General features: G+C 30.5%; 58 protein-coding genes, 1 tRNA gene and 1 pseudogene. 26 read left to right on the top strand and 34 right to left on the bottom strand.

All coding sequences use genetic code 11. From position 1 onward, the window contains the following. The 6 genes from AMN78_RS03675 to AMN78_RS03650 form a co-directional block, all read left to right on the top strand. Positions 1 to 411, top strand: a 411-nt coding sequence (locus AMN78_RS03675) for a nucleotide exchange factor GrpE (protein WP_075534233.1), incomplete at its 5' end; no start/stop codon positions are given. 71 nt (positions 412 to 482) lie between these two features. Further along, entirely contained in the window at positions 483 to 2,408 is a 1,926-nt protein-coding gene (gene dnaK, locus AMN78_RS03670; protein WP_075534232.1) for a molecular chaperone DnaK, read from the top strand. 23 nt (positions 2,409 to 2,431) lie between these two features. After that, positions 2,432 to 3,559: a molecular chaperone DnaJ gene (gene dnaJ / locus AMN78_RS03665; RefSeq protein WP_075534231.1), complete on the top strand. Its 1,128-nt coding sequence runs from the start codon at positions 2,432 to 2,434 to the stop codon at positions 3,557 to 3,559. Positions 3,560 to 3,731: 172 nt separating this feature from the next. Next, positions 3,732 to 4,508 carry a 4-hydroxy-tetrahydrodipicolinate reductase gene (gene dapB, locus AMN78_RS03660; protein WP_075534230.1) on the top strand — a complete coding sequence of 259 codons (777 nt, stop codon included), beginning with the start codon at positions 3,732 to 3,734 and terminating at the stop codon, positions 4,506 to 4,508. Continuing rightward, the gene (nth, locus tag AMN78_RS03655) at positions 4,505 to 5,158 is read left to right on the top strand and encodes an endonuclease III (protein WP_075534229.1); all 654 of its coding nucleotides are present in this window, start codon (positions 4,505 to 4,507) and stop codon (positions 5,156 to 5,158) included. Before dapB ends, nth begins: the two co-directional genes overlap by 4 nt. After that, positions 5,159 to 6,088 carry an adenosine kinase gene (locus tag AMN78_RS03650; RefSeq protein WP_075534228.1) on the top strand — a complete coding sequence of 310 codons (930 nt, stop codon included), beginning with the start codon at positions 5,159 to 5,161 and terminating at the stop codon, positions 6,086 to 6,088. It begins immediately after the preceding gene. Positions 6,089 to 6,104: 16 nt separating this feature from the next. Here the strand turns inward: AMN78_RS03650 and arfA are convergent, their stop codons facing one another. Continuing rightward, entirely contained in the window at positions 6,105 to 6,212 is a 108-nt protein-coding gene (arfA, locus tag AMN78_RS04135; RefSeq protein WP_143323162.1) for an alternative ribosome rescue factor ArfA, read from the bottom strand. Beyond that, on the bottom strand, positions 6,209 to 6,814 hold the full coding sequence (locus tag AMN78_RS03645) for a winged helix-turn-helix domain-containing protein (RefSeq protein WP_075534227.1): 606 nt from the start codon (positions 6,812 to 6,814) through the stop codon (positions 6,209 to 6,211). Before AMN78_RS03645 ends, arfA begins: the two co-directional genes overlap by 4 nt. On the opposite strand from AMN78_RS03645, the gene AMN78_RS03640 reads away from it, so the two are divergent. Next, positions 6,809 to 7,309, top strand: coding sequence for a L,D-transpeptidase family protein (locus AMN78_RS03640; protein ID WP_075534226.1), 501 nt, complete (start codon positions 6,809 to 6,811; stop codon positions 7,307 to 7,309). The two genes, AMN78_RS03645 and AMN78_RS03640, sit on opposite strands and share 6 nt — an antisense overlap. Here the strand turns inward: AMN78_RS03640 and AMN78_RS03635 are convergent. After that, the gene (locus AMN78_RS03635) at positions 7,287 to 7,937 is read right to left on the bottom strand and encodes a YggS family pyridoxal phosphate-dependent enzyme (protein ID WP_075534225.1); all 651 of its coding nucleotides are present in this window, start codon (positions 7,935 to 7,937) and stop codon (positions 7,287 to 7,289) included. The genes AMN78_RS03640 and AMN78_RS03635 overlap by 23 nt on opposite strands. On the opposite strand from AMN78_RS03635, the gene AMN78_RS03630 reads away from it, so the two are divergent. After that, entirely contained in the window at positions 7,938 to 8,504 is a 567-nt protein-coding gene (locus tag AMN78_RS03630) for a thiamine phosphate synthase (protein ID WP_075534224.1), read from the top strand. Between the two features lie 18 nt (positions 8,505 to 8,522). Here AMN78_RS03630 and AMN78_RS03625 read toward each other — a convergent pair whose 3' ends face one another. Further along, on the bottom strand, positions 8,523 to 9,542 hold the full coding sequence (locus AMN78_RS03625) for a hypothetical protein (protein ID WP_075534223.1): 1,020 nt from the start codon (positions 9,540 to 9,542) through the stop codon (positions 8,523 to 8,525). 191 nt (positions 9,543 to 9,733) lie between these two features. On the opposite strand from AMN78_RS03625, the gene AMN78_RS03620 reads away from it, so the two are divergent. Genes AMN78_RS03620 through holA form a run of 4 tightly spaced genes read left to right on the top strand, consistent with a single transcriptional unit; the run spans position 9,734 to position 14,278 of the window. Next, positions 9,734 to 10,303, top strand: a complete 570-nt coding sequence (locus AMN78_RS03620) for a DUF3576 domain-containing protein (RefSeq protein WP_075534222.1) — start codon at positions 9,734 to 9,736, stop codon at positions 10,301 to 10,303. 12 nt (positions 10,304 to 10,315) lie between these two features. Beyond that, positions 10,316 to 12,832 (top strand): leucine--tRNA ligase, encoded by a 2,517-nt coding sequence (gene leuS, locus AMN78_RS03615; RefSeq protein WP_075534221.1) that lies wholly within the window; start codon positions 10,316 to 10,318, stop codon positions 12,830 to 12,832. Next, positions 12,829 to 13,302 (top strand): hypothetical protein, encoded by a 474-nt coding sequence (locus tag AMN78_RS03610; RefSeq protein ID WP_075534220.1) that lies wholly within the window; start codon positions 12,829 to 12,831, stop codon positions 13,300 to 13,302. The genes leuS and AMN78_RS03610 overlap by 4 nt, the downstream gene beginning before the upstream one ends. Then, positions 13,292 to 14,278, top strand: a complete 987-nt coding sequence (gene holA, locus AMN78_RS03605; RefSeq protein ID WP_075534219.1) for a DNA polymerase III subunit delta — start codon at positions 13,292 to 13,294, stop codon at positions 14,276 to 14,278. The genes AMN78_RS03610 and holA overlap by 11 nt, the downstream gene beginning before the upstream one ends. On the opposite strand, the gene AMN78_RS03600 is transcribed toward holA, so the two are convergent. The 6 genes from AMN78_RS03600 to AMN78_RS03575 are packed head-to-tail and all read right to left on the bottom strand — an operon-like array spanning position 14,268 to position 20,881. Next, positions 14,268 to 15,119: a ParB/RepB/Spo0J family partition protein gene (locus AMN78_RS03600; protein ID WP_075534218.1), complete on the bottom strand. Its 852-nt coding sequence runs from the start codon at positions 15,117 to 15,119 to the stop codon at positions 14,268 to 14,270. The two genes, holA and AMN78_RS03600, sit on opposite strands and share 11 nt — an antisense overlap. Beyond that, positions 15,116 to 15,913, bottom strand: coding sequence for a ParA family protein (locus AMN78_RS03595; protein WP_075534217.1), 798 nt, complete (start codon positions 15,911 to 15,913; stop codon positions 15,116 to 15,118). The genes AMN78_RS03600 and AMN78_RS03595 overlap by 4 nt, the downstream gene beginning before the upstream one ends. Beyond that, positions 15,914 to 16,528, bottom strand: coding sequence for a 16S rRNA (guanine(527)-N(7))-methyltransferase RsmG (rsmG, locus tag AMN78_RS03590; RefSeq protein ID WP_075534216.1), 615 nt, complete (start codon positions 16,526 to 16,528; stop codon positions 15,914 to 15,916). After that, positions 16,528 to 18,396 (bottom strand): tRNA uridine-5-carboxymethylaminomethyl(34) synthesis enzyme MnmG, encoded by a 1,869-nt coding sequence (gene mnmG, locus AMN78_RS03585; RefSeq protein WP_075534215.1) that lies wholly within the window; start codon positions 18,394 to 18,396, stop codon positions 16,528 to 16,530. Before mnmG ends, rsmG begins: the two co-directional genes overlap by 1 nt. Positions 18,397 to 18,438: 42 nt before the next feature. Next, positions 18,439 to 19,767, bottom strand: a complete 1,329-nt coding sequence (mnmE, locus tag AMN78_RS03580) for a tRNA uridine-5-carboxymethylaminomethyl(34) synthesis GTPase MnmE (RefSeq protein WP_075534214.1) — start codon at positions 19,765 to 19,767, stop codon at positions 18,439 to 18,441. Positions 19,768 to 19,771: 4 nt separating this feature from the next. After that, on the bottom strand, positions 19,772 to 20,881 hold the full coding sequence (locus AMN78_RS03575) for an FAD-dependent monooxygenase (RefSeq protein WP_075534213.1): 1,110 nt from the start codon (positions 20,879 to 20,881) through the stop codon (positions 19,772 to 19,774). 55 nt (positions 20,882 to 20,936) lie between these two features. Between AMN78_RS03575 and AMN78_RS03570 the strand changes: the two genes are divergently transcribed. Then, on the top strand, positions 20,937 to 23,018 hold the full coding sequence (locus AMN78_RS03570; RefSeq protein WP_075534212.1) for an FtsK/SpoIIIE family DNA translocase: 2,082 nt from the start codon (positions 20,937 to 20,939) through the stop codon (positions 23,016 to 23,018). After that, positions 23,005 to 23,562, top strand: a complete 558-nt coding sequence (locus AMN78_RS03565; protein WP_075534211.1) for a LolA family protein — start codon at positions 23,005 to 23,007, stop codon at positions 23,560 to 23,562. Before AMN78_RS03570 ends, AMN78_RS03565 begins: the two co-directional genes overlap by 14 nt. Here the strand turns inward: AMN78_RS03565 and AMN78_RS03560 are convergent. From AMN78_RS03560 to hisB, 7 genes are read right to left on the bottom strand one after another with little or no spacing between them, the layout of a single operon-like run. After that, positions 23,559 to 24,065 carry a GNAT family N-acetyltransferase gene (locus AMN78_RS03560; protein WP_075534210.1) on the bottom strand — a complete coding sequence of 169 codons (507 nt, stop codon included), beginning with the start codon at positions 24,063 to 24,065 and terminating at the stop codon, positions 23,559 to 23,561. The two genes, AMN78_RS03565 and AMN78_RS03560, sit on opposite strands and share 4 nt — an antisense overlap. Beyond that, complete coding sequence (locus AMN78_RS03555) at positions 24,065 to 24,421, bottom strand: histidine triad nucleotide-binding protein (RefSeq protein WP_075534209.1); 357 nt, start codon at positions 24,419 to 24,421, stop codon at positions 24,065 to 24,067. The genes AMN78_RS03560 and AMN78_RS03555 overlap by 1 nt, the downstream gene beginning before the upstream one ends. Beyond that, complete coding sequence (gene hisE / locus AMN78_RS03550) at positions 24,418 to 24,690, bottom strand: phosphoribosyl-ATP diphosphatase (protein WP_075534208.1); 273 nt, start codon at positions 24,688 to 24,690, stop codon at positions 24,418 to 24,420. The genes AMN78_RS03555 and hisE overlap by 4 nt, the downstream gene beginning before the upstream one ends. A 1-nt stretch (position 24,691) precedes the next feature. Then, positions 24,692 to 25,450, bottom strand: coding sequence for an imidazole glycerol phosphate synthase subunit HisF (gene hisF, locus AMN78_RS03545; protein ID WP_075534207.1), 759 nt, complete (start codon positions 25,448 to 25,450; stop codon positions 24,692 to 24,694). Beyond that, positions 25,443 to 26,168: a 1-(5-phosphoribosyl)-5-[(5-phosphoribosylamino)methylideneamino]imidazole-4-carboxamide isomerase gene (gene hisA, locus AMN78_RS03540; RefSeq protein WP_075534206.1), complete on the bottom strand. Its 726-nt coding sequence runs from the start codon at positions 26,166 to 26,168 to the stop codon at positions 25,443 to 25,445. The genes hisF and hisA overlap by 8 nt, the downstream gene beginning before the upstream one ends. Continuing rightward, positions 26,168 to 26,794, bottom strand: a complete 627-nt coding sequence (gene hisH, locus AMN78_RS03535; RefSeq protein ID WP_075534205.1) for an imidazole glycerol phosphate synthase subunit HisH — start codon at positions 26,792 to 26,794, stop codon at positions 26,168 to 26,170. Before hisH ends, hisA begins: the two co-directional genes overlap by 1 nt. A gap of 5 nt (positions 26,795 to 26,799) precedes the next feature. Beyond that, the gene (gene hisB, locus AMN78_RS03530) at positions 26,800 to 27,390 is read right to left on the bottom strand and encodes an imidazoleglycerol-phosphate dehydratase HisB (protein ID WP_075534204.1); all 591 of its coding nucleotides are present in this window, start codon (positions 27,388 to 27,390) and stop codon (positions 26,800 to 26,802) included. Between the two features lie 96 nt (positions 27,391 to 27,486). On the opposite strand from hisB, the gene hslV reads away from it, so the two are divergent. Then, positions 27,487 to 28,026, top strand: coding sequence for an ATP-dependent protease subunit HslV (hslV, locus tag AMN78_RS03525; RefSeq protein ID WP_075534203.1), 540 nt, complete (start codon positions 27,487 to 27,489; stop codon positions 28,024 to 28,026). Then, on the top strand, positions 28,027 to 29,403 hold the full coding sequence (gene hslU, locus AMN78_RS03520) for an ATP-dependent protease ATPase subunit HslU (RefSeq protein WP_075534202.1): 1,377 nt from the start codon (positions 28,027 to 28,029) through the stop codon (positions 29,401 to 29,403). It abuts the gene before it with no gap. Here hslU and AMN78_RS03515 read toward each other — a convergent pair. Beyond that, positions 29,398 to 29,814 (bottom strand): Smr/MutS family protein, encoded by a 417-nt coding sequence (locus AMN78_RS03515; RefSeq protein ID WP_075534201.1) that lies wholly within the window; start codon positions 29,812 to 29,814, stop codon positions 29,398 to 29,400. The two genes, hslU and AMN78_RS03515, sit on opposite strands and share 6 nt — an antisense overlap. Further along, positions 29,811 to 30,413, bottom strand: coding sequence for a Tim44/TimA family putative adaptor protein (locus AMN78_RS03510; protein WP_075534236.1), 603 nt, complete (start codon positions 30,411 to 30,413; stop codon positions 29,811 to 29,813). Before AMN78_RS03510 ends, AMN78_RS03515 begins: the two co-directional genes overlap by 4 nt. A 44-nt stretch (positions 30,414 to 30,457) precedes the next feature. Here AMN78_RS03510 and AMN78_RS03505 point away from each other — a divergent pair, with 44 nt between their 5' ends. Continuing rightward, a complete protein-coding gene (locus tag AMN78_RS03505; RefSeq protein ID WP_075534200.1) occupies positions 30,458 to 30,880 on the top strand; it encodes an FxsA family protein in 423 nt (140 codons plus the stop codon). Continuing rightward, a complete protein-coding gene (locus tag AMN78_RS03500; protein ID WP_075534199.1) occupies positions 30,870 to 31,289 on the top strand; it encodes a protein-export chaperone SecB in 420 nt (139 codons plus the stop codon). Before AMN78_RS03505 ends, AMN78_RS03500 begins: the two co-directional genes overlap by 11 nt. Here the strand turns inward: AMN78_RS03500 and dnaQ are convergent. From dnaQ to AMN78_RS03475, 5 genes are read right to left on the bottom strand one after another with little or no spacing between them, the layout of a single operon-like run. Continuing rightward, positions 31,283 to 31,942 carry a DNA polymerase III subunit epsilon gene (gene dnaQ / locus AMN78_RS03495; RefSeq protein ID WP_075534198.1) on the bottom strand — a complete coding sequence of 220 codons (660 nt, stop codon included), beginning with the start codon at positions 31,940 to 31,942 and terminating at the stop codon, positions 31,283 to 31,285. The two genes, AMN78_RS03500 and dnaQ, sit on opposite strands and share 7 nt — an antisense overlap. Then, a complete protein-coding gene (gene coaE, locus AMN78_RS03490; RefSeq protein WP_082254536.1) occupies positions 31,935 to 32,501 on the bottom strand; it encodes a dephospho-CoA kinase in 567 nt (188 codons plus the stop codon). The genes dnaQ and coaE overlap by 8 nt, the downstream gene beginning before the upstream one ends. Next, on the bottom strand, positions 32,501 to 33,322 hold the full coding sequence (aroE, locus tag AMN78_RS03485; protein WP_075534196.1) for a shikimate dehydrogenase: 822 nt from the start codon (positions 33,320 to 33,322) through the stop codon (positions 32,501 to 32,503). Before aroE ends, coaE begins: the two co-directional genes overlap by 1 nt. Then, positions 33,319 to 33,903, bottom strand: a complete 585-nt coding sequence (locus AMN78_RS03480; protein ID WP_075534195.1) for a Maf family protein — start codon at positions 33,901 to 33,903, stop codon at positions 33,319 to 33,321. Before AMN78_RS03480 ends, aroE begins: the two co-directional genes overlap by 4 nt. Further along, positions 33,900 to 34,718 (bottom strand): pyruvate, water dikinase regulatory protein, encoded by an 819-nt coding sequence (locus tag AMN78_RS03475; RefSeq protein ID WP_075534194.1) that lies wholly within the window; start codon positions 34,716 to 34,718, stop codon positions 33,900 to 33,902. The genes AMN78_RS03480 and AMN78_RS03475 overlap by 4 nt, the downstream gene beginning before the upstream one ends. Before the next feature lie 272 nt (positions 34,719 to 34,990). Between AMN78_RS03475 and hemE the strand changes: the two genes are divergently transcribed. The 4 genes from hemE (at position 34,991) to rho (ending at position 38,756) form a co-directional block, all read left to right on the top strand. Then, entirely contained in the window at positions 34,991 to 35,998 is a 1,008-nt protein-coding gene (gene hemE / locus AMN78_RS03470) for a uroporphyrinogen decarboxylase (protein WP_075534193.1), read from the top strand. After that, positions 35,991 to 36,983, top strand: coding sequence for a ferrochelatase (gene hemH / locus AMN78_RS03465; RefSeq protein ID WP_075534192.1), 993 nt, complete (start codon positions 35,991 to 35,993; stop codon positions 36,981 to 36,983). Before hemE ends, hemH begins: the two co-directional genes overlap by 8 nt. A gap of 1 nt (position 36,984) precedes the next feature. Next, entirely contained in the window at positions 36,985 to 37,416 is a 432-nt protein-coding gene (hemJ, locus tag AMN78_RS03460) for a protoporphyrinogen oxidase HemJ (RefSeq protein WP_075534191.1), read from the top strand. A 65-nt stretch (positions 37,417 to 37,481) separates the two neighbouring features. Beyond that, positions 37,482 to 38,756 carry a transcription termination factor Rho gene (gene rho, locus AMN78_RS03455; protein ID WP_075534190.1) on the top strand — a complete coding sequence of 425 codons (1,275 nt, stop codon included), beginning with the start codon at positions 37,482 to 37,484 and terminating at the stop codon, positions 38,754 to 38,756. A 2-nt stretch (positions 38,757 to 38,758) separates the two neighbouring features. Here the strand turns inward: rho and AMN78_RS03450 are convergent, their stop codons facing one another. Further along, on the bottom strand, positions 38,759 to 39,376 hold the full coding sequence (locus tag AMN78_RS03450) for an LON peptidase substrate-binding domain-containing protein (RefSeq protein WP_075534189.1): 618 nt from the start codon (positions 39,374 to 39,376) through the stop codon (positions 38,759 to 38,761). A gap of 106 nt (positions 39,377 to 39,482) precedes the next feature. Between AMN78_RS03450 and AMN78_RS03445 the strand changes: the two genes are divergently transcribed. The 3 genes from AMN78_RS03445 (at position 39,483) to AMN78_RS03435 (ending at position 40,793) form a co-directional block, all read left to right on the top strand. Further along, positions 39,483 to 39,557 (top strand) — tRNA-Gly (locus AMN78_RS03445). A gap of 4 nt (positions 39,558 to 39,561) precedes the next feature. Continuing rightward, positions 39,562 to 40,455: an alpha/beta fold hydrolase gene (locus tag AMN78_RS03440; protein WP_075534188.1), complete on the top strand. Its 894-nt coding sequence runs from the start codon at positions 39,562 to 39,564 to the stop codon at positions 40,453 to 40,455. Beyond that, positions 40,455 to 40,793 carry a 4a-hydroxytetrahydrobiopterin dehydratase gene (locus tag AMN78_RS03435; protein WP_075534187.1) on the top strand — a complete coding sequence of 113 codons (339 nt, stop codon included), beginning with the start codon at positions 40,455 to 40,457 and terminating at the stop codon, positions 40,791 to 40,793. The genes AMN78_RS03440 and AMN78_RS03435 overlap by 1 nt, the downstream gene beginning before the upstream one ends. Here AMN78_RS03435 and purH read toward each other — a convergent pair. From purH to AMN78_RS03405, 6 genes are all read right to left on the bottom strand, one after another. Continuing rightward, positions 40,790 to 42,340 (bottom strand): bifunctional phosphoribosylaminoimidazolecarboxamide formyltransferase/IMP cyclohydrolase, encoded by a 1,551-nt coding sequence (gene purH, locus AMN78_RS03430; protein ID WP_075534186.1) that lies wholly within the window; start codon positions 42,338 to 42,340, stop codon positions 40,790 to 40,792. The two genes, AMN78_RS03435 and purH, sit on opposite strands and share 4 nt — an antisense overlap. A 2-nt stretch (positions 42,341 to 42,342) precedes the next feature. Beyond that, positions 42,343 to 43,986 carry a heparinase II/III domain-containing protein gene (locus AMN78_RS03425; protein ID WP_075534185.1) on the bottom strand — a complete coding sequence of 548 codons (1,644 nt, stop codon included), beginning with the start codon at positions 43,984 to 43,986 and terminating at the stop codon, positions 42,343 to 42,345. Between the two features lie 3 nt (positions 43,987 to 43,989). Continuing rightward, positions 43,990 to 44,652, bottom strand: a complete 663-nt coding sequence (gene rpe, locus AMN78_RS03420) for a ribulose-phosphate 3-epimerase (RefSeq protein ID WP_075534184.1) — start codon at positions 44,650 to 44,652, stop codon at positions 43,990 to 43,992. Between the two features lie 44 nt (positions 44,653 to 44,696). After that, positions 44,697 to 45,032: a YggT family protein gene (locus tag AMN78_RS03415; RefSeq protein WP_075534183.1), complete on the bottom strand. Its 336-nt coding sequence runs from the start codon at positions 45,030 to 45,032 to the stop codon at positions 44,697 to 44,699. A 76-nt stretch (positions 45,033 to 45,108) separates the two neighbouring features. Continuing rightward, positions 45,109 to 46,965, bottom strand: a complete 1,857-nt coding sequence (locus tag AMN78_RS03410; protein ID WP_075534182.1) for a sodium:solute symporter family protein — start codon at positions 46,963 to 46,965, stop codon at positions 45,109 to 45,111. Next, on the bottom strand, positions 46,965 to 47,222 hold the full coding sequence (locus tag AMN78_RS03405) for a DUF4212 domain-containing protein (RefSeq protein ID WP_075534181.1): 258 nt from the start codon (positions 47,220 to 47,222) through the stop codon (positions 46,965 to 46,967). The genes AMN78_RS03410 and AMN78_RS03405 overlap by 1 nt, the downstream gene beginning before the upstream one ends. A gap of 155 nt (positions 47,223 to 47,377) precedes the next feature. Between AMN78_RS03405 and AMN78_RS03400 the strand changes: the two genes are divergently transcribed. Continuing rightward, the gene (locus tag AMN78_RS03400; RefSeq protein ID WP_082254535.1) at positions 47,378 to 48,019 is read left to right on the top strand and encodes a hypothetical protein; all 642 of its coding nucleotides are present in this window, start codon (positions 47,378 to 47,380) and stop codon (positions 48,017 to 48,019) included. On the opposite strand, the gene acs is transcribed toward AMN78_RS03400, so the two are convergent. The 3 genes and pseudogenes from acs to AMN78_RS03385 all read right to left on the bottom strand — a co-directional run. Further along, positions 48,016 to 49,941, bottom strand: coding sequence for an acetate--CoA ligase (gene acs / locus AMN78_RS03395; RefSeq protein ID WP_425304104.1), 1,926 nt, complete (start codon positions 49,939 to 49,941; stop codon positions 48,016 to 48,018). The genes AMN78_RS03400 and acs overlap by 4 nt on opposite strands. Before the next feature lie 228 nt (positions 49,942 to 50,169). Then, positions 50,170 to 50,583: an EVE domain-containing protein gene (locus tag AMN78_RS03390; protein ID WP_075534180.1), complete on the bottom strand. Its 414-nt coding sequence runs from the start codon at positions 50,581 to 50,583 to the stop codon at positions 50,170 to 50,172. Then, positions 50,583 to 50,970, bottom strand: a pseudogene (locus AMN78_RS03385) (tRNA (adenosine(37)-N6)-threonylcarbamoyltransferase complex transferase subunit TsaD); the annotation flags it as partial. The gene AMN78_RS03390 and the pseudogene AMN78_RS03385, both read right to left, overlap by 1 nt.

The raw sequence follows: 50,970 nt of genomic DNA, 5'->3' as shown, positions 1-50,970 counted from the left end.
AGAAGGTTTGAAAAAGAAATCAAAGATGCTTTTGAATTTGGCTCTTTTAATTTCGCAAGAGAAAGTTTGTCAATTTTAGACAACTTGCAACGAGCAAAAGACGCAATTAAAAACGATACTGCATTAAAAGATAACAAAGATTTAGATAAGTTTCTTGAAAATATCGATATTATAGAGAAAGATTTAGTATCAATTTTTGAAAAAAATAACATTAAGAGAATAGAAGCTAAAGGCAAAAAATTTGACCCCAATCTTCATCAAGCAATGACTGAAATAGAGGATGAGAAAAATGAAGCTGGATCAGTTATTCAAGAAATACAAACAGGCTATATGTTAGGACAAAGATTGTTAAGACCGGCTTTAGTAGGCGTCGCTAAGAAAAAAAATGCAAAAAGCACAGAAAAAACGTAAAAAAAGGGTGAAAATAAGCTTGTAGTAAGAAAAAAAGCACCCATATAAATCTAACATGAGGAACAATAATTATGAGTAAAGTAATTGGAATAGACTTAGGTACTACAAATTCTTGCGTAGCAATAATGGATGGTAGCCAGGCAAAAGTTTTAGAAAACGTAGAGGGTGCTAGAACGACCCCATCAGTGGTTGCATTCTTAGATAAAGAGGAAAAATTGGTAGGACAACCTGCAAAAAGACAGGCTGTAACTAATGCTGGTGATACAATTTTTGCAGTTAAAAGACTAATTGGTAGAAAATTCGATGGTCCATCTGTGCAAAAAGATATTTCTAAAGTCCCATACAAAATAATTAAATCTGATAATGGCGACGCTTGGGTTGAAGGAAGAGGAAAAAAGTATTCTCCAGCACAAATTTCTGCTTTTGTTTTGCAAAAAATGAAAGAGACAGCTGAAAAATATTTAGGTCAAGCTGTAACTAAAGCAGTAATAACTGTGCCAGCTTATTTTAATGACTCTCAAAGACAAGCAACCAAGGATGCAGGAAAAATTGCAGGTTTAGAAGTTTTAAGAATTATAAATGAACCTACCGCTGCTTCACTTGCGTATGGTCTTGACAAAAAAGGTGGAAAAAAAATTGCTGTATATGATTTAGGAGGCGGTACATTTGATATATCTATTTTAGAAATTGGTGATGGAGTTTTTGAAGTAAAGTCTACTAATGGGGACACCTTTTTAGGGGGAGAAGATTTTGACGACTCGATTGTAGAATATCTTGCTACTGAGTTTAAAAAAGATAACGGCATTGACTTAAAAACAGATAAGCTTGCACTACAAAGACTAAAAGAGGCGGCCGAAAAAGCAAAGATTGAACTTTCCTCTGCAGCACAAACTGAAATAAATTTACCTTTTATTACTGCTGACAAAACTGGACCGAAACATCTTAATTTAAAATTCACCAGAGCAAAACTTGAAGCTTTAGTACAAAGTTTAGTCGATAGAACTTTAGAACCTTGTAAAACCGCTTTAAAAGACTCTGGTTTTTCTGCAGCTGAAATTAACGAAGTAGTGCTTGTAGGCGGAATGACAAGAATGCCTAAAATTATAGAAACAGTAAAAAATTTCTTCGGTAAAGAACCAAATAAAAGTGTAAATCCTGATGAAGTGGTTGCGATGGGGGCTGCTATCCAAGGAGGAGTATTGCAAGGCGATGTTAAGGATGTGTTACTATTGGACGTTACACCTCTCTCATTGGGAATCGAAACTCTTGGAGGAGTGTCTACTAAATTAATTGAAAAAAATACTACGATACCAACTAAAAAAAGTCAGGTATTTTCCACAGCTGAAGATAATCAGCCCGCTGTGTCAATAAGAGTACTTCAAGGAGAAAGGGAGATGGCAGCAGATAATAAAATCCTTGGAAACTTCGAGTTAGTAGGAATAGCTCCAGCACCTAGAGGAACGCCACAAATTGAAGTTACATTTGACATTGATGCTAACGGTATAGTTAGTGTATCTGCGAAAGATAAAGGAACTGGAAAAGAACAAAAGATTCAAATTCAAGCCTCAGGTGGTTTATCTGATGAAGAAATTCAAAAAATGGTTAAAGATGCCGAAGCTAACAAAGAAGCTGATAAGAAGAAAAGAGAGACAGTTGATGCAAGAAACCAAGCCGATAGTTTAGTCTTTTCTACAGAAAAAAGTTTGAAAGAACATGGTGATAAGGTTTCTGCTGAAGAGAAAAAAGCGATAGAAAATGGAATAACTGATCTTAAAAAATCTTTAGAGGGAACAGACATTGAAGACATAAAGAAAAAAACACAAAGTTTAATACAGGTTTCTATGAAATTGGGTGAAGCTGTATATAAAAGCCAACAAAAACCAAATAAAGATGACAAATCTGATAGTGGGCCAAAAGATACTAAGCCTGGTGAAAAAGATAATGTTGTAGATGCTGATTTTGAAGACGTAAAAGAAGACAAAGAGAAAAGCGCCTAAGATAAAAAATAAGGAGACGTCCTGTGGCTAAAAGAGATTGTTATGATGTCTTAGGTATTCCGAAAGGTGCATCTAAAGACGATATTAAAAAAGCTTATAGAAAACTAGCCCTTAAATATCATCCAGACAAAACTAAAGGTGACAAAGCTTCTGAGGAAAAATTTAAAGAGGCAAGCGAAGCTTATCACATACTCTCTGATGACAAGCGAAAAGCTAATTACGATCAATTTGGTCACGCAGCTTTTGAAGGTGCAGGTGGAGGTGGTGGATTTCAAGGGTTTGGTGGATTTGATAGTTCATCTTTTTCAGATATTTTTGAAGATTTTTTTAGTGATTTTGGAGGAGGCGGTTCTTCAAGAAGATCAAGTAATAGAGGAAATGATTTAAGGTACGATGTCAGTATAAGTTTAGAAGAAGCATACGATGGGACTGAAAAAAATGTCAGATACACGACATATAAATCTTGTAAATCTTGCTCTGGAAGTGGTGCAGCGAAAGGTTCTAAGCCTATCAGATGTGATTACTGTTCAGGAAGAGGTAAAGTAAGAACTAATCAAGGTTTTTTTACTGTTCAACAAACTTGTCCGCAGTGTAGTGGATATGGTGAAATGATAGGAACACCTTGTAACAATTGTAGTGGAAACGGAAAAGTACAAGCCAATGAAAATGTAACAGTTAAAATTCCAAAGGGAGTTGATGATGGAACAAGAATAAGGCTTTCTGGCAAAGGTGAAGCTGGTTCGAAGGGAGGTTCTAGTGGAGATTTATATCTTTTTGTTTCAATAGATAATCATAATATATTTAAAAGATCAGATGAAAATTTGTATTATGAACTTCCAATTTCTTTTTCTGATGCAGCCTTAGGAACATCAGTTGAAGTACCTTCAATTGATGGGGGTAAGTCAAAAATTAAAATTCCTGCAGGGACACAACACGGAAAACAATTTAGATTAAAAGGCAAAGGTATGCCTGTCTTAAGAAGAAATATATTCGGTGATCTTTATATAAGAGTCGTCACCCAAGTACCAAGTTCACTTTCTAAAAGACAGAGAGAAATACTAGAAGAATTTAATGAAATTGAATCTAACAAGCCAGATCCAGCGATTAAGAGCTTTTTTGAAAAGGCTAAAAAGTTCTGGAAAAAAACATAATTAAAATGGAAACTGATCAAATAATGTCTGCAATATTTCTTATTGCAGTTCTTATTTTAATCTTACCTGGTTTTTTATCTACGAATAGTAAAATAAAACAATTTTTAAATAATTTATCAATATGGACTATAATTGTTCTAGCGATTATTATAATAATTTATTTAATTAAATAATGAAAAAAATTAATTTAACTATAACAGGTTGTATGGGTAGAATGGGACAGCAACTTGTAAAATCTGCAAATAAGAATAAAATTTTTAAACTCGTTTCTCTCACTGAAAATAGAAAAATAAATAAAAAAATTTCTGGAATGAAGCCTGAAATAAATTCACCTGCAGCTTTTGAAAAAACAAACGTAATAATAGATTTTACAGTTCCTGACTGTACGTTGGAAATTCTTAAAATGGCAGCAAAACAAAAAAAAAGAGTAGTTATTGGTACAACAGGGTTTACAAAAAAACAGGAAATTTTAATCAAAAATTTTTCAAAGAAAATTCCCATTCTTAAAGCTGGTAATATGAGCCTTGGGGTAAACTTGCTTATGTATTTGACAGAAATTACCTCAAAATCTTTAGGTAATAATTTTTTAAGTAAGGTACATGAAGTTCATCATAAACATAAAATTGATTACCCTTCTGGGACAGCTTTAATGTTAGGAAGAGGAATAGCGAACGGGAAAAATAAAAATTTTTATAGATTAATAGGTAAAAAATATTTAAATAAAAAAACTTTTCCTTACTCTCAAAAAATAAATTTTAACTCTATTCGTAAAGGTGAAGTAATTGGAGAACATGAAGTTAGATTTTCTAGTGGAAAAGAAATATTACGGCTTAACCACGAATCTTTTGATAGAGCCCTATATTCTGAAGGTGCCTTAACAGCAGCTACTTGGTTAATGTCTAAAAAAGCGGGTCTTTACTCTATGAGAGACCTACTTAACTTTAAGTGAACAATAAAAAAAAAGCTAATATTATTTTAAGGATATTAAATAAAACATATCCAAAAGTGCCTATACCTTTGAAATATAAAAACACTTTTACTCTTTTAGTTTCAGTTCTTCTCTCTGCCCAGTGTACTGATATAAATGTCAATAATGTTACAAAAAATATTTACCCAAATTATAATAAACCTCATCATTTTGTAAAACTAGGCAGAAAGAAAATTGAGAGATTAATAAAAAGAATTGGAATATTTAGAGTTAAAGCTAAAAGCATATTCTACTTATCAAAAACATTAGTTGAAAAGTATAAAGGTAAAGTTCCGAAAACTTACGAAGAGTTAGAACAACTTCCAGGTGTCGGTCATAAAACTGCAAGCGTTGTCATGTCTCAAGGTTTTGGGTTTCCTGCTTTTCCAGTCGATACACATATCCATAGATTAGCTCAAAGATGGGGTTTAACAAATGGAAAAAGTGTTGTTCAGACAGAAGAGGATTTAAAAAAAATTTTTCCTAAAAAATACTGGAATAAACTTCATTTACAAATAATTTGGTACGGAAGAGAATATTGCAAGGCCCGGGATTGTTATGGAATAACTTGTAAAATTTGTAAAAGCTGTTATCCAAATAGATCAAAACCTATTAAAACAAAAAAAGCTTAAATGAAAATCCTAGGAATTGGCAATGCAATTGTGGATGTAATTTGTAAAGTTGATGACAAATTTATTTCTCAGAATAACTTAATAAAAAGCACAATGAAACTTGTGGATGAGGCTGAATTTAAAAAACTATTATCAAGTCTTAAAATAGAAGACACCGTCTCAGGAGGATCAGTTGCGAACTCAATAGTAGGTCTCTCACAACTTGGAAATAAAGTTGGTTTTATAGGCAAAGTAAGTGATGATGATTTAGGTAATAAATATGAAGAAGGCTTAAAAAAAGAAAATGTGCAATATTTCTACTCAAAGAAAAAAGAAGAAGTTCCAACTGGAACTTGCTTGATATTAATCACGCCTGACTCTGAAAGAACTATGGTAACTTTTCTTGGTACTGCAGGAAGAATTAATGAGCAAGATATTGATAAAAATGCAGTCAAAGATAGTGAAATCTTATTTTTAGAGGGGTATCTTTGGGACGAAGGTGAACCCAAGAAAGCATTTGAAAAAGCAATTAATAATTCAAAAAAAGTTGCAATGTCATTATCTGATTTATTTTGTGTGGAAAGACATAAGCCACATTTTTTAGAGTTGGTAAAAAATAAATTAGATATTACTTTTGCAAATGAGCAAGAAATTATGTCACTTATTGATGTGAAAAAATTCGATGATGTAATCAATTTTGCCAAAAAAATAAATAAGTTAATAGTTATCACGCGGGGTGATAAGGGTGCAATTGCAATAAATAAAAATGAAGTTGTAGAGTGTCCTGCAAAAAAGAATCTTCAAATAAAAGATTTAACAGGTGCAGGAGATTTATTTGCAGGTGGTTTTTTGCATGGTTTGATAAACAATAAATCTACTAAAGAAAGTTTGGAAACTGGCACAGAAATGTCATCTAAAGTAATTCAAATAATAGGGGCTAGACTTAATTGATTAATTAAGGGATTTTTTATCTTTTTTTTCTTTTGAAACTTCCTTTTCCTTTTTTGGGTTTTACAACCCTTTTTCTATACTTTTTAGTAAATAAATCTAAAGCATATTTATTTCTTTTTTTCATAAGTGATAACCATCTTTACTGTTTAATATAAATTCATCGTCCATAAATTCGTCATTTATTTTTTTTCTCAATCTATAAATATGAGTTTCTACTGTATGAGTATCTGCTTCTGCAGAATAATTCCAAACAGATGACAAGATATCATTTTTAGATAATGGACTATTGTCATTTAATAGCAATTCTATGAGCTGTATCTCTTTTTCAGTCAAAATAATTGAGTTATTGTTTTTAATTAATTTTTTTGTATTTTTATTTAGTAGATAACTCTTAACTTTTATTGAAGAATTTTTTATAAATTTTTTTTTAGCAAAAATATTTTCTAATGTATTATTGATTTCATTTAAAGTTGTTGGAAGCTGTATAATGGCATCGCATTTAAGAGCTTGGTTTTTTTGAGTCGATAAGCATACTTTTAAAAAATCGCTTTTATTTATGATGTTTTTAATTTTTTTGTCTTTTAAGATTTCATCGTGAAATAATATTATATCATAACTAGCACTTGGAGCTGATATAAAATGATTAAACTTTAAAAAAGGCTTAAGTTCATTTAATGTAGAAACAAATGAATTAGAAGCATAAATCAAAACATTTAAACGATGCATATTAAGATAAATAAAAAATTTCTTACGTATAATAAATATAAAGTAAAATGTGCTTTAGGTAAAAGGGGAATTGGTGCAAAAAAGAAAGAAGGTGATAAAATTACTCCAAAAGGTCAATATAACATTAAATTTCTCTTATACAGAAAAGATAGAATTAAAAAAATCAAAACTGAATTAAAAAAGATTATAATAAAGAAAAATATGGGTTGGTGCGATGACCCAAGTTCAAAGAATTATAATAAATTAATACGCCTACCTGCAAAGAATAGTCATGAGAAACTTTATAAGTACGATAATTCGTATGATATTATTCTTGTTTTAAATTATAATATGAATCCAGTTAGAAATGGTAAGGGCAGTGCAATTTTTATTCATGTTGCGAAAAAAAATTATAAAAAAACTTTAGGATGTATTGCGATTAGTAAAATTGCTCTTTTAAAAATTATTTCAAAAATTAAAAAAAATACTATTGTTAAGATCTCGGACCAAAAATAGAACTTCCAATTCTTACAAAAGTAGATCCATGTAGAATTGCTTCTGGGTAATCTGCAGACATACCCATGCTTAATTCATTTAATGCTAATGATTTATTAAGTTCGTTTATTGATTGAAAATATTTTTTAGTTTGTTGATCGTTGGGCGGAATGATCATTAGACCAATGACATTAAGCTTTGCGCTGTTAATACAATAGTTATAAAAAGAGTCGATTTCATTAACAGGGACTCCAGATTTTTGAATTTCGTTTCCTATATTGACTTGAATAAAATATTTAAGTTCTTTACCCAAATTTATTTGATTCTTTGCTAAAGTATCTGCAAGTTTTTGGTTATCTAAAGAATGTATGTAATCAAATAGCTTAACTGCATCTTTAGCTTTATTGCTCTGCAATTTACCTACCATATGCAATTTAATATTATCATTATCTTTTTTAATAACTGTCCATTTAGAAATTGCTTCTTGAACTTTATTTTCTCCAAAATGTAAATGTCCGTAGTCTAATAAAGGTTGAATGTGTGTTATAGGAAATTTTTTACTTACAGCGATAACATTTACTTTTTTATCAGAACTAATCTTGTTAATATTGAGTTGTATTTTCTTAAAACTTTCAACTATGTTAGTCATATGTTTGCATATAAAAAAAAATATTTTTTAATTATTAAAAATATAAAAGATATTAATTTAAATAAAATAAAAAAAATTAACAAATTTGTCATAATTTATAGAAACGAAAAACCAAGTGAAAACTTAAGCTCCCTCATCAGATTTAGAAAAAAATGCAAAATAAAAGGTGTAGAGTTTTACGTAGCTAATAATACAAGGCTTGCTATTTTATTAAAATCTGATGGTTTATACATATCAGCATTTAATAAAAGTTTTAAACAATTAAATCTCATGAAACTTAACAAAAAAATTCTAGGATCAGCCCACAATTTCAAAGAGATTAGTGAAAAAAGAAAACAAGGTTGCTCTTACATAATATTATCAAAATTATTTAGTGTTGATTACGCTCCTTCAGAAAAATTTTACGGTGTTGTTAGGTTTAATTTAATTGGAAATCAAAAGAATTTGATACCCTTAGGAGGAATTAAACTTATTAATTTAAATAAAACTAAATTGTTAAATTCTGAGGGAATAGCAATTATGTCTGAGATAAAAAAAAAGCCGGCTATTTCTAGCCGGCTCTTTTAAATCAAGTATCTAACTTAATTAAAACGCTACTTTTACAGATAAAGTTCTTGTGTCATCATTACCTGTTGCGTAAGCTGCATTATCAGTTTGTGCATCTGTGAAACCAATACTCATTCCACCGATAGCATAACCAATGCTTATTGCAGTTGACTCTTGTCTTAAGTTAGCTGCTGCTGGATTGTGTCTTTGTGACTCATAATTGTTGTATGAGATCGAAAGATCATCATTTATTGCATAAGCAACACCAATGATTGTGTCTTTGTAGAACACAGCGTCAACTAATGCAGTAGCACCAGTTTCACCTTCATTGTGTACTTTCTTTTGCACACCAAAGCTAAATGGACCAGATGAGTAGTTTAATGCCGCTGTTACGTCAAACGCGTCATCAATATTAGCTACTGTGTTGTGGTCGTGTTCTGCAAAACCAGTTGTTAAAGTTGCACCGTCAAGGTACGAACCTAACACCGGTATGTCAGCTAAATTTGTTTTAATTGTTATTTCTGACATTGAACCTACTGCAGCATTTGTATCTGCTGAAGCTTCTTTTTCATTGTTCAAGTTTCCGTCCATTTTTGGCACGTACTTGTAGTTTACTGTACCTAAAACTGGAAGCGAGAACTTAGCACCAATACCTGTGTCACCTGCTGCGTCACCGATATCGTTGTATGTTCCTGAACCACTACCATTCGCTTCTTCAAAAGCAGTTGGTGTGATATCATCAATCGCGTCCATTGGACTTCCGTCAGATCCGATATTGATATCTACTAAACCACCTACGTTTCCGAAAGTAATTAAAGAGTTACCAAAATCTAAATCGTCACCAGTATCTTGCATTACAGAAACTGTCACACCGTTATCCAACTCTGTAGAAGCTGAGAATTTTAATTCTCTGTCCATACCAAGTGGGTTACCAGTAGTCGCGTCAGTTTCAGACTGGTAAGTTGCTTGAATACTACCTGTTACAGCTAATTCACCAGCGTTAGCTGTTGAAACTGCAAATAGGAAAGATAAAGCAACTAATATTTTTGATATTTTCATATTATTTCCTTTGTTTTATAAATTATTAATAATTTATTTATTAACTCCCGATTTATATATGAGTGAGGCTTTAAATTGCTTTTAATACTTAATAAAATGACCTTTTTTTTTGTATGTGTGGTATTTTTGCAACCCTTTAAAAATCTATATAATATTGGCTTTTTGAGCTATATAAGTAATATTATATTTAAATGAATTTCAGATATCTTACATCCTTAAAGTCAATCAAAAGTAGTATTAAATTTATAGTCTTATTATCATTAATTAGTGTTTTTCTGGCTAACTGTTCAGTACCAAATGCACTCAAACCAAAAAAAGTAGCTAAAGATAGACCTATCGGTGCTTTAGAGAGAGCTCGGCAGAATATTGAGCAAGGTAGAGGAATAAGTTTAAAAGATATGGCGGGGAAAAAATCGACTACTTATGAATTTAGTACTTCTAACCCTCTTTGGAGGGCTTCGCTTGAGACGATAGATTTTATGCCTTTAGCTACCGTAGATTACTCTGGCGGAATTATAATAACAGATTGGTATAGTGATACATCTAGTAACGATGACTCAATAAAGATTACTGTTAGATTTTTATCTAACCAGATTCAATCGAATAGTTTAAAAATAATTGTTCATAATAAAAAATGTAAGATAAATGAAAATTGTACTATAAGAGAAATTGACTCTAAAATTAAGTTTGAATTACAAAAATCAATTTTAGCAAAAGCAGTTTTAATAGAACAAGATTCAAAAAAATCTAAAAAGAATTAATTTAGAGCTTTGATGGAAAGATATAGCTTTAAAAATATAGAAAAAAAATGGCGCAATAATAATGCATTATTATCAGTTGTTAATCCCAAGTCAGATAAAAAGTATTATTGCTTAGAAATGTTTCCATACCCATCAGGAAAAATCCACATGGGCCATGTCAGAAATTATACAATAGGCGACGTCATAGCACGATATAAATTTTTAAATGGATATAACGTATTACACCCTATGGGATGGGATGCATTTGGTTTACCTGCAGAGAACGCTTCCAAATTAAATAAACTTCATCCAAGAAAATGGACAAATGAAAATATAGATACTATGCGATCTCAACTTAAACTTTTAGGGCTTTCGATAGATTGGGGTAGAGAAATATCAACTTGTGATAAAAGTTACTACAAACATCAACAAGAGCTATTTATTGATTTTTATAATCAAGGATTAGTCTCAAGAAAAGAGACATATGTAAATTGGGATCCAAAAGAGAAAACTGTACTAGCAAACGAACAAGTAATTAATGGCAGAGGTTGGCGGTCAAATGCAATTGTTGAAAGAAAAAAATTGTCTCAATGGTTTTTTAATATCACAAAATTTTCTAATGAACTTTTAAAAGATTTAGAGACACTTAATGGTTGGCCTGAAAAAGTAAAACTTATGCAAAAAAACTGGATTGGTAAATCTATTGGTTGTGAAATAGATTTTTTAATGAACAATAAAAAAAAATTAAGAGTCTTCACAACTAGACCTGATACAATATTTGGCGCTACTTTCATTGCTTTATCAGCCGACCATGAGCTTAGTAAAGAATTTGAAAATGATAAAAACTTTATAAATTTTAAAAAAGAATGCAATAAATCTGGCACTACTGAAGAAGCTTTATCTAGTGCTGAAAAGCTTGGTTTTAAAACTAATTTTTTTGTCCATCACCCATTTATTAATGGAAAAAAATTACCAGTCTATTTTGCTAACTTCGTATTAATGGATTACGGGAGCGGAGCAATATTTGGTTGCCCAGGTCATGATCATAGAGATTTTGAATTCGCCAAAAAATATAATCTTGAAATAATAAGAGTAGTCAGCGATGAAACAAAAAAAGACGATCTTAATGAAGCATACACTGGTAATGGAAAAATGATTAATTCAAGTTTTCTAGACGGTTTAGAAATTGAAAAAGCAAAGGCAAAGATAATTCAAGAAATAGAAAAAAAATCTATTGGGCAAAAAAAAATTCAATACAGGTTAAAAGATTGGGGAGTTTCTAGGCAGCGGTATTGGGGATGTCCTATACCCATGATTTATCTGGATGATGGTTCAGTTGTGCCTGTCGATAAAAGTGAATTGCCAATAGAATTACCAGAAGATGTTGATTTAAATGCAAATGGAAATCCTTTAGAAAATCACCCTAATTGGAAAAATACTATCCAAAAATCTACTGGAAAAAAAGCAATAAGGGAAACTGATACTTTAGATACATTTGTAGATTCATCATGGTATTTTTTGCGATTTTGTTCGCCTAAGTATGACTCATCTCCATTTGATGAAGAAAAAATAAAATATTGGATGCCTGTAGATCAATATATTGGAGGTATAGAGCATGCAATATTACACTTATTATATTCTCGTTTTTTTACAAAGGGGATTGCTAGATTTAATAAAGATATAGACATCTCGGAACCTTTTCAAAATTTATTTACTCAAGGGATGGTTTGTCATGAGACATACAAGGATAAAAATGGAAATTTTTTGTATCCTGATGAAATCGAAAAAATTGATAAAAATATTTTTAAAAAGTCGGACAAATCAAAGGTTTTAGTAGGTCCTTCCGAGTCGATGTCAAAATCAAAGAAAAATACCGTTGATCCTGAAGCTATGATTGATCAGTATGGTGCAGATGCGGTAAGGTGGTTTATTTTATCAGATAGTCCACCAGAAAAGGATGTTCAATGGTCTGATACAGGGGTAAATTCTGCTAATAAATTTTTGCAAAAATTTTATAATTTAATTCATCTTATACTAAATAAAAAGAACCAAAAAATTAATAAAGAAATTGATAATAAATTTAACTTGGAAATAAATAGCTTTGTTAACAAAATTGACAATTCAATTAAAGAATTTAGGTTTAACGTCTCGATTGCTCATTTTTATGAAGTTTATAATCTATTTAAAAAATCAGTCCAAACTGACTTAAGCCAATCCATTCTTAAAAAGAATGTTATAAAGATTCTAAAATTATTAATTCCTTTCACCCCCCATTTAGCTTATGAGTGTTTGGAGTTAGTAGAATGTAAAACAATAAATAAATGGCCCGAAATAGGTAATGAGATTGAAGAACAAGTCAAGTTAGCCGTTCAAATTAATGGTAAAACAAGGGATATAATTAATATAAAAACTAATTCTTCGGAAAAAGAAATTAACGAAATAATCCACAATTCGTCAAAAGCTAAAAAATATATAGATAAATCTAAAGTTATAAAAACTATCTTTGTAAAAAATAGAATACTGAATTACATTATTAAAAATAATAAATGAAAAAAAAATTACTATTTTTAGTCTTTTTGACGTTTCTTCTAACTAATAATTGCGGTTTCAAAATAGTAAATAAAAGTGAAATTTATAACTTTGATATAAACGAAATTATCACTTCTGGCGACAATAGAATAAACTTCAAAATTAAAAATAGCCTAATATTCAATTCTAAGAAAAGTGAAAAGAAATTAGTAGACATTTATTTAGAAACCAAAAAATCTAAAGAGGTAAAAGAAAAGAATATTAATAATGAAATAACAAAATATCAAATTACAATTACTTCTACGGTCAAAGTGAAAGAGCTAATTAATGAGAAGGTATTTACTTTTACAATCGCAAAAACTGGAGACTATTCTGTAGCAAGTCAGTATTCGCAAACACTCACTAATGAAAAAAAACTTATTGATGTTCTAACTGATGATGTAACAAATAATATCCTAGATAAAATTGTACTAAAATTAGATGATTTATAAAAGTTATGTCTTAGAGCAAAATATTAATTCACTAGATGAAAAATTAGCATTATTTTATGGTGAAAATATTGGTTTAAAAGAAGACTTTAAAAAAAAAATTAGAGATAAAAATAAAGATTCTGAAATTTTAAGGTACACACAAGAAGATCTAATAAAAAACAGATATCTATTGATAAATGAAATTAAAAATATTTCACTATTTCAAAAGAATAAAATTTTTTTTGTTGAAAACGTAAATGATAAATTATTAGAATTAATTCAAGAAATAGAAAATATTATTTCTGAAAGAAAAATATTTTTATTTTCAGATACTTTAGATAAAAAATCTAAATTAAGAAACTACATGGAAAAATCTAAAAATTGTGCATGCATTCCATGTTACCAGGACAATGAGATAAGTATCAAACAATTGATAAATTCAAAATTAAGGGGATATAGCGGCTTAACACCCTATAATTTGAATTTAATAATAGATCATACAAATCTCGATAGATCTAAATTAAATAATGAGTTAGAAAAAATTACATCCTTTTTTTTAGATAAGAATATTATATCAGAAAAACTCGAGGAGCTCCTTAATGCTAAAATAAATGATGATTTCAATAAACTAAAAGATGAAGCATTTTTGGGTAATAAATCGAATACTAATAAATTACTTGCAAATACATCTATGGATTATGAAAAAAATATTCTTTATTTAAACATTATTAATCAAAGGTTGGAAAAACTTCTGCAAATTCATAAGATTAATAAATCAAATATTGAAGATTCAATTAATAGCTTAAAACCACCTATCTTTTGGAAGGACAAGCCGAATATTACCAGTCAAGTAAAAAAATGGGATAAATACAAAATTAGAAACATGTTCGAAGTTACTTTTGACCTAGAGAAGAAAATAAAAACTAATAACCTTATTGAAAAAAATATATTAATAAAAAAATTACTGTTAGATATTTGTTCTGAAGCTAATTCTTAGTCAATAAATCTGAAATTAATTCAAATTGCTCCAAATCTTTATATTGAATAACAACCTTACCAGAATTATTTTTTTTATTAATTATATTAACTTTAAGGCCCAGTACTCTTTCAATACGCTCCTGAGTTTTTAAAATATTTGTATCAATAGATTTTTCATTTTTACCTTTTTTACTACGTGTAAGATATTCAACTTTTCTAGCACTATAATTTTTAGATACAATTTCTTCAGCTATAGCTGAAGCATTAGAAATACCAATTAAAGGCCTAGCTTGACCAGATGTTAAAGTGCCTTCTTCAAGCATTGCAATTACATCTGACGGTAAAGTTAACAATCTTAAAGTATTACTGATGTGACTTCTGCTTTTTGACATTAATTTAGAAATACTTTCATGGTCATAATTAAATTCTTCGTTTAATCTTTTGTAACCTTTGGCCTCTTCAATAGGATTTAGATCATCTCTTTGGATATTCTCAACAATCGCAACTTCTAATGACTCTACGTCTGATAAATCTAGAATTGTAATTGGAATTTCGTGTAAGCCAGCTCTTTGAGCTGCTAGCCATCTTCTCTCACCTGCTACTATTTCATATTTTTCAGAACCTGATTTACTTACTCTAACTGCAATTGGCTGAATAATCCCATTTTTCCTTATAGAATTAGCTAATTCTTCAAGTTTTTCCTCTTTAAAATTTTGTCTTGGCTGGTATGGGTTTCGAGTTAAATCGGAGATAGCAGCCATATTATTTTGATTAATGGAAGGTGATTTTTCCTTAGGGGTGGTATCTCCAAATAACGCAGATAGTCCTCTACCTAAACCTTTCTTCTTTCCAGCATTCATGCGGCACTTTCAATTTGGTCTTTTTTTAAAAATTCTTCAGCCAATTTAAAATAAGATTTACTTCCAACACAATTTTTATCATAAATTACGCAAGGTAATCCATGAGAGGGTGCTTCAGATAAACGTACATTTCTTTGAATTACAGTCTGATATACTTTTTCCTTAAAATAATTTCTTGCCTCTCTATCAACTTCAGAAGAAAGTTTGTTTCTTTTGTCAAACATTGTCAACAAAATACCTCTAATCTTAAGACTAGGATTTAGATTTTCTTTAATGCGATCTATTGTTTTTACAAGTTGAGTAATACCTTCTAATGCAAAAAATTCTGTTTGTAACGGCACCAACAATTCATCTGAGGCAACTAATGCCATTATAGTAAGCAAGCTTAGAGACGGTGGACAGTCAATAAAAATGTTATCGTATTTTTTTAATAAACCTTTTTTTTTTGAATTCAAAATTTCTTTCAATACAAATGCTCTGTTAGAGTCATTAGCAGTTTCAACTTCTAGGCCAGAAAGGTTTACATGAGAACCTATTAAATCTAGATTTTTAATATCTGTTTTCTGAATTATATTTTCAATATTAGTTTTTTTTATTAAAAGATTGTAAACATTTTTATCTACATCATTATTGTTTTTGCCTAGCCCGGTTGTTGCATTACCTTGTGGATCTAAATCAATAACTAAATTATTTCGACCCATAATGGACAGTGAAGCAGCTAAGTTTATTACGGTGGTGGTTTTTCCCACGCCACCTTTTTGATTTATGATCGCTAGTATTGAAGATGATGACATTTATTTGTTAATCTCCATCAAAATTATTTTTGAATCTTTATTTGTCATGCTTTTTTCTAATTTATAAGGGTATTTTTTTGTTTTAAAAGAATTTTTTATTTCTTCCTGTGCATTTTGACCTTTTAGAATCATTAATTTATGCGGTTTTTTGGCGATTTCACGTGAAACTTGTATTATTTGATTTAATTTTTTAAAAGCCCTACAAATTATAATCTCAGAATCTATAACTTCATATCTGACATCTCCTAAAACCTCTGCATTTAAATTCAATTCCTTAATTACATTTATTAAGAACCTTCTTTTTACTGGTGATTTTTCATATAATTTCACGTGAAAAGCCTTATTTTTATTGAATATTTCTACTACGAGACCCGGAAATCCTGCTCCTGAGCCAAGATCAGCCAAGGAACTGACATTAAAATCAATAAACTTAACCAATTGAGCTGAATCAAGTATATGTCTATGCCAAATTTGGTTCTCTGTGCTTTTAGCAATTAAATTATAATTTTGATTTTCTTTTAGAACTAGATTTTTGAACTTTTTAAGCTTTTCAATTGAATCGTTACTAAAATTAAGACTCTTTTTGAGAACATTTATGACTTCAAGCTGCTGCATCAAGCAGTGGCTTTATATCCAAGTTTTTTAATGTGTGAAAGAAGAATAATTATAGCTGCTGGCGTAACACCGTCAATACGGATAGCTTGGCCTAGCGTTTTAGGCTTCACCTGTAGCAGCTTGCTCTTGATCTCATTAGATAGACCGCTCAGTTTTTCATATTCTATGCCCTCAGGTATGATAACGGACTCGTCTTTCTTAAAAGACTCTATATCTTTATCTTGTCTTTCCAGGTAACCCATGTAATGGGCGTCTATTACAACTTGGTTTTCTATGTGTCTTGGAAAAATAGGAATATCAGGAAATACTTGCCTTATTTTTGCCATATTTACTTTTCGCTGACCCATAATTTCTAAGCAAGATCTTTTTACACCATCCATAGCAATTTTGATATCATATTTCTTAGCTTGATTAGGTGATAAATAATTATTTTTTAAAATTGAATTAAGAGCCAAAATATTTTTTTTCTTTTCATTAAATATTTTTTTTCTCTCAGATTTCACTAAATTTAAATTGACTCCAAAATCAGTTAGTCTTTGATCGGCATTATCAGCTCTTAAAGTTAGTCTATATTCAGCTCTAGATGTAAACATTCTATAAGGTTCTGTGACTCCTTTAGTAATGAGGTCGTCAATCATAACACCAATATAAGAAGTTGATCGATCTAAAATAAACTCCTCTTCATTTCGAATTTTTAAGGCCGCATTAATGCCTGCTATCAAACCTTGAGCTGCAGCTTCTTCATACCCTGTGGTTCCATTGATTTGTCCAGCAAGAAATAAAGAATTAATTTTTTTTGTTTCTAAGGTTGCTTTTAACTCTCTTGGATCCACATAATCATATTCAATTGCGTATCCAGCCCTCTTCATCTTAACATGCTCTAAACCCTTGATTTTGCTTAATATTTTAAGCTGTATGTCCTCTGGAAGAGATGTTGAAATACCGTTTGGGTAAATAGTATTGTCTTTTAATCCCTCTGGTTCTAGGAATATTTGGTGTCTTTCTTTTTCCTTAAACTTAACAATTTTATCCTCTATAGATGGGCAATACCTTGGTCCTACTCCTTTTATGTTTCCTGAATACATGGCGCTTCTTGAAATGTTTTCACTAATAATTTTATGAACATCATTATTTGTGTAAGTCATCCCACATTTAATCTGCTTATTATTGATCTTGTTCGTCAAGAAAGAAAAATAATAATGATCATCATCAGCAGGCTGCATTTCTAAGTCATCATAATTAATTGTATCACCGTCTAGTCTAGGAGGTGTTCCGGTTTTTAATCTTCCAATTTGCATTTTAAATTTTGCTAATTGTTCACTTAAACCGGTAGATGGTTTTTCATCATAACGACCAGCTGGTATCTGTGTTTCACCTATATGTATTAAACCGTTCAAAAAAGTTCCCGTGGTAAGTATTAGTTCTTTAGTTCTTATTTCTTTACCGCTCTGGCAAACGAATCCTATAACTCTATTGTTATCAAATAAGAATTTTACTACTGGATCGGCTACGACCTCTAAATTTTCATAATTTAACAAAATTTTTTGCATATGCTCTTTATAAAGAGCTCTGTCTGATTGAGTCCTTGGTCCTTGCACTGCTGGGCCACGACTTCTATTTAATAATCTAAATTGAATACCTGATTTATCAGCCACTACACCCATTACACCATCTAAAGCATCGATTTCTCTTACAAGATGCCCTTTTCCAAGTCCTCCTATAGCGGGATTACACGACATTTCACCAATATTCTGAATTTTATGGGTAAAAAGAGCAGTGTTTACGCCCATTCTAGCGGAAGCTGCTGCTGCTTCACATCCGGCGTGTCCTCCACCTATAACTACTACATCATAGCTTTGTTTTGTCATGTTGTGAATGTAAACGTCTAGATTAAGAATACAAGTAGTATTTTATTTACCGATACAGAAGTCTTTGAATATAGATCCAAGTATTTCTTCCACATCTACCTTACCAACGATGCTACCAAGATGTCGTGTAGCCATTCTCAGGTCTTCTGCTGCTAATTCGAGGTCTTTATTTTGATCCTTTTTAAGAAACTTATCAATTTCTTTCAAACAATCATTGAGCTTAGCTCTATGCCTTTCTCTGGTAATTAAAGCACTATTATTTGATGTGAATTTTTTACTTAACTTCACTTTAACTAAATTTATCAATTTATCGATATTTTTATTATTTTTTACTGAAGCTAAAACAGTATCAACATCAAATTTATGATTTTGCTTATCTGAAACATCTGATTTATTTAAGAGGATTATAGTATCTTTATTAATCATATTCTGTATTTCATTGTTAATTTTTTTTGATGAATTATCTATTACTACAATATTTAAATCTGCTTCTTTTGATTTACCTAAAGCTAAAGAAATGCCTTTTTTTTCAACTTCATTTTTAGCTTCTCTTATACCAGCGGTATCTGCTAAGATTACAGGATAACCATCTAAATTTAGATAGGTTTCTATAACATCTCTTGTTGTTCCAGCTTCATCCGAAACAATAGCTACTTCTCTTTTTGAAAGTAAATTTAGTAATGATGATTTCCCCGCATTAACTTCTCCTGTAATTGAAATCCTAAAACCGTCTCTAATTTTTTCTCCAACTTTATTATCTTCAATTATTTTTGTAATTTCTGAATGAATTTCTTTGATTGATTTATGAGCATCTTTTAGTACTTTTTCTGGAAGATCTTCCTCTGCGAAATCAATTTTTGCTTCTATAAAAGCAAGAGATTTTACTATTTTTTCCCTCAGATCATTATAATAATTTGATGCGTTTCCCTGAACTAATTTTACTGCTTGTTGTCTTTGTAGTTCCGTCTCGGAATGGATTAGATCTCCTATACTCTCTGCTTTTAACAAATCGATTTTATCATTTTGAAATGCAATTTTAGTGAACTCACCTGGTTCAGCTAGTCTGCAGTTTTTTTGCTCGGATAAGACTCTCAATAAAGCGTTTATTACTGCGTTACTTCCATGGATTTGTAATTCTGCTAAATCTTCTCCAGTATAGCTGTTTGGCCCGGGAAACCACAATAATAGAGCCTCCGGATCTATTACATTACCATTGTTAGGGTTATAGAACTTACAAAAATTAACTTCGTTCGACTTTATATCTTTAGACTTGGTCAAATTTTGACAAATCTTGAGTGTTTCACTGCCTGATATTCTAACGATAGCTATTCCAGAGGGACCTCTACCCGAAGATAACGCGTAAATGTTCATTGAATTATAATGATAAACCTCGATTAGAGATTATTTTACTGAATTTTTTTAATGTCTCGTTGTTCTTAATATTTTTTACAATAATTTCTTTGAAGGGATCTAAATATTTATTTTGTTTAAAAAAACTATGAGTAGCATCAACGCCTAAACTCATAATAGTATTTTCAGGTTTTCTACTATTATAAAAATCATTTAGGGCATAGCTATTTTTAATAGAAATACCTAAACCCACGTAATATTTTATAATCTCTTTTAATTTTTTTATATCCCTTAGAACTAGATTAAAGCCCTGACCGGCCACTGGATGTATAGTGTGCAGACCTTCACCAAGAATTAATATATTTTTTTGATAATACTGTCGTCTTAGACTAAGAGAAATAGGATAGGACTGAATATTGCTAATAGTGATATCTTGTTTATTCTTCAATATTTCTACTATTTTGTTTTTTACTAAAGTTGTAATTTTTTTTGAATTATTTTCGAAAAAATGTTTTTTTACACTCCAAACAAAAGAGAAATAATTTTTTGAAAAAGGAAGTAAAGCCAACGGACCTTCTTTTAAAAAGAATTGGCTTGTATTGAGAGTCTTAAATTTGTGTTTTACATATCCTGTAATAGCTATTTCTTTATAATCTTTCTTGATAGATCTAATTTTTGTTATGTTATTGTAAATTTTAGAGTGTCCACCTATACAGAGAATAATTAAATCATAATTTTTTAATTCATCTAAGTTTTTTACATCCTTTCTGATTAATTTAATTTTATTTTTTGAAATTTCTTTCAATAATACACTTTTAATTTTGTCATTTTCAAAAACATACATAAGATTAGAGTTTGCCTCGTTGAGATTTAAAAAATTTATATTTTCTTTAGAAGTTTCGTAAAAAAGCTCAATTTTTTTTGAAGGCCAAAACAACTTTTGTTCCAAGTTATTAATATTTTGATTGACGAACTTATAATTTGTATCTGAAATAGCAGTAGTCCTTTTATCTACATTTTTTGTGCCTTTTTTAGTAATTAAATTTACTTCTATACCCGGTAATTTAGCTAGAACTACAGCTGTCATTAAGCCTGAAAGGCCGTCTCCGACAATGCATATTCTTTGTTTTATCATATAAAAATTTTTAACACTTTCATAAAAATGGTAAAAAGTACGTAATCGATTCGTAATGAATACAAACTTTTTAGATAGTGTAACAAATTTTTTAAAAAAGCGAACCTTTGAATTGCTAGGTTTAATCTTAGTTTTATCAAGTGTCGCACTTGCAATCGCTTTTACAACATATTCTCCTGAAGATCCTTCATTTGTTTATGGGGATAGGAGCTTTGAAATTCAGAATTTTTTTGGGATTTATGGAAGCAGCATTGCAGATTTTTTATTGCAAAGTTTTGGTTTAGCTTCTTTTTTATTATTGCTTAACTTTTTATTTTGGGGATTGGATTTGATAATAAAAAAAGAATTAAAAAGAATAATTTTAAAATTATTTTTAGTTGTAGCTTATTTGACTGTAGGGACAGTTTTTATCTATTTAACATTCGATAATTCTTTTTGGTTAATTGATAATGGCAATTCAGGTTTTGTTGGAAAAATAACATATAACTTTATTAATACTTGGGCTCCATGGATTGATAATACATATTCAATTTATGGATTACTTTTATTAACAATAATTTTCTTTTCATTTTCAGCTGATATAAATTATAAAAAAGTATTTTCAGTAATTATTTCACTTTTTAGAAGAAAGCCTGTAGAAAATATTGAACCAGATTTTAGTAAAATTAATATTGAAGATCAGCCTCAGACTTTAGAAAAACCTCAACAATCTTTTTCATTTGATACCGACACAAGTTCTAAAAAAGATCAGGTTACTACAAAAACTAAGTATAAATTACCAGATATAAATTATTTAGAAAAAAATTTATCTAAACTTAGTTCTGATGGAAATAAAAATCGTCCTGATGCTGAATTTATGGAAAAAATATTATTAGACTTTGGTATAGACGGCAAAATTAAAGCAATTAATAATGGTCCCGTAGTAAGTCTTTATGAATTTGAACCAGCGCCTGGTGTAAAAGTATCAAAAATAATTAATTTATCTGAGGATTTAGCAAGAAATACTAGTTCAACTTCTGCAAGAGTTTCAGTCATTCCAGGAAAAAACACTGTTGGGATTGAGATTCCAAACGAGGAAAGAGAGAGTGTATCGCTAAGAGAAATTATTTCTTATGATAAATTTTTAAAGAAAGATATAAGACTTCCGATAGCTTTAGGTAAAAGCATTTCTGGAATGCCAATTGTTGGTGATTTAACTTCAATGCCTCATCTTTTAATTGCGGGTACCACTGGTTCGGGGAAGTCTGTTTGTATTAATACTATAATTGTTTCACTGATTTACAAACTAAGTCCTGATCTTTGTAAATTTATTTTAATCGATCCAAAGATGTTAGAACTGTCTACTTATGAAGGAATACCTCATTTATTAACTCCGGTTATTACCGATGCTAAGAAAGCTACATCGGCTTTATCATGGACAGTAAAGGAAATGAACAGCAGATATAAATTAATGAGCAAGGTAGGGGTAAGAAACATTGATGGCTATAATGCTAAGCACAAACTTAAAATGCCTTACATCGTTGTAGTAGTTGATGAGATGTCAGATCTAATGCTTGTAGCTGGAAAAGAAATTGAAAACTACATTCAAAAATTATCTCAAATGGCCAGAGCTGCAGGTATACATATCATCATGGCAACTCAAAGACCGAGTGTTGATGTGATAACTGGTACAATCAAAGCAAATTTTCCAACAAGAATATCTTTTCAAGTAAGTTCCAAGATTGATAGCAGAACTATCTTAGGGGAGCAGGGTGCCGAACAATTACTTGGAAGAGGAGACATGTTATTCATGTCATCCGCAAACAGAATAGTTAGAATTCACGGTCCATATGTTTCTGAACAAGAAATTGAGAAAATTACAAACTCGCTAAGAGCACAGGGAGAGCCAGATTATATGGAAGAAATTACCTCACAAGAAACAACAGAAAGCTCATTAACCCCTGGAAATGAAGGTGATGAGGATGAATTATTTAATCAGGCTGTAGAAATTATTAAATCAGAGGGAAAAGCCTCTACTAGTTTTTTACAGAGAAAGTTACAAATCGGATATAATAGAGCTGCTAGAATTATTGATATGATGGAAGAAAAAGGTATTGTCAGTAAGGCAAATCATGTTGGTAAACGTGAAGTTCTTTAAAAAAATATTTTCACTCTCGTTTTTTTTATTAATAACAACGAGTTTATTAGCCAATGAAAAAGATCAAATAGTTACTCAACTAAATAACTTAAGTTCTTTAGAATTTACATTTGATCAGTTAATTAATGAAAAAAAAGAAAAAGGTAGTTGTCTTTTAGAGTTTCCTGGAAAACTAAAGTGCAATTACTTTGATGATAAGAAAAAAGAACTAGTTATTAATAATAAGAGGTTAGCAATTACACAAAAAAGGTATAATAAAACTTACCATTATCCTATTTCAAAATCTCCATTCTTAAATATTTTATATAAAGATAAACTTTTAGAAATTGTGCAATCAGGGGAATTAGAGATAAATGATCAAATAATTAAGCTTATTTATTTTGGTGAAAGCGAAATTGCAGTTTTATTTGATAAAAAAAATCTAGATTTGAAAGGATGGGAGATTAAAGATCAATACAACAATAATATAACTTTCTCCCTGAAAATTATTGCTAAAAATGACGTTTTTAAAAAAGGCACCTTTAAAGTGCCTGAAATAAACTAAGCTACAAAATCAATTTCTTCTTGTTTAAAAATCTCAAAACCTTTTGATTTATAATTTTGTAATGCATGTTTATGGTCTAAACTACAAGTATGAACCCACATTCTTTCAGGATTTTTTCTCGATGCACTTGCGATAGCATGATTTACAAGAGTCGAGCCAAGTTTCAGACCTCTAAATTCTTTTAGCACTCCGAGATTGATAAGCTCTACTTCATTAGATCCGGGGTGATATTCTTGCTCATAATACCCAACTAGATCTTCACCTTTTTTAAGAACATGAGTCTCTAAATTTTTATTTGTGACATATTTTACCCACTCGCTATCAGACCAAAGTAATCTATCTCTCCAGTAATGATCTACGCCTATTTGTTTGTAGAAAAATCTATTTAAATGAAAATTATCTTTATCGTCCAAAATAATTTTAAAGTTTTCTGGAAGATTTAAATCAACTGTTTTTGAAAAATCTTTTATTTCTAAAAAATATCTTTTTACTCTTGAAACCATTAACTAACCATCTTTCCAATCTTTTCACCTGCAAATATATGGAAATGTAAGTGAGGAACTTCCTGACCGCCATCACTTCCGATATTAGTTAAAGCTCGAAATCCTTTATCTTTTGCACCCACCAAGTTTGCTACATGCGTCACTGCTTTGTTTAACTCTACAATTTCTTTATCTGAAGCTTTGCTGTTGAAATCATTAAGATCTATGTATTCGCCTTTAGGAATAACTAAAACATGAACTTTCTTTTGAGGATTAATATCATGAAAAGCTAAAACATGATCATTTTCGTAAACTTTTTTACACGGAATTTCTCCCCTTAGAATTTTAGCAAATATATTATTTTTGTCATAACTCATTTCTGTCTTTTCTTAAGTTCGCTCATCACATCTTCAATTTTTATGTCGTTAGCCTCTAAGTAGACCATCAAATGATAAACCACATCAGCAGCTTCGTGTATCTTATTTGAATTTTTTTCCACAGATTCTATTAATTCACCTATTTCCTCTTTTACTTTTGAAACAGTTAGGTTTTTATCGTTCAAAAGTTTATTAGTATACGACTTATCTGGAGAAGAATTTTTTCTCTCTCTGATTGTTTTAACTAATTGTTCTAAGTTTTCAAACATTTTACAACCTTACCGATACATTTTTAGAATTCAAATATTCTTTAGCATCTTTGATTTTATATTCGCCATAATGAAAGATAGAAGCCGCTAAAACTGCACTTGCTCCACCTTTAACTATACCATCATATAAGTGATCTAGAGTTCCAACTCCACCGGAAGCTATCACTGGAATATTGGTACTATTTGTAATTGTTTTTAATAAATCAACATCGTAACCAGATTTAGTTCCATCTTTATCCATTGAAGTTAATAAAATTTCTCCAGCCCCATTTTCTTCTATTTTTTTAGCAAAATCCACTGCATCGATACCAGTTTTATTTCTTCCGCCGTGTGTAAACACTTCCCATTTATTTTCTGAAACTTTTTTTGCGTCGATCGCAACAACAATACATTGAGATCCAAATTTTTTTGAAGCTTCCTCGACAAAGTCGACATTTTTAACAGCGGCAGTATTAATAGAGACTTTATCTGCACCAGCTAACAATAAATCGGTAATATTTTGAATAGTTCTAACTCCACCTCCAACAGTTAAAGGAACAAAACATTCTTTCGCAGTTTTTCTAACGATATCAATAATCGTTCCTCTATTCTCATTTGAAGCGGTAATATCAAGAAAACAAATCTCGTCAGCACCACCGTCACTATAAATTTTAGCTTGTTCTACTGGATCTCCAGCATCTTTTAATTCAACAAAGTTAATACCTTTAACAACTCTTCCATCTTTAACATCAAGACAAGGTATAATTCTATTTTTAAGCATCAATCTCCTTTGCTAACTCATCAAGCTTAATATCACCATCATAAATAGCCTTACCAACAATAATACCTTCAATTTTTTTATTATTTAACTCTTTGGCCTTCTTAATATCATTTATTGAGGAAACACCTCCTGAGATCACAACAGGACAATTAGAAAGTTCTGCAATTTTTACAGTCTCATCAAAGTTAGGACTAGTCTTCATGCCGTCTCTGTTTATATCTGTATAAATTACTCGGCTTATTCCATAGTGATTTACTTCCTTAAGAAAATCTATAGTTTTAACATTTAAATTTTCTTTCCAACCTGACACAGAAAGATTTCCATTCTTCGCGTCTAATCCTAAAGCAATTTGATCTTTAAACTGTTCACAAGACTCTTTTAAAAATTCTTTATTCTTAATAGCACCACTTCCTAAAATTACTTTCTCAACACCTGCATCGATATATTGCTTGATGCTATTTATAGATCTAACGCCACCGCCTATTTCGACTTTCAAATCGTATTTACTTACTATTTCTCTAATAATATCTAAATTAACTGTCTTTCCAGTTAATGCACCATCTAAATCAACAATGTGTAAATTTTTGAAACCATGATCTTTGTATTTACCTGCTTGATTAACTGGTGAGGTTTCGTACTCAGTTTTGTTTTCAAAGTCTCCTTTGATTAATCTTACACACTTCTTGTCTTTAATATCTATAGCTGGAAATATTTTCATTATAATCTTAAAAAGTTATCAATTAATTTTAATCCGATTTTATCACTCTTCTCTGGGTGAAACTGTGTTCCAAATAAATTATCTCTTTCAACAGAGCAGACAATTTTTGATGAATAGTCTGTTGTTGCTGAGATAACTGATTTATCCTCAGGTATAAACTCATAACTATGAACGAAATACATATGAGATTTATTTTTTATGTTTTTAAATATTTTACTTTCCTTTTGAATTTCAATTTCGTTCCACCCAATGTGTGGAAGTTTAAATTTTCCATTCTGATTATCAATTTTAGAAACTTTGCCAGGAATCCAACCTAAGCCTCTTGTTTCTGCTTCTTCGTATCCAGTATCTGCAAACATTTGTAAGCCTACACAGATGCCTAATAAGGGTTTCTTATTTATAATTGCAAAATCTTTTAGCGTGTCTACTAGTCCAGAAATTCTATTTAACGACTCTATACAGCTTTTAAATGAACCTTGCCCTGGTAAAACAATTTTATCACAAGACTTAATTTTATTAATGTTCGAAGTTACCTCTAGATTAACTTTACCTTTAGCTACCTCTGTAAAAGAATTTATGACAGAGCTTATATTGCCCGATTGATAGTCAACAATTGTGACGTTCATCTATTTTAAATAGAGCCTTTTGTCGAAGGTATTGAATTTTTAATTCTTTTATCAATCGCTAGAGCATCTTTTAATGATCTAGCTAAACCTTTGTAACACGACTCAATCTTGTGGTGACTATTTTCACCGTAAATATTTTCTATGTGTAAAGTAACTCCAGCTGATTGTGAAAAAGCTTGGAACCACTCTTTAAACAATTCTGTGTCCATCTCACCAAGTTTTTCAACCGGCAGATTTACTTTCCAGATTAAATAAGGTCTATTTGATACATCTATAGAAACTCTGCTTAAAGTTTCATCCATAGGAATCATTGTAGATGCATATCGCGTAATTCCTTTTCGATTACCTGCTGCTTTTTTAATAGCTTCACCAATTGCTATTCCTGTATCCTCAGTAGTGTGGTGTAAATCTATATGTGTGTCACCTTTTGCTTTAACTTCTAGATCTATAAGAGAATGTTTTGATAATTGCTCCAACATGTGATCTAAAAAACCTATTCCAGTTTTAATTTTATACTTTCCTTTGCCATCTAGATTAACCGCGACAGAAATACTGGTCTCTTTTGTTTTCCTAGTTATTTTTGCTTTTCTACTCATAAACTATGCCTGATTTACCTTTGATATATATTTAAATGGTCATTTTATCAATAAATCACTATTGAAGATCGCAAATTAATCTCCACATATAACTCCATGAATACAGCTGAAAAATGGCATGGCACCACAATAGTCCTTCTTAGAAAGGGTGGAGAGACTATTGTAGCAGGTGACGGTCAAGTCAGTCTTGGTAATACAGTTTTAAAAAGCAAGGCAAAGAAAGTTAGAAAAATTGATAGCAGAGGTGTGATAGCAGGATTTGCTGGCTCAACTGCCGATGCTTTAACTTTGTTTGAGAGGCTTGAGGCAAAATTAGAAAAGCACGCCGGTAACTTACAAAGAGCAGCTGTTGAATTAGCTAAAGATTGGAGAAGTGATAAATTTTTAAGAAGATTAGAAGCATTAATGGCAGTTGCAGATAAAAATCACAGCTTTATAATTTCTGGAACCGGTGATGTTTTAGAACCAGAGGATGGAATAATTGGAATAGGGTCTGGAGGAAATTATGCTCTTGCGGCTGCAAAGGTATTAATTGAGACTGATATGAAAGCAGAAGAGATCGCAAGAAAAGCATTAAAAGTAGCATCAGATATCTGCGTATTTACAAACAATAATGTAACAATGGAAAAAATTTAAATGTCTAAATCAAAAAAAGAAACAAATTTAAAACTAGTCAAAGGATCTAAAGCTGATAACTCAAAGGTCAGCGCTCTTTCTCCAAGAGAAATAGTTTCAGAGCTGGATAGATATGTAATCGGTCAAAAGGAAGCAAAAAAGGCAGTTGCTGTTGCATTAAGAAATAGATGGAGAAGACAGGCTCTTACTGATGAAATGAGAGATGAAGTATTACCGAAGAACATACTTATGATCGGTCCAACAGGAGTAGGAAAAACCGAAATATCAAGAAGACTTTCAAGATTAGCTGAGGCACCTTTTATAAAGGTTGAGGCGACAAGATTTACAGAGGTTGGGTATGTTGGAAGAGACGTAGAACAGATCGTAAGGGATTTGATAGAAATAGCAATTGCTATGGAAAGAGAAAGAAAAAGAAAAGAAGTTAAAGCCAAAGCAGAATTAAAAGCAGAGGAAAAAGTATTAGATGCATTAGTTGGAAATAAAGCAAGTGTTGCTACAAGAGAAAGTTTTAGAAAAAGACTTAGAAACGGTGATCTAGATGATAACGAAATTGAAATAGAAGTTCAGGACTCATCATCTGGAATTCAAAGCTTTGAAATACCGGGAATGCCAGGAGGTAATGTTGGTATGGTTAATCTTGGAGATATTTTAGGTAAATCTATTGGAGGGAAAAAAGGAAAAAAGAAAAAAATGTCAGTTAAAGAATCCCACGGAATTTTAGTAGCTCAGGAGTCTGATAAAATGATCGAAGAAGATAAGATTATAAAAGAAGCCAAAAAGGCTACTGAGGAAAATGGAATAGTCTTTTTAGATGAAATTGATAAAGTTTCAGCAAGAAGTGACAGAGTAGGTGGCGATGTTTCTAGAGAAGGAGTCCAAAGAGACTTGTTGCCTCTAATTGAAGGGACTACAGTAAGTACTAAGCACGGGCCAATAAAAACTGATCATATTTTATTTATTGCATCCGGAGCTTTCCAATTAGCAAAGCCCTCAGATCTATTACCGGAATTACAGGGAAGACTGCCAATTAGAGTGGAATTGAATGCCCTAAATGAGGATGATTTCAAAAGAATTCTAAAAGAGCCAGATAATAGTTTAATAAAACAATACAAAGCCCTTTTAAAAACTGAAGGCGTTAACCTTGAATTTTCAGATAATGGTATTGATATGCTTGCAAAAATATCTGCGGAAGTTAATTCCTCAGTTGAAAATATTGGAGCGAGAAGACTTCATACTATAATTGAGAAAGTATTGGATGATATTAGTTTCAACGCAACAGATAAGTCTGGAGAAACAATCACGGTAGATAAAAAATTTGTTCAAGATAATCTGGGTAATTTAGTTAAGGATACAGACTTATCAAAGTTCATATTATAAATTCTTAAGCTTAATTAAAATTGCACCTTCTCCACCATCTTTTACTTCGGCTTCATTAATCGAAACGATAAGTTTATTTGTCTCAAGATCAGATTTAATAAATTCTGGAACAGAAAATTTTAATTTTCCGAAATCTTTTGAAACATAAACATCTTTGTTACTTGTAGAATGTAATCCCTTACCTGTAATTAATAACAATTCTTTATACTTGTTCTTGATACAAAAGAGTAAAATTTCTTTCACTTTTTTGTTCGCTTCGTCTAGAGTAAAACCATGAAGATCAAATTTAAATCTTTCTTTTCTAATTCTCTTTTGATTGTTGTTATCTTTATCGTAAATATCTAATGGATCTTTAATATAATTTTCCCAAGTTTGCTTGTCTTCCTGGGAAAGATCTTTTTTTTTATTCACTGACTGATAATTTCAGATAAATACCAGTTTGGACTTTTGTTGTTAATATTTTTTGTAAATTTCCAACTATCAGTTACAAATTTAATTTTGTCAGGATTTCCCTCGATTATTTTATTATCTTTATCTTTTTTTACTGATATAACTTCAGCAACAAACTTTACAGTAGCAAATAAATTGTCTTTGATTTTTTCATATTTTTCTACAGAAGATTCTTTCACTCCGATAAATGTAAATTCCGATTTAATATTATCTTTATTTCTAGATTTTATTGCATCAGAAAAATTAGAAAACATATTCGGTGACAACAAAGCCTTTAGTTTGATCAAATCACCTGATGCGAAAGAGGTTAAAATACTTTCATAAGCTATCTCAGCACCTTTCAAAAATTCCTTTTTGTCTTTTCCTTCAAGAATTTCAAGATTTTGTTCAGCAGCTTTAGTATCTTTTTGAGGCATACTGAATTTTTTTTCAGCAAAGTTCGGATAAACTTTGGACTCATGTCCAGTTTTTCTTCCTAATATGCTTCTTAATCGCAAGATTATAAAACCTGCAATCATTCCTAATAAAATTATGTCTAAATAGCCAAAATTATTGCTCATAATTTGATAAATATACATGAATAATATAATTTTGTATCAGACAAATGAACACATTTTTCTTAATTTTAATAGGGTTACCTGCTCTAGAAATATTTATTATGATCAAAATTGGTGAGCAAATTGGTGCCTTTAACACGATATCTCTTATTTTTCTAACCGCGATAATAGGTATTTACTACGCTAGAATACAAGGTATTCAAACTTTAAGGTCTGGAATTATAAATATTTATCAAAATAAGGCTCCAGTTTTTGAATTGATGTCTGGTGCATCTATAGCCTGTGCTGCATTGTTTTTGATCATCCCTGGTTTTTTAACTGATAGTGTTGGATTTATTCTATTATTTCCTTTTTCTAGGAAAATTTTATTAAGAATAATATTTAGAAAAAGAAAAAAAACAAACGAAACTAGACATAATATTAAAACGATTGATGGGGAAATAATTAACAAAGATAAAGATGAGTTATAAAATTATCGGTAAATATATTAAAGAATTAAACTTTAATATTCCAAATACAAAAACTTTTTATTTGTTATCAAAAGATATCGTTAACTACAAAATTAATATTGATATAAAAAGTAATAGAATTAAACATAATATTATTGAAATTTTAACCTCCCTTAATTTATCACCCACTAAAGAAAATTTTGAGATAATTAATACTAAAATTATATTTGCTACAATTATTGAGTTAGAAAATGACAAAGTAGAAAAAAGTCAATTAGAAAAAATTATTTTAGTTGATGTTCCGTCGAAAATTTATGGTGAGCTTAGAAGAATATTTGTGAGTTTATTTGAAAATTCAGGATTTAAAGATGTAAAAATTAGTGAAAATGTTGATTTTCTTAGTCTTTATAATATGAAAAAAAGTCAATAATAGTTTTTTTTTAATTCTTTTTTTAAAAATTCTTTATGCATGTTGGATTCATTACTAGAAATTTCTAATACTTTTTTATTATAACTTCTGTCATTAATTGAATTTTGTTCTGGATGTTTAGCAGATAAATTAAACTTTGGTTCCTTCACGTCTAACAAATTAATGTACACTTCTCTCAATAACTGGCAGTCAAGTAACGCATTATGTTTAGTTCTTTTTGAAATATCGATGTTAAATCTTTTACATAGGGCGTCTAAAGAATTAGATATACCAGGGAACTTATTTCTTGCAATTTCAAGAGAATCTACAACTTGTTTTGGATCTATTATATTTTTATTTAATGCGCTCAGTTCGCCGTTTAAAAAAGCTAAATCAAAAGATGCATTGTGAATGATTATTTTTTTTCCATCAATGAATTTTAAAAATTCATCTGATATTTTATCAAATTTTTCTTTGGTGCTTAAAAGTTTCTCTGAGAAACCATGAATTTTAAAAGCTTCTTCTGGGATATTTCTCTCAGGATTTATTAATCGATGAAATACATTTCCAGTAGCAATTAAATCTTTTGTTTCAATACAGGCAATCTCCACAATTCTATGTCCATCTTTAAATGATAAGCCAGTTGTCTCTGTATCTAAAAATATTTCATTCATATCTTTTAAATATATCCAATAAATTTTTTTTTAAAATCTTAATATTTTTTTCATTAACAATTACATGTTCACAATATCTAGCCTTTTTAACATCACCTAATTGTTTCGAATTTAAAATATTAAAAATGGATTTTTTTCCACCTTTACGTTTAAATCTTTTTAACCGTATAATTTTTTTTGCTTTGATGTAAAAAATAATGTCAAAAATATTTGTAAGATTACTCTCAATAAGAAGGGGTATTTCGAGGAAAATAAATTTTTTTTTAATATTTTTTTTTATGAACTTTTGCATCTCTTTCCTTACTAAAGGGTGAATAATTTTTTCAAGCCTTAGAATATTTGATTTATCATCCTTGATTTTTTCTTTTATTAATTTTTTAATATTTGAAGAGTTTTTTAAATTAAGTTTTTTAACGATAGCCTTTTTAAAATTATTTTTTGTGTAAAGTTTTTTAACAACTTCATCGGCACTGAAGAGAGGTCCTCTGCCTGCTGATAAGATTTTACTAGCTGTTGTTTTTCCTGAAGCTAAAGAACCTGTAATACCAACCTTCATCATTATTTTAACTTAGACAACAAGAGTTCGATTAATTTTTGGTCAATTTCTGGATTAATTTTAGTCCATAAATAAAAAGCTTTTTGTCCCTGATAAATAAACATCTCAAGTCCATTAAATACTCTAATATTCCTTTCTTTTAAATATTTAAAAGTTTTAGTCTCTAAAGGATTATAAATTGTATCAATATAAATTAAGCTGTTTTTCACTTGATCAAAATTGAAATTAAAATCTTGTCCATTTTTAAGACCTAAACTTGTTGCGTTAATAATAATATCGTAATTTTTCAACTCATTTTTTAAGTTTGCCCAATTTATTATGTTTAGGTATTTAAATTTTTTTTTTAAAAAAATACACTTATCTTCCGTTCTATTTGCTAAAGAAATATTCTTCACTCCGCATTTTTCAAGAGATAATATTACTGATGGCGAAACTCCTCCTGCCCCTATAACTAAAGCGCTCTTTCTACTAATATCATCAACCTCTTTCAAATAAGCTGCTTGTAACCCATAAACATCAGTATTTTCTCCAACAATTGTTCCCTTATCATCTAAAAAAATTGTATTAACTGAACTTGTAATTTCAGCGTCATTGATGAGAACGTCAATATGTGGGACAATTTTTTGTTTATATGGAAGTGTAATATTAATACCAATTAAATCTTTATTCTTAATTCTGTTTATTAGATTTGGTAATTCACTGTTTTCAGTTTCAATTATTGAATAATTTGCATCTATTTTGTATTTCTTAAACCAATAATTATGTAGAATGGGAGATAGAGAATGTTTTATTGGGTTTCCAATTATCCCGTATTTTTTTGTCATTTTTTATATTTATTAATATAGTTGATAATGTCTTTAATAGGCAAACCCATAATTGAGTTGTGGTCACCTTTTATGTACTCAAACAATCTTAAACCCTCGGCCTCGACTTGATAGACACCATACGCTAACAAGGTTTCAGTTTTAATTTTATTCAAATAGTTTAAAAGCTGTTCATCTGTTAAATTTTTCATTTTCAACTCAGAAGAGTCCGTATGGTTCCATATCATTGCTCCATTCTTAGAAATACAAACAGAGCTTATTAAATAATGTTTTGAATTATTCAATTTTTTTAAAATATCAAATGCCTCGTTTCGACTTTTTGGTTTATTAATTAGTTCATTATTTAAAGAAATTACACTATCTGCTCCTAAGACCACTCTATCAGGATTTTTGCTGCTTACTTTTATAGATTTTATTTCTGCTAAATTTTTAGAAATTATCAACGGATCTGCTCCCTCGTTAAGAAGGGATGTTTTTACTTCGTCTTCGTCTACATTTGAAACAATTACATCGGAGTCAATGCCGTTGTCATCTAAGATCTTTTTTCTTACCCCGCTTTTTGAGGCCAAAATTAATTTCATGTATGTTTTTTTATTTCTATTATTTTTAAAATAGATGCAGCTGTTTCTTCAACAGATCTTCTTGTTACATCTATTATTGGCCAGTTGTTTTTTTTAAAAAGGTTTTTTGAGTCATTTACCTCTTTTCTAATAAAGTCTAAATTTGTGTAATCTTTAATCTGATTTTCTTTCATGATAGCAACTCTATTTCGTCTAATATCAGCTAATCGCTCAGGGTCTGCTACAAGACCGATAACGCATGCCTTTGTTTCAGATGTTAAGTTCGGTGGTATTCTTTGGTCTAGCACTAGAGGTATATTAATAGTTTTGTATCCCCTGTTAGCTAAATAGATGGAGGTAGGTGTTTTACTAGTTCTGCTTACACCTAACAAAATTACATCTGCATCATTTACATCATCTACTTTCTTTCCATCGTCATGTGACATAGTGAATTGAATAGCTTCAATACGTTTATAATAATCATCATCTAATACGTGTTGTGCACTAGGTTTATGAATTGCTTTTTGATTAAGCAATTTTGAAAAACTTAGAATAAGATTACCTAGAATGCCGAAACATGGAACGTTGTTCTTTTCAGCTTGATTTGCAATATATTTTGCCAGTTTAGTTTCTACTATTGTATATAAAATTAATGAGTTTTCTTGTTCCACACACTCTTTAATTATTTTATCTATCTGTTGTCCAGTTCTAACGAAAGCAAACTCTTTTTTTTCATATTCAAAGTTAGAGAATTGCGATTTAAGAGAAAGAAATATCCTATCTAAGGTTTCACCGGTAGAATCAGACACAAGATATACATTGTATTTTTGGTTCATATATATGTTGATAAATAATTAATAAATAAACTTGTTCACTTTTTGATTTATAAGGGTAAAAAAAATTAACATTAATTAACAATATTTAAACATTTTATTAGATGTTGATAATGTTGTTTTACTAATGTTTATAAGAATAATAAAGTCTTCAAAATATCATTTTTTGATAAAAGTTATACATCTTTCTATGTATAAAAATTGTATAAATAGTTATATGTCTATTAAACAGGGCCAATTACCCAAACAATACTTTTAAAAAACTTTTATATAATATGAGCAATCTTAATAAGATCTTACTAAATAAAACCAATTGTAAATCTATTTGGTTTATGAGACAAGCGGGTAGGTATCTTCCAGAGTTTAAAAAAATTAGATCTAAAAACCAAGATTTTATCAAATTATGCCTAAATAGTGAGTTGAGCTCTGAAATTACATTACAACCAATTAAAAGATTTGATTTAGACTCAGCAATCATTTTTTCTGATATTTTAATGGTGCCATATGCATTAGGACAAGATGTAAGATTTACAAAAGGTTTTGGACCAAAACTTGGTGATTTTAATTTAAATGAATTTTTGAAGATCGAAGAAAATGATTTTTCAAACAAACTTAGCCCAATTTATAAAGCAATAGATATTACGAGAAAAAAATTAACAAAAAGTAAGTCGCTCATTTCTTTTATTGGGGCACCATGGACCCTAATATTTTATATGTTGAACTTGAAAAAGAGCCAAGGAGAACTAAATTTACTAAAGCTTCATGATAAAAAATTACTTAATCAAATAATAGAAATTTTGATTAACTTTTTATGCATTCATATAAAAAATCAAATAAACGCTGGAGCAGATGTAATACAAGTTTTTGATTCTTGGGCAGGCTTAATTCCCAAAGAGAATTTAAGTGAATATTGTTTCATGCCTAATGAAAAAATTTTAAATTTTTGTAGAAAACAAAAAATACCTACCATTTGTTTCCCTAAAGGAATAAAAGAAAAATATGAGGATTTTAATAAAATTGTGAAACCAGATGGAATTAATATAGATCCAGAAATTGACCCCGTTTGGGCTAGAGAAAAGTTAAAAAATGTAGTTATTCAAGGAGGTCTAAATCCCAATATATTACTAAAAGCTGACGAAGATATTATTAGGGGGGCGACTAAATATATTCAAACATTTAAGGGTATTCCTTATGTTTTCAATTTAGGTCACGGGTTACTTCCTGAAACAGATCCTGATAAAGTAAGTAGATTAATAAAATTTTATAGGAAATTTAATGGATAAAAATCACCCAGAAGTTCAATTTGGTAAAACTGGAGTTTTAATTATTAACCTTGGAACACCAGATTCAACTGGTTGGTGGGATATAAGGAAATATTTAAAAGAATTTTTATCTGATAGAAGAGTTATAGAAGTTAATCCAATAATCTGGCAAATTATTTTAAATTTATTTATTCTTACTTTTCGACCTTCTAAAACTGCGCACGCGTATAAAAAAATTTGGAGAAAGGAAAGCAACGAGTCCCCATTATTATATTTTACAAAACAACAATCTCAGAAATTAAAAAAAAAAATAGGAAATGAAAATATAATAGTAGATTTTGCAATGAGATATGGGAATCCAAGTATAAAATCTAAGCTGGTTACAATGAGAGATAAAGGTTGTGAAAATATAATAGCTTTACCTCTTTACCCCCAATACGCTGCAGCAACAACTGCTACTGTTTGTGATGAAATTTACAGATCATTAATGAAGATGAGATGGCAACCAAGTCTACAGATAATACCACACTATGAGAGCAATCCTTCATACATCGATGCTTTGATTGTTAGTATTGAAAAAAAAATTAGTGAAATTAATTGGAAACCTGACTTGATAATTTCTTCTTATCATGGAATTCCTAAATCTTATTTTGACAAGGGAGACCCGTATCACTGCTATTGTCATAAAACAACGAGACTAATGAAAGAAAAGTTTAACAAAGTTGAAATCCAGACAACTTTTCAATCAAGATTCGGCCCACAAGAATGGCTTACGCCTTACACGGATAAAACTATAGAAAAATTACCGGAAAAAGGAATAAAAAATTTACTAGTGATTTGTCCTGGTTTTGCTTCTGATTGTGTTGAAACCTTAGAGGAAATAAACATCCAAGGAAGAGAAAGCTTTATTGAAAAAGGTGGTAAAAATTTTGATTTAATTCCTTGCTTAAATGATAATTCGGAACATATTAAACTATTTGAAAAATTAGTAAGCAAATATTTATAGAATGAACATATATCTTCTTTTTAAATCCTTGCATCTCATATCTGTCATTTCTTGGATGGCAGGTCTCCTTTATCTTCCAAGAATATTTGTTTATCATTCAGAAGCTGACCATGAGTCTCAAAAAACAGTCTTTAAGACTATGGAAAGAAAACTTTATAATTATATCATGATGCCTGCAATGTTGATCTCATGGTTGTTTGGCCTCTTACTTATTCATAGTCTTGGCTTCGGTATTTTTTCAGAACTGTGGATGCAAATAAAAACCGTTGCAGTGATTATTCTTACTTATTATCACTTTACATTAGGAAAATATTTAAATGATTTTGCCTTAAACAATAATCAGAAAACATCAAAATTTTTTAGAATATACAATGAAATACCTACAATAATACTAATTGTGGTAATTTTTGTTGTTATTTTTAAACCTTTATAATTAGGGGTTGAAATTTTTCTAAAAAGACATATATTTTCATAACATTTCCTAAACTAAATAATCACATGAATTTACAAGAACTAAAGCAAAAAAATCCTGCAGAGCTTATTATTGAAGCTGAAAAACTTGGTATAGAAAATCCAAGTACTTTAAGAAAGCAGGAAATTTTATTCGCTATTTTAAAAAAATTGGCCGAAAAAAATGAGCAAATAACAGCCATTGGTGTTCTCGAAGTTTTACAAGACGGCTTTGGTTTTTTAAGAGCGATTGAGTCAAATTATCTCCCCGGACCAGATGATATTTACGTAAGCCCTAGCCAGATTAGGAGGTTTGGTTTAAGAACTGGTGACTCGGTTGAGGGAGAGATTAGAGGGCCAAAGGACGCTGAAAGATACTTCGCTCTTTTAAAAGTAAATAAAATAAATTTTGATGACTCAGATAAAGGAAAAAATAAAATTGCATTTGATAATTTGACACCTCTTTACCCAAACGAGAGAATTAAATTGGAAGTGGAAACATCAAAAATTGAAAAAAAACCAGATAACACTGCTAGACTAATTGATCTTGTGAGCCCAATAGGAAAAGGACAAAGATCTTTGATTGTTTCACCACCAAGAGCTGGTAAAACAATAATTCTTCAGAATATCGCTCAGTCAATTACCGCCAATCATCCAGAGTGTTATTTAATGGTTTTGTTGATTGATGAAAGACCTGAAGAAGTTACTGATATGCAAAGGTCCGTTAAAGGCGAAGTTGTAGCCTCAACTTTTGATGAGCCAGCCTCTAGGCACGTTGCCGTTGCAGAGATGGTGATCGAGAAAGCAAAAAGATTGGTCGAACATAAGAAAGATGTAGTTATTTTGTTAGATTCAATTACAAGGTTAGGTAGAGCCTACAACGCTGTTATACCAAGTTCAGGTAAAGTTTTAACTGGAGGTGTTGACGCTAACGCTTTGCAAAGACCCAAAAGATTTTTTGGCGCTGCAAGAAATGTAGAAGAGGGTGGATCCCTTACAATTATTTCAACTGCTTTGATAGATACTGGAAGTAGAATGGATGAAGTAATTTTTGAGGAATTTAAAGGAACAGGTAATTCTGAATTAATCCTGGATAGAAAAGTTGCCGATAAAAGAATTTATCCAGCACTAGATATTACCAGGTCAGGAACAAGAAGAGAGGAACTGTTGTTTGCAAAAGATGAACTATCTAAAATGAATGTCTTGAGAAGAATTATTAGCCCTATGGGCACTATGGATGGGATAGAGTTTTTAATTTCCAAATTAAAAAATACGAAAAACAATTCTGATTTCTTTGACTCAATGAATAAGTCTGCTAACTAGTTTTATTGAACAGTTTGGTTACTAAAATTTACTTCATGTAAGTAAAAACTTATAATGCTTTTTAGAGTATTAACTTTATCTTTTATTGTTATAGCTTCTAAAAGTTTTTGTTTTTCTTCGTTAGTAACTGGTGAAATCATTGATAGAGTATTTATTCTTTGAGATTTATCTAATTTTTCAAATTCTCTCCAGTTTAATAATAATCCATTTTTTCTAAAAAATGCTTTGGCTTTGTTCATAAGATCATCTGTGTCTAAATCACCTGATGGATCTTTAAGGTCTTCCTCAAAACTCTTATAATCAACTTTGAATTCTCTATACAATTTTTTATTTTCAACCTCTTCCAGTATTTTAAATCTAGTAATTCCAGTGAGATTTATTAATATTCTTCCATCTTCACTTTTTTTAAGGTCACTAATTTTACCTAAACATCCAATTTTATAAACTCGATTTCCATCTTTTTGTGATTGAACCATTCCCATGAGCTTATTATTTTTGTAAGTGTCATTTACAAGATCTAAGTAACGCTGTTCAAAAATATTTAAAGGTAAATTAGTCTTGGGAAAATAGATCACCCCACTGAGAGGAAAAACTGGAATTATTTTAGGAAATGATTTCATAAATTTAATATATTAAAAATTTTATATTACTGGTAGTGACATTATTTGCAAATTTTGTCTATTGCTTAAACAGAAAAAAACTAATACTTTCAACAATGATTTATAAGCGGGCATAGCTCAGTGGTAGAGCGTCTCGTTGCCAACGAGAAGGTCGAGGGTTCAAGTCCCTTTGCCCGCTCCATATTATGTTTTCAAATTTTAAAAAAGAAAAAGTTACTATTAAAAATCAAGGTTTTGGAAAAGCAGAAATTGCATTTAGACATGGTGGGTCTGGAGAGCCATTACTGTTATTGCACGGAAATCCTATGTCGCATGTAACATGGCATAAGATAGCCGAAGAATTAAAAAATGACTTTTATATTGTAGCTGCGGATCTAAGAGGATACGGAGAAAGCATAGGTCCAGAGGATGGCGGTGAAAACCATTTAAATTATTCTTTTAGAGCAATGGCAAATGATCAGATTAATTTAATGAAAATTCTAGGTTTTGACAAATTTAACTTAGTCGGTCATGATCGAGGAGCTAGAACAGCACATAGGATGGCTTTAGACGCTCGTGAAAAAGTAAAAAAATTAGCAGTATTTGATATCATGCCAAATCGACATATTTGGACCGTCCAAAAAAAAGGTTGGTCAATTTCTAAATGGCATTGGTTATTAATGATGCAACCTTATGATCTTCCAGAAAAAATGCTATCTTCAATACCAGCTGATTATTATATGAAAAAAAAGCTTTCAAAGAGAGGAGCAAGTTTAGATTTTTGTAAAGAAACTTTAGATGAATATGTTAAATGTTTTAATTATAAAACTATTAGGGGGTCATGTGAAGATTATAGAGCATCACCTTCATGTGATTTAGATATGGATAACATCGACTACGAAAAAAAGAATAAGATTAGTTGCCCTCTTTTAGTATTATGGGGTAACAAAAGTGATACTGGAAAAGTTTGGGGCGATGTTTTAAACGTATGGGGAGATTATAGTAATTCAAAACCAATTGGTGAAGGCCTTGATTGCGGGCATTATTTGCAAGAGGAGAAACCTAAAGAAGTTATTAACTGGTTAAAAAACTTTTTATAATGTCTGATCTTTCAAAAAAAAAGTGTATTGCATGCGACGGTAATATCCCTCCCTTTGATAAAAGCGAGATACATAAATATTTAAAAAAAGTAGATGATTGGGAAGTAAAAAAAGGCGAAGAAGAAAACTTTTATTTAATTAAAGAATTTAAATTTAAAAACTTTGTAGAAAGCCAAAAATTTGTAAACAAAATAAGTGAAATTGCGGAGATAGAAAATCATCACCCTGATATTAATTTTGGTTGGGGTTATTGCAAGGTAAAAATTTTCACACATGCAATAAAAGGTCTTGCAGAAAGTGATTTTATCTTAGCTGCTAAAATAGACAAAATTAATTAATGATTGAAATGTCTAATATTTGTGAATAGCATTTTAACCTTTGCTTTATCAGCAACACTTATTACTTCTTGATCTCTTATTGATCCTCCGGGCTGAACTATTATTTTTATACCTGCTTTTATTAGAGCTTGTACACCATCTGTAAAAGGAAAAAAGGCATCTGAAGCGGCAACCGAATTTTTAATTTTTTCTGATTTAAATTGCCTTGCTTTTTGTATTGCTAATTTACAGCTATCGAGCCTACTTGGCTGACCTGCTCCAATCCCAATAGTTGAAAAATTATTAGATAAAACGATTGCGTTAGATTTAACATACTTACATACATTAAAAGCAAATTCTATTTCTGCTAGTTCTTTCTTGCTGGGTTTTAGTTTTGTCACACATTTAATTTTTTTTCTATCAAGGATTATCTTATTTTTATTTTGCATTAAAAAAGATCCATCAAAAATTTTAATTGACGAAATATTTTTAGGCTTGAATTTAGATATGTCTATTATTCTTAAGTTCTTTTTCTTCTTTAAAATTTTCAAAGAATCTTTATCAAAACCCTTACCAAGTATTACCTCTAAAAAATTCTTATTTATCTCTAGCGCAATATTTTTTTTAATTTTATAATTACACGCTATAACTCCGCCAAAAGCACTTATCGGATCACATGCATATGCATTTTTAAACGAGTTTATAGGATTTTTATGTTCTGAAACGCCACAAGGATTTGCATGCTTAATAATTACTGTTCCAGCTTTCCCTTTAATAGACGCAAGGATATCTAAAGAAGCAAACATATCGTTAAAATTATTATAACTCAATTCTTTACCGTGAATTTGAGTGAATCCAAGTTTTTTATCTTCATAATCGTTAATATAAATAGAACTTTTTTGGTGTGGATTTTCACCATATCTTAAATTTTTAAATTTTCGTCCAAAGATAGTTTTTCTTTCTGGAAATCGAATATCTAATTTATTGTTAAACCAATTAGCAATCATAGCGTCATAGTATGCAGTTAAACCAAATGCTTTAGAAGACATAATCTCTCTAAATTTTAATGAGGTTGCTCCGTTCTTTTTTTCTAACTCTTTTATCAGTGAGGAATAATCATTTTTATTTGTGACTATTGTTACATTCTTAAAATTTTTTGCTGCAGCACGAACCATTGTTGGCCCACCAATATCTATATTTTCAATAATTTTATTTGGATTTTTAGTCTCGGAAACTACTTTTTGAAATGGATAAAAATTAACAACAATCAAATCTATCGAGGGAAACTTTTTCTCAGACATTTCACTTTTGTGAGTTTTATTTTTCCTGTCATGTAAAATTCCAGCATGAATTTTTGGATGAAGAGTTTTTACTCTCCCATCCAGCATTTCTTTGAATCCAGTATATTGAGATAATTCAATACAATCGTATCCAAGTTTTTTTATAGATTTATAAGTCCCTCCAGAACTAATAATTTTGATATTATGTTTTTTTAGACATTTTAATAAGATGGGAATATTTTCTTTATCAAATACAGAAACCAAGGCACTTTTGATTTTTAAATTCATTACTAGATTTTTTTCTTAATTTCCCAATTAAAAAACTTATCTTTATTTACTAGATTACCAGAAATAGTAATACAAGTATTATCTAATATTTTTTTTCCTCCTAAATAAATACTCTTCTCTATTTCAAGTTCTTCATCTTTAATTGTAAAAATAAGTGATTTATTCTTTGATATTTGTATTAAAGCACTATTTCCACTAATTGTTTTTACGGCAGAGAGTTCAGGATTTAAATGAAATCTTAGTACATATCTTATTGGAATTCCATCTTTCTTTTTAAAAATATGATCAACACCATTTAATTTATTGTTATTTTGATCAAGATAAACTTCTCTTTTATGAATACAATTAAAGTTTTTTTCATATCCGTTGTGAGAGGCTGAACAACCAATTAAATCTTTGTCAGTTTTGAATTTTAAATCAATTGTTTTAAAAGTGTTTTTAATTGAATTTCCAAACACTCTATTGATTAGTTTATTCCTCTCAAATTTTGTTATACTAGTATCATTAATAGTTAATGTAGACTGACTAGCAGTTAATCGACTAATAAGTTCTGCTTTGGGTGAGATATTGTTTCCAAATCCGCAATTGGTAATTATTTTTATTCCATCTAAAAAATACTCAAAAGAGAGAGGACCTGATTGATAATTTTTTGAGAAATTTTTACCAGGGGGTCCACCAATGTCAAAGTATAGAACTTGTTGTTTAGATTTTGCATAGAAAATACCTCCGATTATTTCTTTTTTATTTTTTTTACTTACTTTAAAATCCTCAAGGTATTTTTCATAATGATCAAGCATTTTTTCAGAAGCCCCATTGAAAAGCGGTGTTTGATTATTTGGAGTTTTAAAAAATTTAATACATATCAAATTTTTTTGAATAATTTCATTCAGAAATTCAGGAATATATTGCTGGGCATCTTTTATGTTTTCATGGCATAATAAAAAATATTTAGTAAAAAATATAAGGTCATTTGGGCTTCTAGTTAATGGGAAACCATCATCATCAAAGTATGAATTAACAAATTTTTCTAAAGCTTTAATACCAAAATTATAATTTTCTTCATATTCTTTAAAAATTATTCCTGATAATATTAGTGCAGTCAACGCTTCGATTTTTTTTTGAGGATTTTTTTCAAACCCTATATTTTTTTTTAAATGATTACATTGCAAAATTATATTTTGAAAAAAATTTTTTTTAAATTCAAACGTTCCATTATTAATTATAGTATCAATATTAAGGATCCAACTAATAATTCTATTGCTTAAAGTAGAGTTTTCCCAAACTCTTCGTTTAAATTTTGAATATTTAAACATCCATAGATAAATAATTTTCTGTATACTCTTACCATCTATCTTTCTATCAATTAAACTCAACCATAAAAAATTATGATGATCATAAATATTTTTATTTTTACCTTCCACCCAAAAGTCATTAATACTTATCTCATTAAATCTAAATGATTTTTTTTTATAAGGAGAAATAAGAGATAATAAAAATGGGTTTGGATTAAAAAAAACTTGAGTAGGTATTTTTGTCTTTAAAGAGTTGTTATAATGTGTAGATAGGAAATAAATTTTTTTAAAAAATTTGATAAAAGTTATTTGAACAGCAACTAAATAAAAATAGGCACCTTTAAAGCCAAACATCTATTAATTTTTTCTAAGAATTTCTATATTTTTTTTAAGATCGCCCTTGTTCTCTTTAAAAATAGTTGATCCTGAAACAAGAATATTTGCTCCAGCTTGCTTTGCTAATGAGCAATTTTCAAAATTAATCCCTCCATCAATTTCAATGTCTATATTAAAGCCTTTTGACTTAATAATTTCTTTTAGTTTTTTTGTTTTTTCTAATACTTCTGGCATAAACTTTTGTCCTCCAAATCCCGGTTCAACGCTCATTATTAGAACTAAATCAATTTCACTTAGATGATCTTTTATCAAATCAATGCTTGATTTTGGTTTAAGAGAAATTCCAACTTTTTTGTTTTCTTTTTTTATTAATTCTATGGTTTTAGAAGTGTCTTTAGTTGCTTCAGGGTGAAAGGTAATGATATCCGCTCCTGCATTAGCGTAGTCTTTAATAAAATTATCTACTGGAGAAATCATTAAATGAACATCGAATACTTTTTTTGTTAGAGGTCTCAGTTTTTTAATTACTTCTGGGCCAATAGTGAGATTTGGCACAAAATGCCCATCCATTACATCAATGTGTATATAATCAGCACCTGCCTTTTCCAGAGAAATAACTTCTGCTCCCAATTTACTAAAATCAGCTGATAAAATAGATGGTGAGATTTTGATTAGACTGCTCATTCTACATTTATATTTTAATCTTAAATTTTGTCAAAAAAATAAGATTAATTGAACAGTTGATATAATTGTCTTGAAAAATCGCTCTCTAAAGGAAATGCTAGCATTCCCCAAACATCATAACCAAGAATATAAGGCATAGCGTAAAATCTGAATAAATAAAAAAACCATGCAACGTATAAGGCTATAAAAGGCCCAAATAAGAAACTTGGAGTAATGAATTTGAATAGATTAATTATAGGGTTAGTAGTTTTTACAAATATTCTCATGAAAAAAAATGTAGAATCCTCTTTTTGAAAAATATTCATGAATGCACGGCCAATTAAAGTCCACATTATTGTTCCGAGTGTATAATCTAAAACTATTGCCCAAGTTGGTATCATATTTCTAAATTACCATGATTTAGGTAAAAAAAAAGGGGCGAATAAATCGCCCCTTTTAATTTTAAGTAATTGTTAATTAGTGTTGCTTACCAAGAATAGCCTTACCTGTTGGTATTCTTGTATCGTCTACTAATTTTTGTGTAGCTGGACTTGGTTCTTTAGTCATTAAACTGACTACTACCATTACAACTAAACAAATTGGTGCTCCAATTAAACCAAATCTTAAGTGGTCAATACCTAAGAAAGGAGTATTTACACCGCCCCATATTGGAACTGAGAATTTCGGGAACACCCACGTTAAGTAAACTGTTCCTGATACAATTCCTGCTATGATACCGGCGATCGCACCTTCTCTAGTAGCTCTCTTCCACCATACACCAAGTACAAGTGGGAAGAATAAACCTGACATTGCAAAGTCGAATGCCCAAGCAACCGAACCTAAGATACTTGTTAGCCTGAATGAGGCTATGTAAGCACCAGCAGCTCCGATTATTACTAGAAGTGTACGAGCAACTAATAGTCTTTTAGCAGTTTCCGCTTTTGGATTTATGATCTTGTAGTAAATGTCGTGTGATAACGCATTTGAGATCGCAAGAACTAATCCATCGGCAGTTGACATGGCAGCAGCCATACCACCAGCAAACACTAGTCCTGAGATTACGAACGGTAGACCTGCTACTTCTGGAGTAGCTAATACTACAACGTCACCTCTCATGAACCATTCGTTCAACTGAAGTATTCCGTCACCATTAAAGTCTGCGATAAATACTTGTTTAACTTCAGACCATCTTTGTACCCACTCTATCGACTGAACTTCAGAAATAGATTTTCCGATAATTCCAGTTGGTAGATTTGGATCCATCAATGCTAATTTAGACAATGTCGCTAACATAGGCGCTGAAGAGTATAGTAAGAAAATAAAGAATAGCGACCAAGCTACTGATTTTCTTGCTGCTCTTACTGTAGGAGTTGTAAAGTATCTCATTAAGATATGAGGTAACGATGCAGTTCCCACCATCATACAAATCGCTAACGATAAGTATTTCCAGACAGCCATTCCACCTTCAGGTACTCCAGAGTGAGAACCAGAGATATATTTCAATCCTCCTGGTACACCAGCTGCTTTCATATCTGCGGCGCTGTTTTTAACTAGTCCAAATTGTTTTTCAAGTTCACCAAGTCTTGCAACTTCATCACCTAACATTAAGTGAGGGAAAATTCCTCCACCTACGTTAGAACTAATCCAGAATACTGGTATTAAGTATGCGATGATTAATACAATGTACTGAGCAACCTGAGTCCAAGTTACAGCTCTCATTCCACCAAGCATTGAACAGATAAGGATACTTATTAATCCTACCCATACACCTGCTTCAAACGGAATTCCAAGAGCTCTAGAAGCAATTGTTCCCGTAGCATTAATTTGTGCTGTTACATAAGTAAATGATGCTATGAAAAGCACGAATACTGATGCAGCTCTTACTGCATTTCCACCGTATCGTGTTCCGATAAAATCAGGAACTGTGTAACATCCAAACTTTCTTAGGTACGGAGCCATTAGAGTTGCAACAAGCACGTATCCGCCTGTCCAACCTACTAAGAAGGCCATATAAGTATAGCCACCAAAGTAAACTCCACCCGCTAAAGCTACGAATGATGCACCTGACATCCAGTCAGCTGCTGTTGCCATTCCGTTAAACACGGTTGGCACTTGTCTTCCTGCAACATAGTAGGCATCTACTTGAATGGTTCTTGATAAATAACCGATTAAGGCATAAATCAATACCGTGAAAGCTACAAACATCACTCCGATGTTTTTAGCTGACACACCTGCTTGCTCTGCTAATGCCATCAAAATGATGAACACTATAAAGCCACCAGTGTAGGTACCGTATATTTTAGGAAGGTTTTGTATAAAATCTCCTTTAAACATTAGTCATCCTCTCTTTCTGAGAAACCATGTTCTTCGTCGATTTTTTCTTGTTTATTTGCAGTCCAAAACAAAATTATCACAAAGGCAAGAAGTGAACCCTGCGCAGTCATGTAATATGCTAATGGATAGCCAAGAAAAGACATCGTGTTCAGTTCAGAACCAAACATGAAGATCACTAATGAGAAGAAAGCCCAAAGAACCAATGTTACGATCATATGGTTTTTGGTCTTATTCCAATATGCGTCTTTATTTGACATATTTCCCCCTATTTATTTTTTAACTTTTTACGTAAAAAGTACTCTTATTGCTGGGGAGCATACTGATTATGAGTTGAATTTAAAGAGAAAAAAGGACCCCAAAACCAATATGAAATGCTATAAGACAAGTAATTAAAGGGTTTTTTATATACAACGTGAAATTGAATTTAGATAAATTGCGAAACACTCTTAGAACCACTCTAATTGACATTTGGGAATATGTAATTCCAATTTGGAAAATATCTGGTCTTTTTAAAAAAATAAAATCCAAGCAAGATTTAGAAAATTTCATTCAAGAAAGATCAGCACATGTTGCACAAACCACTTTATACGGCTACTTGAAAACAAGAATAGGAGTTAAGTATATTGCGATGATGGAGGATGAGGTTTTTCTAAAATCAATTAATATTGCAAAGTGGAACATTTACGTGGTCGCATTAGCTGACTGTGCTTTTTATGTTTTCTCCTATCTTATTTCAGAAAAAAACTTAAAAGAGAATGACTGTAAAAAAGTCTTTTTAAATATCATAGAAAATGAAAAAAAAAATGGTTTAAATGACGAAATTTTTGACAGAGGTAAAAAAAATTTTTTAGAGAGGATAAATAAAGTAAATTTTTTAAACTATCATTTAGATGATCCCTTTAAGGAAAGCGGTCAAGCATTATATTACTGGTCACCTATTGCAGATGAATTAAAATCACTTGATAAAAAAATCGTCTTAAACTCTATTCATTTAAAATGGGGATTGATGAAAGATGAGTTTAAAAAATTAACAAAAGATATAAAATTTAATTAACCTTTATTTTGTCTATTCTCCACAAGAGACGTCACTACACTAGGATCCGCCAAGGTTGTTGTGTCTCCTAAATTATCAGGCTCGTTGGCAGCAATTTTTCTTAAAATTCTTCTCATTATTTTTCCAGATCTTGTTTTTGGTAATCCAGGTGCAAATTGAATGACGTCAGGTGTAGCTATTGGACCTATTTGTTTTCTAACCCATAGTTTAAGATCTCTTTCCAAATCTCCTGTGGGGTTTTCACCAGCATTTAAAGTCACATAACAATATAACCCATTGCCTTTTATACTATGCGGAAATCCAACCACAGCAGCTTCGGCTACTTTAGGATGCGCAACAAATGCACTTTCAATCTCAGCTGTTCCGAGGTTATGACCTGATACAATAATAACATCATCTACTCTTCCTGTAATCCAATAATATCCATCTTTATCTCTTCTGCATCCGTCTCCAGTGAAATATTTTCCATCAAATTGAGAAAAATAAGTATCTATAAATCTTTGATGATCTCCATAAACTGTTCGCATTTGACCTGGCCAAGAAGCAGCCATACAAAGTCTTCCTTTACCTTCTCCTTTTACAGTTTTACCATCTTTATCAACTAAAACTGGTTTAATGCCGTAAAAAGGTTTAGTTGCTGAGCCCGGCTTTAAATCTATGGCACCAGGTTGAGGTGCAATTAAAATTCCTCCAGTTTCTGTTTGCCACCAAGTATCAACAATTGGACATCTAGAGTCTCCTACTGTTTTGTAATACCACATCCAAGCCTCTGGATTTATAGGTTCTCCAACAGTTCCTAATAATTTTAGCGTTTTTCTACTTGTTTTTTTTACTGGCTTATCTCCCTCTCGCATCAAAGCTCTTATTGCTGTTGGAGCAGTATAAAAAATATTTACTTTGTACTTATCTACTATTTGCCACCATCTAGAGCTATCTGGATAATTTGGAACTCCTTCAAACATAATAGTTGTCGCTCCATTTGAGAGAGGCCCGTAAATAATATAACTATGACCTGTTACCCAACCTATGTCAGCTGTGCACCAATAAATATCATTAGACTTATAGTCAAAAATATATTGATGAGTCATTGAAGCATAAACCATGTATCCACCCGTAGTGTGTAGAACCCCTTTTGGTTTGCCAGTAGAACCAGATGTATATAAAATAAAAAGTGGGTCTTCCGCGTTCATTTCCTCAGGCTCGCATTTTGCAGGAACTGATGAAATAAGCTCTTTATAAGAAACATCTCTCTCATTATTCCAATCAACTTGATTTCCAGTTCTTTCAACAACTACACATTTTTTTACTCCAGGACATTGATCTAGAGCCTCATCAGCAATTTTTTTTAATGGAATTATTTTTCCACCTCTAACCCCCTCGTCTGCAGTTATTAAATATTCAGATTCGCAATCAGTTATTCTTGTGGCTATAGAGTCAGGAGAAAAACCACCAAAAATAATTGAGTGAACAGCACCAATTCTCGCACAAGCTAACATAATATAAGCTAACTCAGGAATCATTGTCAGATAAATTGTAACTCTATCGCCTTTTTGTATACCTAAGCTTTTTAGACCATTAGCAGCTTTACAAACATTTTGGTGCAACTCTTTGTAAGAGATTTTCTTTGTATCAGCGGGATCATCGCCGACCCAAATGATTGCTGTTTTGCTAGGATTTTTCTTTAAATGTCTATCTATACAATTCGCTGAAGCATTTAATGTCCCATCATAATACCACTTTATTTTAACCTCGTCTTTGCTGTATTTAACATCTTTTATTTTTGTATACTTTTTCATCCAAGTAATTCTTTTACCTTCCTTAGCCCAAAACTTGTCATTTTCTTTGATGGACAGCTTATATTTCTTTTTATATTTAGAATCGTTCACGTAGGCATGATTTGCCCAACTATCTGAAACTCTTATAACTGAATTACCGTCACTATCTTTTGAGTATGAAGGAGCTTTAAAAATAATTCGCCTTGCTTTTCTAGCTTTTTTTTTGGATTTTTTTCTTTTTCTAGATTTCTTAGTTTTTTTTCTAGGCTTATTTATTTTTCTAGACTTTTTTACTTTTCTAGATTTTTTTCTAGACTTTTTTATTTTTGATTTTTTCTTTCTTTTTTTTTTAGCCACAAATACCCCTAAATTTTTTTATACTTTACCCATGTTACAAATAATTTTCCAGCTTTTATAGTCTATTGGCATAACTGACAATCTGCTTTGTTTTATCAATGGTAAATGAGAAATTTTCTTGTTTTCTTTAATTTTTTCCAAAGAAATAGCCGTTTTAAATTTAATCACAAACCTAACTTGAACGGCCACAAACCTCTTTTCCTTATCAGTTTTATCGGTAAACGCTGATTTAATTACTTTAACTATACCAACAATTTCTTTTCCAATATTTGAATGGTAGAAAAAACATAGGTCACCTTTTTTCATTTTTCTCAAATTATTTGCAGCTTGATAATTTCTAACTCCATCCCAAGCAGCACCTTTTATGCCAGCTTTTTTTTGTTGCTCAATCGACCAAACATCGGGTTCAGACTTAAGTAACCAGTAATTCATTATAACTTTAAACCTGGCCCTTTCATGTAGGGAGCATTTTGATCTAAAGGCCATCTAGATTTGGCTTTGACATCAATTTTATTTAATAAATTTTTTTTAAATCTTTTAATACCAGCCCAGGCAATCATAGCAGCGTTATCACCACAAAATTTTAAATTGGGATAAACAGTTTTAAATCCCATTTCATCTGAAAGTTTTTTTAAATTTTCTCTTATCGAAATATTCGCAGCCACACCTCCAGCTACAACTAAATTAATATCTGATGTATTAATTTTTTCTTTAAACATTTGAATTGCAATCTTTGTTTTTTTGTAAAGAATTTTGTTTATGGTATTTTGAAAAGAAGCTGCAAGACTAAATTTTAATTTATCGTTATTATTTATTTTT

The sequence above is a fragment of the Candidatus Pelagibacter communis genome (genome assembly GCF_001179945.1).
Classification (GTDB): Bacteria; Pseudomonadota; Alphaproteobacteria; order Pelagibacterales; family Pelagibacteraceae; genus Pelagilacustribacter; species Pelagilacustribacter ubique_A.
This window is presented reverse-complemented; position numbering and strand designations above follow the sequence as displayed.

What these genes read in the sequence shown, in the direction of transcription:
- AMN78_RS03390 (WP_075534180.1), bottom strand. Translation starts at nt 50,583, where the DNA reads ATGAATTACTGGTTACTTAAGTCTGAACCCGATGTTTGGTCGATTGAG.
- AMN78_RS03630 (WP_075534224.1), top strand. Translation starts at nt 7,938, where the DNA reads ATGTTTGCATATAAAAAAAAATATTTTTTAATTATTAAAAATATAAAA.
- hslU (WP_075534202.1), top strand. Translation starts at nt 28,027, where the DNA reads ATGTCTAAATCAAAAAAAGAAACAAATTTAAAACTAGTCAAAGGATCT.
- AMN78_RS03440 (WP_075534188.1), top strand. Translation starts at nt 39,562, where the DNA reads ATGTTTTCAAATTTTAAAAAAGAAAAAGTTACTATTAAAAATCAAGGT.
- AMN78_RS03410 (WP_075534182.1), bottom strand. Translation starts at nt 46,965, where the DNA reads ATGTTTAAAGGAGATTTTATACAAAACCTTCCTAAAATATACGGTACC.
- AMN78_RS03415 (WP_075534183.1), bottom strand. Translation starts at nt 45,032, where the DNA reads ATGATACCAACTTGGGCAATAGTTTTAGATTATACACTCGGAACAATA.
- hisB (WP_075534204.1), bottom strand. Translation starts at nt 27,390, where the DNA reads ATGAGTAGAAAAGCAAAAATAACTAGGAAAACAAAAGAGACCAGTATT.
- AMN78_RS03560 (WP_075534210.1), bottom strand. Translation starts at nt 24,065, where the DNA reads ATGGTTTCAAGAGTAAAAAGATATTTTTTAGAAATAAAAGATTTTTCA.
- mnmG (WP_075534215.1), bottom strand. Translation starts at nt 18,396, where the DNA reads ATGACAAAACAAAGCTATGATGTAGTAGTTATAGGTGGAGGACACGCC.
- AMN78_RS03505 (WP_075534200.1), top strand. Translation starts at nt 30,458, where the DNA reads ATGAACACATTTTTCTTAATTTTAATAGGGTTACCTGCTCTAGAAATA.
- AMN78_RS03435 (WP_075534187.1), top strand. Translation starts at nt 40,455, where the DNA reads ATGTCTGATCTTTCAAAAAAAAAGTGTATTGCATGCGACGGTAATATC.
- leuS (WP_075534221.1), top strand. Translation starts at nt 10,316, where the DNA reads ATGGAAAGATATAGCTTTAAAAATATAGAAAAAAAATGGCGCAATAAT.
- dnaQ (WP_075534198.1), bottom strand. Translation starts at nt 31,942, where the DNA reads ATGAATGAAATATTTTTAGATACAGAGACAACTGGCTTATCATTTAAA.
- AMN78_RS03510 (WP_075534236.1), bottom strand. Translation starts at nt 30,413, where the DNA reads ATGAGCAATAATTTTGGCTATTTAGACATAATTTTATTAGGAATGATT.
- AMN78_RS03575 (WP_075534213.1), bottom strand. Translation starts at nt 20,881, where the DNA reads ATGATAAAACAAAGAATATGCATTGTCGGAGACGGCCTTTCAGGCTTA.
- hemE (WP_075534193.1), top strand. Translation starts at nt 34,991, where the DNA reads ATGAGCAATCTTAATAAGATCTTACTAAATAAAACCAATTGTAAATCT.
- rsmG (WP_075534216.1), bottom strand. Translation starts at nt 16,528, where the DNA reads ATGCAGCAGCTTGAAGTCATAAATGTTCTCAAAAAGAGTCTTAATTTT.
- AMN78_RS03570 (WP_075534212.1), top strand. Translation starts at nt 20,937, where the DNA reads ATGAATACAAACTTTTTAGATAGTGTAACAAATTTTTTAAAAAAGCGA.
- holA (WP_075534219.1), top strand. Translation starts at nt 13,292, where the DNA reads ATGATTTATAAAAGTTATGTCTTAGAGCAAAATATTAATTCACTAGAT.
- AMN78_RS03600 (WP_075534218.1), bottom strand. Translation starts at nt 15,119, where the DNA reads ATGAATGCTGGAAAGAAGAAAGGTTTAGGTAGAGGACTATCTGCGTTA.
- AMN78_RS03620 (WP_075534222.1), top strand. Translation starts at nt 9,734, where the DNA reads ATGAATTTCAGATATCTTACATCCTTAAAGTCAATCAAAAGTAGTATT.
- AMN78_RS03480 (WP_075534195.1), bottom strand. Translation starts at nt 33,903, where the DNA reads ATGAAATTAATTTTGGCCTCAAAAAGCGGGGTAAGAAAAAAGATCTTA.
- hemH (WP_075534192.1), top strand. Translation starts at nt 35,991, where the DNA reads ATGGATAAAAATCACCCAGAAGTTCAATTTGGTAAAACTGGAGTTTTA.
- AMN78_RS03595 (WP_075534217.1), bottom strand. Translation starts at nt 15,913, where the DNA reads ATGTCATCATCTTCAATACTAGCGATCATAAATCAAAAAGGTGGCGTG.
- AMN78_RS03405 (WP_075534181.1), bottom strand. Translation starts at nt 47,222, where the DNA reads ATGTCAAATAAAGACGCATATTGGAATAAGACCAAAAACCATATGATC.
- AMN78_RS03625 (WP_075534223.1), bottom strand. Translation starts at nt 9,542, where the DNA reads ATGAAAATATCAAAAATATTAGTTGCTTTATCTTTCCTATTTGCAGTT.
- hemJ (WP_075534191.1), top strand. Translation starts at nt 36,985, where the DNA reads ATGAACATATATCTTCTTTTTAAATCCTTGCATCTCATATCTGTCATT.
- dnaK (WP_075534232.1), top strand. Translation starts at nt 483, where the DNA reads ATGAGTAAAGTAATTGGAATAGACTTAGGTACTACAAATTCTTGCGTA.
- mnmE (WP_075534214.1), bottom strand. Translation starts at nt 19,767, where the DNA reads ATGAACATTTACGCGTTATCTTCGGGTAGAGGTCCCTCTGGAATAGCT.
- AMN78_RS03555 (WP_075534209.1), bottom strand. Translation starts at nt 24,421, where the DNA reads ATGAGTTATGACAAAAATAATATATTTGCTAAAATTCTAAGGGGAGAA.
- AMN78_RS03500 (WP_075534199.1), top strand. Translation starts at nt 30,870, where the DNA reads ATGAGTTATAAAATTATCGGTAAATATATTAAAGAATTAAACTTTAAT.
- rho (WP_075534190.1), top strand. Translation starts at nt 37,482, where the DNA reads ATGAATTTACAAGAACTAAAGCAAAAAAATCCTGCAGAGCTTATTATT.
- arfA (WP_143323162.1), bottom strand. Translation starts at nt 6,212, where the DNA reads ATGAAAAAAAGAAATAAATATGCTTTAGATTTATTTACTAAAAAGTAT.
- AMN78_RS03635 (WP_075534225.1), bottom strand. Translation starts at nt 7,937, where the DNA reads ATGACTAACATAGTTGAAAGTTTTAAGAAAATACAACTCAATATTAAC.
- AMN78_RS03640 (WP_075534226.1), top strand. Translation starts at nt 6,809, where the DNA reads ATGCATATTAAGATAAATAAAAAATTTCTTACGTATAATAAATATAAA.
- rpe (WP_075534184.1), bottom strand. Translation starts at nt 44,652, where the DNA reads ATGAGCAGTCTAATCAAAATCTCACCATCTATTTTATCAGCTGATTTT.
- AMN78_RS03610 (WP_075534220.1), top strand. Translation starts at nt 12,829, where the DNA reads ATGAAAAAAAAATTACTATTTTTAGTCTTTTTGACGTTTCTTCTAACT.
- dapB (WP_075534230.1), top strand. Translation starts at nt 3,732, where the DNA reads ATGAAAAAAATTAATTTAACTATAACAGGTTGTATGGGTAGAATGGGA.
- hisF (WP_075534207.1), bottom strand. Translation starts at nt 25,450, where the DNA reads ATGCTTAAAAATAGAATTATACCTTGTCTTGATGTTAAAGATGGAAGA.
- AMN78_RS03475 (WP_075534194.1), bottom strand. Translation starts at nt 34,718, where the DNA reads ATGAACCAAAAATACAATGTATATCTTGTGTCTGATTCTACCGGTGAA.
- AMN78_RS03645 (WP_075534227.1), bottom strand. Translation starts at nt 6,814, where the DNA reads ATGCATCGTTTAAATGTTTTGATTTATGCTTCTAATTCATTTGTTTCT.
- hisH (WP_075534205.1), bottom strand. Translation starts at nt 26,794, where the DNA reads ATGAACGTCACAATTGTTGACTATCAATCGGGCAATATAAGCTCTGTC.
- aroE (WP_075534196.1), bottom strand. Translation starts at nt 33,322, where the DNA reads ATGACAAAAAAATACGGGATAATTGGAAACCCAATAAAACATTCTCTA.
- hslV (WP_075534203.1), top strand. Translation starts at nt 27,487, where the DNA reads ATGAATACAGCTGAAAAATGGCATGGCACCACAATAGTCCTTCTTAGA.
- coaE (WP_082254536.1), bottom strand. Translation starts at nt 32,501, where the DNA reads ATGATGAAGGTTGGTATTACAGGTTCTTTAGCTTCAGGAAAAACAACA.
- AMN78_RS03425 (WP_075534185.1), bottom strand. Translation starts at nt 43,986, where the DNA reads ATGTTTGGCTTTAAAGGTGCCTATTTTTATTTAGTTGCTGTTCAAATA.
- hisA (WP_075534206.1), bottom strand. Translation starts at nt 26,168, where the DNA reads ATGAAAATATTTCCAGCTATAGATATTAAAGACAAGAAGTGTGTAAGA.
- AMN78_RS03650 (WP_075534228.1), top strand. Translation starts at nt 5,159, where the DNA reads ATGAAAATCCTAGGAATTGGCAATGCAATTGTGGATGTAATTTGTAAA.
- hisE (WP_075534208.1), bottom strand. Translation starts at nt 24,690, where the DNA reads ATGTTTGAAAACTTAGAACAATTAGTTAAAACAATCAGAGAGAGAAAA.
- purH (WP_075534186.1), bottom strand. Translation starts at nt 42,340, where the DNA reads ATGAATTTAAAAATCAAAAGTGCCTTGGTTTCTGTATTTGATAAAGAA.
- AMN78_RS03450 (WP_075534189.1), bottom strand. Translation starts at nt 39,376, where the DNA reads ATGAAATCATTTCCTAAAATAATTCCAGTTTTTCCTCTCAGTGGGGTG.